This is a genomic window from Streptomyces sp. NPDC046985 (genome assembly GCF_040644415.1).
In the GTDB taxonomy this organism is placed as follows: Bacteria; Actinomycetota; Actinomycetes; order Streptomycetales; family Streptomycetaceae; genus Streptomyces.
This window is the reverse complement of sequence record NZ_JBEYWK010000017.1, coordinates 1-56,421: the sequence shown is the minus strand read 5'-3', so window position 1 is coordinate 56,421 and position 56,421 is coordinate 1. Positions and strand designations below refer to the sequence as shown.

Here is a 56,421-nt window from a genome sequence, read left to right as displayed (position 1 = left end):
AGAAGGCGCGATCGGCGAAGAACCGGTCCTCGAACACGGCGCCCTCAAGGTCTTGCGTTCGTGGCGGATTCGCCTCGACAGTGGCTGGCGTGTTCTCGTCAGCGACGCGGATGCTCAGCCAGTAGTCCACCGCCGTCATGCCCGTCTTGACGACGCTCTCACCGGTACGGGAGTCCCGGCCCATGTACATCTTGACGTCGTCGAACGCGTCGAGTGCCTCGAAGTAGTCATCGCTGGAGGTGAATTCGTACAGCTTCACGCTGTCATTGCCGATGTGTTCGTCGTCCCGCTGGCATCCGCGCAGCGAGTTGTATGCCTTGCCGTAGACGCGCTCGGCAAGGGCTTCGATCGGGATGTGACCGTTCTCGGCGGTCGCCCAATCAGCGTGTGGCTCCAGCACGTAGATGCTGTAGGGCGTGTACTCGGGTGCATCGGGCATGACGGATCTTCCTGATGGGTGGTTAGCGCATGGTGGCCAAGAGGAGCGCGTGCGACTGGGGAGCCGTTCCGCACACAACCTAAGCTAACTCATAGAATTAAGCAACACCGTCGATGCGTTGAGGAGTCCGCGGACAGGGGGCCGGCGAGTCAGGGCCGGGGCGGCCGGCCGGGCGCGATGTAGTGGCGCAGGGAGACGGTGAGGACGGCGGCCGCGGCGAAGCCGGCCAGCACGAAGGCAAGTCGGGCCAGGACGGCGGGCAGGCCGTGCGGATGCGGAACGATACTGTCGCCGGCCACCTGGAACAGGAGGAACAGGCCGACGTCGGCCAGCATCAGCAGGGCCACCCGGACCCCGAGCGGCAGGCCCGCCGGGCCCTTGAGGCGCTGGCTGTCGCGGAGGTGCTGCATGTGCGGCGCGAGGCGGGTGGCGCGGGGTTGGGAGACGGCGGGCATGCCGCCGCATCCGCAGGCGACGACCACGATGTCACGGCCCTCCTGCACCGAGGTGACGATGTCGTCCTCGATCAGCGGCACGTGACGTCCGTCGTCGATCGCCCAGCGCTCCAGCGCCCGCAGCTCCCCCTCGTGAATCCCGGCGGCCCCGTTCGCCGCCGTCGGCGCACGCGCGAAAGCCTACGCCGGGGCCACTCCTTGGGGACCGCGGAGCATGAATCCTCGCATTGCTTAATACTATGAGTACGTGTATCTTTGAGTTGTCGCCGGGAGCAGGAGAGCCCAGGTCGGGACCTCACCGTGCGATCCCTCCGCACCTTCGCAGCGCCGTCCGGCGCATCCTCACGGGAGACACCTGTGCCCGATTCCGTTCGCCGACCCGTCTTCCCCTCCCGGTCCGCCGGGGCCCGGTGGCGGCGCTGGGGCGTCCTGTACGCCCTCCCCAGCGCCGCCGTGGCCCTGAGCAGCGCGTGGCTCTACCACCCGCACACCCTGGCCGACTTGCTGATGGCGGCTGGCATGGTCACGACCGCGGTCCTCGTGTTCACCGCGACCATGCCCCGACGCACCCGGGCCAGCAGCCTCACCGTGCGCCGGGCCGACCTGACCGTCGTCGACGCCGACCCCGACCCCGACCCCGACGGCGGCAGCCCGAGCGACATCTACGAGCTGCGGGTCTTCGACGTCAGCGTGCTGGTGCGGCTGCGCGAGCAGTGGAAGGGCCAGCGCCTGGTCCCCTACGTCCACGTCGACATCGAGCACGAGGCCGACCGGCCCCGGCTGCTGCTCGTCGAGGTCGACAACCAGGGCGAGAGCGAACACCGCTGAACCACGCCGCCCGCCCGCGAACACCCGGCTCCCGCGCCGGCTCCCGTCCATCCCCTGACCGAAGGAAGACGCCGTGGAACCCGAGTTCTCCCCCGGAGACCGCATCAAGGTCGTCGTGTGCACCGACGAGCACGACCCCCTGCCCGCCGGAGCGACCGGCACCGTCACCCGCTGGGACCCCCATCCGCTGATCCGGCAGCTCGGCATCGACTGGGACGCCCCGCACGCGCACCGCCGGCTGATGCTCACCCTCGTCGCCGGCGGCGACCGCGTCACCCGCATCTGAACCGTTGCCGGGCGGCCCCGACCGCCCGGCAACGCCACCCCGCCCGTCCGCACACTCCGGGAGCCGTTGCACCATGACCCAGACCACCGTCGCGTCCGCCGCGGAGATCCGCGCCGCGATCGACTTCGAGTCCGAATACGTCGTCCACGCCCGCGACGGCGGCACCTGGACCCGCCCCGAGGCGGCCGAGCACCGCACGCTGCACGGCATCGACGTCTGGCACACCGTCCGCCGCTCCCGCCACTACTGCGCCGACGTCCACCTCTTCGAGCACGGCGTCCTCACCCTCGCCAGCGCCACCGCGGCGCTCCGGTTCATCCCGGAGGCCACCTACCAGGAGTACTTCTGCTCCTCCGAGGACTGCGAGGACTCCACCGCCGACGGCGAGGGCGAGGACGGCCTGTGCGGCAACTGCGCCGACCGCGCCTACGCCGCAGAATGCGCAGGGCAGGACGAGGAGACGGCCGAGGACGCCGGCCACGCCGCCGTGTCGCCCCCGTCGGCCGGACCCGCGCAGCTCCCGGCACCCGCCGCCGCTCCGTACTCGCCCGCCGACGTCCGCCGGGCCGCCGCCGACGTCCACCGCACGCTGCTGTCCGCGCTCGACGGACCGTCCGGCGTCAGCACCGTCCTCCGCGACCGACCGATCCCCAGCGCAGCCGGAACCGGCACCGTACGCACCTGGCGCTCCCTCGGCGAGGAAGAGTCCGCCGCGGCCTACGGCGCGGTCCACCGGCTGATCACGGACGCCCCCGACCTGGCCGAGGGGGCCGTCCGTATGGCCGCCGACCGCCTGGTACCCGACGCCGAGCCGCTGACCCGCTGGCAGGACGACGAGGCCGCCGTCCGCGTCCACCTCTCCTTCGCCGACCACGTCACCGCCGACCAGCGCGCCGCCATCCACGGTGCACTGCGCGTGGCCTTGCGCACCGCCCTCTGACCGCCCGCCCCCGCCACTTCCGGAGACCCCCGTGACCACGACGCCCAAGCCGCTGCCCGACCAGTGGACGATCAGCCTCCACACCGTCGCCAACCTGACCATCCTCACCCTCCACGACGCCGACGGAGTCCAGCGCGAGATCGGCTTCCACCCCCTCACCCCGCCCGGAACCGCCGACCGCACCGTGACCGCGCCCGAAGACATCACCGAGCCCGAACTGCGCGCCAGCGCGCACAAGCTGATCGACACCTTCTACGAGCGCACCTCCCGGGCCCAGGCGAACGCCGACGCCTTCGGCGCGGCCGTCCCCGACCAGCAGGACCTCTTCGACCGGCTGCGCTCCGCCGTCCCCGGCAGCCGGGCCGACCTCGACCACGAGGCACTGACCATCGTCCTCAAGCTCACCGCCGCAGGGCCGGCCGCCGGAGCGCTGCTCACCCTGATCACCCGCTGGCCCGGCAGCACCACGAACAACGCACCGGGCGAGCAGGCCAACGGCGTCGACCAGGAGCTGCACGACGACGGCGTACTGACCGTCGTTCTCGGCCAGGCCCGTGCCGAGGACTTCCTGGCCTGGTACCGCGACCAGCCGTGAGTCGTCAGCGGTGCGCCGGACGACTGCACCACAACTGCCTCCTCCCCCCGCCCGGCGATGGCGAAAAGGGCAGCTCAACACCTCAAGTGCATTGCTTAATACTATGAATCTAGGTATGCTTGGAGCACCTTGAGGCCGCCAGTCCGGCCGATCAGCCCCAGGCCCACGCCCCGCCCATAAGCGCGGGCCGACCACTGCCTGGGGACTCCGCACCCACGGAAGAGAGCAGCCATGCCCATCTGGGAGAAGCGCACCGTCCTCATGCCGAGCAGCCCCCTCGGCCTGTGCCGCGACAAGCTGGCCGACGCCATGGCCACGGCGCTGCACGCCGTCGAGGCGCGCGAGGGCGAGCGGCGGGGCTGGGACCGGCCCGCCCGCCTGTTCACCATGCACCTGGCGGACATCGACTCGCACTCGATCGAACTGCGCGTGGTCCCCACGCTCATGTGGAACAGCTGGGGCATCAACCCCGCCGACGCCCTCACCCGCCTCGCCGGACACCTCCCCGACCCACCCGCCGAACCCCGGCGGCGTGAGTACGCCGACTCCCCGATCACCGGCGCGGCGCTCATGTTCGAAGGATGGGGGCGCCCCGGCGACCGGGAGCTCACCGAGTCCGAACAACGCAAGGTCGAGCGGGGGATGCGGATCAACCACCTCGCCGCCGACCGCATCGAGACCCGGTGCGTCTACGCGGCGGACATCAACCAGCACCAGTTCCACGTCTTCCGTGTCCGGGGCGAGGAGGCGCGGGTGTACTCCAGCGCCAAACTCGCCGCAGACACCGCGACCTCGGGGTCGGGACGCATCCCGGACGCCCTGAACCGCATCGTCCACGCCCTCCGCGAAGGACGCCGCGTCTTCTGACCTCCGATGGCTGCGGGCCGGACAACACTTGTTGTCCGGCCCGCAGCCATCGGAGGTCGCCCCGCCCATCTCAGCGCCCCGGCTCGCCCAGCCCGTCGAGAACGGCGGCCAGCCGACCGCGCGGCACCGGCGCAGCACGGACCAACAGGTGCGCGAGCGCCAGCCCGGCCTCACGCGCACCGCGCTGCCCGCGCGAGCGCGTCCAGGCCGACACGGCGTTGTCCAGCGCCCGGGCGGTGTCCGCCGCCGGCGAGCCCAGCGCGTACCGGCCCGCGGCCGCCACCGAGAACAGCCGGGCCGCCAAGACCCATTCCCGCGCCCGGAGCGCGAAGTGGCCCTGCAACTCGGCGGCCAGAACCGTATGCGGATGCGCCTCCCCCAGGTCGGCCCCCAGATGCGCCGCCAGGCGCTCCGCCGCCACCAGCGCGCCGTGCCACTCCCCGGCACGCTCCGCCGCCCGCACCAGTTCCAGGAGATCGTGCCGGTCCGGCATCCCGTCCATCCACCGCGGGTCGACAGGCTCCGCAGGCAGCCGCCGAGGATGACCGCCGGCAACGGGAGCCGGCCCGTCCGGACCCAGGAGGTAGGCGTCCACCGACCCGCTCCGCCGCGCGACACTCGTCCGGACCGGCGCGCCCCCGTCCCGCCCTGCGTACCGGCGCCGCAGCAGCCGCCAGGCCGCCTCGCTCCCGTCGCCGGCGCGGTGCAACGCCTCCTGGACGTGCACACTGCCGTCCTCCAGCAGCAGCACCGTGAAGTGCGGCTCGATCGGAACGGCGGCTGGCTCTGCCGGGGGTACGACGTGCTCGGTCATCGGGAGTCCACTTCTTGCGTACGGGTGCGCTATCCCGAATAGAGGTGAAGACCGAGCCTTCGGTGTGACGAGCCGCGCTAATAGCATCGGACGACGGACGAGATGCCCGTGTGACGAGCCCCGGCATTGGGCAGAAACGTTCGGGCCGGCCCCATCTGCCGTGGGGCCGGCCCGCTGTCGTGCGTGGGTTCAGCTCGGAGTCACAGTTCGAGGATGAAGTCGAAGTCTGTGTCCTTCGCGCCGAGCAGCCACGCCTTGGCCTCGTCCGGGGTGTAGACGTGGGGCAGGCGATCGGGGTTCTGTGAGTCACCGATCAGGACGTACCCGTCCACGACGGCGACCCGTACGCAGTTCCCGCCACCGCCGCTGTACGTGGACACCGTCCATTCGACCGACGTGAGGTCGAATGCGGACGGGTCCGGCTTTTCTTTCACTGTTCTAGCTCCTTGATCCTTTTCTTGAGACGCGTGCGCGTCTCGTCGGGGTCCAGCGCCCGCTCCCACAGAATGGTGAAAGCCGCTGTGTAGCGCTGCACATCTTCTTCCCCGTCGAAGTACAGCGAACTGACCATCGTCTCCACCCACACGACCTGGCGGGCAGCCTCGGGGAAGGCCATGGTGACGAACGGGCCTGCGGCCCCCGGATGTAGTCCGACTGCTTCCGGCAGGATGCGGATGGTGTTGCGGGAGTCCTCGGACTCCTCCAGGCTGCGCTCCAGTTGTCGGCGCGCCACCGCCCGGTCGTCGACGGCTGAGCGTAGAACCCGCTCGTCCACCAGGGCGTGGAACTCCGAGAGTGCACCTTCCCGTACCTGCTGCTGCCGGTCCATGCGGACGTCGACGAGCGCCTTGACCTCGGAGGGACGCAGATCCGGTCTCATCTGGGCGATGACGCTGTGGGCGTAGTCCTCACTCTGGAAGAGGCCCGGCCAGATGTCGCGCTCGTAGTTGGACAGCGCGGTGGCCCTGCGCTCCATCTTCAAGAACCCCTCGAACTGCATGGGGCCCAGGAGGTGCGCGTTTCTCCGCCAGAGGGCGGGGCGCGGGCGGCCGGCGGGGGTGGTGTCCGCGCTCAGGAGGGCCAGCGTCTCGGAGCGTTCCGCGGCATTGACCTGGTAGACCTCGAGCAGGGCCTCGACGAGGTCGCGGGCGACTCGGCGGCGCTGTCCGCGCTCCAGCCTGCTCAGCCCGCTCTTGTCGATCCTGACACCGCGGCGGCGCAGCACTTCGTGGTCGGCGACGTCACCTTGGGTGAAGCTGCGGCGTTCGCGAAACTCCTCAAGGCGCAGGCCAACTTCGCTGAGGGTCAACGACCACGGCGTCTTCGCTTCTGGCATGGTGGCCAGTCTGACGGCTCGCCACGGCACCTACAAGCAATATGGTCGAGCAATTTGCTCGACCATATTGCTAAGGGCTCGTCTTAGGGAGCATCCTAGCCAGGGTCACGAAGTGTGCAGCGCCCGTCGCCACGTGTGGAGGCGCTCCGCTGCCCGTACATGCCCAGGGAGGAGCTTCCGCGATGCGCCGGACGCTGTTCAGCCTCCTTCTCAAGGACCGGAATCTGCTCGGGTGGGAGGCGTTCTGCGTCCACTTCGCGGCGACTGGTCGTGAGCTCGCACGCGAGACCGGCAAGCGCCGACTGGCCACGGCCAGTGTCGGACGCACCACGTTCGACCGGTGGTCGTCGGGCACCTGGTCCGGCCGTCCTCGCGGCGAGGCTGCTCAGATCTTGGAGCGCATGCTCGGACACACCCTCGAGGAGTTGTTCAGCCTGGCGCCCGAAGTGGGCGAACCGGCGGCAGCGTTGGAGTCGGTGGCTGCGCGGATCGGCTCACGCTGGCCCACGTCCACGTTGCTGCTCCCTGCTGGCGGACCTGCTGGGATCTGGGAGATCTCCGGGCAGCAGCGCCTCGACGGCACCAGTGCTGCCGTCCATCTTCTCCCTGTCATCAGACGAGGCGAGGAAGCCAGCGTGCACGGGCTGGACCAAGACGGACTAAGTGACCTGGAGCGGTTCTTACGGCCGGCGCGCCGCGGGTTCCTCGTCGGTGTCGAGGAAGGTCGGGACGACGTCGACGTGTACGTCCGCGACGCCGCGGCCGCTCGCAGGCCCGCCCTGCCCGGAGCACCCGCCGCCGGGCCGATAGCAATCCCCTCGGCGTACCATTTGGACGACCTCTCCTACGGCATCCTCTGGGCACTCACCCAGCTCGATGACGGCCTCTTGTCCGATGATCAGGCGCTCGACGCCGAGCAGGATCTTCTTGACACCTACCTGTCCCTGCCCCGCTCGGCTCCCAGCCAGCTGCTGGTCAACCTGTCGACGGTCGGTAGTAGTTGGATGGGATCGGTGTTCTGTGCCCGGCATATCCAGCAGGAACTGGTGGACGCGAGGGAAGTTCCGATCTTCTGGACTCGTGAGCAGACCGGGGAGGAAGCCGCCTGCTGGCTGTTCTTCAGGCACAAGCTGGAGTACTTGCGTGCTCTTGAGCGGTTCCACAGTGCGGCAGCGCAGACCGTCCGAGTCTTCTGTCTTCCCGAGTCGGCGGTGGCGCGCTCGGAGAAGTACGAGCGGGTCTTGCTGCTGCTGGCCATTGCCCTGATGGAGCGCTGCGGGATCCGTGTGAGGGTGGTGCCGAAGACGGAGTACTCGGAGGTGGACGGGGTGGCCCTGGTGCCCGGTCAGCAAGCCGTCGTGGCCAACTGGGTGCGGGCGCCGGGCGGCGTGTTGTGGGCGGCCGGCAGTACGTCGTCCCGCGGAGAACTGCGTTCCTACGCAGGCGTGTTCACCGACGCGCAGGGTGCCGACGTGCTTGTCGGCGAGGACCCGGCAGGCCGACTTCGGTCCCTCGCGGACTACCTGGGCCTGGACTGGAACTGGTTGACCGCTCGCTGCCACGCTCTGGGCGAGTACGGAGTGGCCGGCCTCGTTCGGCCCCGCAGTCGTCTGCTCACCGTGGAAGCGCTGGATGAGACCCTTCTGTTCCTCGGCAAACTCGGCTCGCCCCGATGACAGCCGTCCGCGCAGCCGCCCCGTCAGAAAGGCCCTCCGTGCTCTCCGCAGACCGTGCCCCGAATCGCACTGTCCTGGTGCTCACCCTCGGCGGCACCATCGCCATGACCAGCGCCGCCGCCGCGGTAGGTGTCACGCCGACGCTGACCGGCTCGGACCTGGTAGCCGCCGTTCCCGGCCTCCAAGGCGTCGCTGAAGTCAGGGTGGAGGACTTCCGGCAGATGCCCGGGGCCTCCCTGGCGACCGGCGACATCGTTGACCTCGTAGAGCGGCTCGGCCAGGCCGAGCGAGAGGGTGCCGACGGGGTGGTGGTGACACAGGGCACCGACACTCTCGAGGAGACCTCGTACCTCACCGACCTCTACTACCAGGGCGCCATGCCGGTGGTCTTCACCGGGGCGATGCGCAATGCCGCGTCGGCCGGAGCCGATGGTCCGGCGAATCTCCTGGCCGCCGTGCAGACCGCGGGGAGCGCAGAGGCCCGGGGGGCCGGGGTCCTAGTCGTCCTGGGTGACGAGATCCATGCCGCCCGCCATGTCCGGAAGTTGCACACGACCAGCCCCGGGGCATTCGGATCACCCAACACCGGGCCGCTCGGTCACGTGGCGGAGGGGTCGGCGCGGCTCCACCGTTCGCCGAAGCCGATCGGGCCCGTGCCGCTGCCGGCCGATGTCTTTCCGCAGGTGGAGATCGTCACCGCGTCCCTGGGCAGCAGCGGGACACTCCTGAAGGGGCTGGAGAACGAGGTCTCCGGCCTCGTGGTGGCCGCCTTCGGCGTCGGACATGTCCCCGAGAGCTGGTGCAGCCGGCTGGAGGCGCTGGCGGCCGCCATGCCGGTCGTCCTCGCCTCCCGCATCGGTGCCGGCCCCGTCTTGACCTCGACTTACGGATTCGCCGGCTCGGAGAGCGACCTGCTCGACCGCGGTCTGATCGGTGCGGGAACCCTCGACCCGTACAAGGCCCGTCTGCTCCTCGCGGCCCTGCTGGCCGCCGACATGCCCCGCCAAGAGATCGTAAGGGCGTTCCTCGACCGCTCCTGATCCGCCTCCGCCCAGCACGAAGGACATCCACTATGCGCTTCGCCCAGGTCCGCACCGGCAGGCAGTTCGTGCTCGCCCTCGACCACGGGGAAGACTTCCTGGAGGGCCTCGCGCGGTTCTGCGCGGACGAGGGCATCCGGTCCGGCTATGTCCCGACCTTCGTCGGCGGTTTTCGGGCGGCCCGCCTGGTGGGCACGTGCGGACCCCTCGCCGACCCCGAGGCCCCCTTGCGGGAAGAGGTGCACGTCGAGACGCTTGAAGCACTCGGTGGCGGAACGCTCGCCTGGGATCCCGAGGAGGACTGCCTCTCTCCGCACATCCACGTTGCGGCCGGCCTCAAGGCGAAGTCGGCTGAAGGACGGGTGTCTCACCTGCTCGGCGCGACGGTGCAATTCATCTGCGAGATCCCCATCGTCGAGGTCGTCGGCGACTCCGACGGGCCATCTCTGACACGTCGGCGCAGCGCGGATCTGTACGACGTACCCCTGCTCGGCTTCGGCACGGGCATCTGAGGGCGGAGGTGACGATGCGCAGGGCGATCCGCTTCCCGGCGGTGGTCGAAACTCACCGCATGCGCATCTTCAAGACGTTCACGGTCCACTTCAAGCGGGCGGCGAGCGAGGTTGCCCAACTCGACGGCAACGCCTCCCTCGCCTCCGTGTACGTCGCGCGGTCTACCTGGGACCGCTGGATGGTTGGAGACATCAAGGGCCTTCCGCGACCGACGACATGCCGTGTCCTGGAGCACCTGTTCGGCGAGCCAGCCGAGCAGCTCTTCGGCTTGCTGGAACCGGAGGCTCCGCCTGCGGCTGCCGCAGCGAGCGACGAGGTGACGTCGCCCCACCTAGCCGCCATGGAGTCCTTCCGTCTCGCTGACCGCCAGCTTGGCGGCGGACACGTGTATCGCTCTGTGGTGCACTACCTCAACACGGTCGTCGCTCCAGCCCTCTTCGGTGCAGCCGACAGCGGTGGAGACAGCGAGACCACCTTCGGCGCGGCGGTCGTCCTCACCGAGATGGCAGCCTGGATGGCCCACGACGCCGGCCGAGACGACCTGGCGTCCGGCCACTTCGACCGCGCTCGTCGGCTGTCGCAGAGCCTGACCGACGCGACAGCAGGCGCGAACGTGATGGCCGGCATGAGCCACCTGGCCCTGCAGACCGATCAGGTCGACACCGCAGCCGATCTCGCGCGCAGCGGGCTCGCACGCCTCGCGGCCAGCCCGCGGATGCCGACCCTCTCAGCCCATCTCCACGCCATGGAGGCCCGGGCGCTGGGGCAGCTCAATAGCGAGTCCGAGGCACAGCGCGCGCTTGAGACGGCACGCAAAGCCCTGGCTCTCGCGCGGACGGCGCCGACGTCCAGATGGGTGGCTCCGTTCGACGAAGCGGCGCTCGCCAGCGAGGCGGCCTCCGTCTTCCTGGATCTCGGCGCGCTCAAAGCGGCCGCCCGGGAGGCCGAGCACGCCTTGGCGCTGCGCGATGCGAGCCGGGTCCGCAGCCGAGCTTTCGGGCACGTCACGTTGGCGCGAATCCTTCTCGCACAAGGGCAGCCCGACGCGGCGTGCGCAGTCGGCGTGGAACTGCTGAACGCCAGCCAGTCGGTGACATCTCTCCGCCTCAGCCACCAACTCGACGCGCTTAGGGCTGATTTCGGCCCTTACCGAGGGGTTCCCGAGGTCCGGGAGCTCCTCTCGCGGATGACCGCCACGACACAGCACCGTAGATTGCTGCTCGGCAGTCTCGCGCTCCCGGAAGGTCCGCAGTGAACAATGCACCCATGCCAGGCGATCCCGGCCGCGAGGCCTACCTGGCCGAGGGCAATGCCCGGCAGGCCCGCAAGCGTGCCGCCGCGGACGCGCTGATCCGGGATCACGCCGGGAGACTGCTCCTGGTGAACCCGACCTACAAGTCGGGCTGGGATCTGCCCGGCGGTATGGCCGAAGACAACGAGGCCCCCGAGGACGCCCTTCGACGCGAACTCAGTGAAGAACTCGACCTTGCGGTCGCCGATCTGCGGTTCCTGTGCGTCGACTGGGTCGGACCCCACGGCCCGTGGGACGATCTCCTCGGGTTCGTCTTCGACGCCGGCGCCCTGTCTCCCGAGCAAATCGCCGGGCTCAAGCCGAGCGACGAGGAGATCTCCGAACACCGCTTCTTCGAGATCCCGGAAGCACTGACGCTGCTGCCGGAGCGCCAGCGCGCCCGGGCCGTCAACGCCCTCCAGGTCTTGGAAGACGGAGTTCCGCGCTACCTCCGCGACGGAGTCGCTCTCTGAACGAAGCAGGACTCCCGCGCGGTCACACGATGACCCCCACAGAGGGTGCGCGCTCCTCCGGCTTGAACAGCACGCTCCGCACGCGAGCGAACACTTCTTCGACCGCATCAAGTTCCTGCTCGGACAGAGGCCGACCGAGGAGACCTCGGTCGTACCGGTGCTGCTGCTCGTCGCCAACGCCGATCACCAGCACGGCGTTCTGCACACGTTGAAGGACGGACCGCAAGGCAACCCGGGCTAGAGCCCGCGGAGACGAGCCGAACATACCGGCCATCTGTGCGAGGCCGTGGGTGACTGCTGCCGCCACCGCCCCGCGGTCGGCCGCCGCGCTCGGCCACGCGGCCAGAGCACGGTCCACACGGTCTCCCGCGAGCACCCCGTGGGCCAATGGCGAGGCAATCACCAGACCGACGCCGTGGCGCACCGCGAAGGCGCCGAGGTCTTCACCGTGCCCGAGATCGGCCAGCGGCTGTAACCCACTCGCCTGCGTCCACAGCACGTCGGGGCGGATCCGGTCGAACAGGTCCAGGAAGCGTCGTATCGAGCGCTGCGAGGAGTGAGATCCCGGGCCTCGCAGCCCGATGGCTCGGATCTGGCCGAGATCGCGCAGGGCCTGCATCTGCTCGACGACCGGGTCGAGGTATCGGTCACCAAGCCCGAAGTCGTAGGACTCCAGGGTGTAGAGGGCCAGGTGGTCCAGGTACAGGTTTTCCAGGGTCTGTTCAAGCTGGTGGCGGACCCGCGGGCCGGCGTAGGGGTGCGGAGCAGAACCCTGCACCCGGCCGACCTTGCTCGCGACCTGCACCCTGCGGCTCGGGTGCTCCTTGAGGATCTTGCCGACCAACCGCTCGGCGTGACCGCAGCGGTGGCTGTCGGCTGTGTCCAGCAACTGGGCTCCGTCATCATCGTCGCCGACGTCCAAAGCGCGCCGCAGGGCGTCGAGTAGCCGTGCGTCCTGGGGCTGAGGGGCGGTCGGTGCCCAACGGGAGCTCCCGCTGCTGACGCCCAGCGGTCGCACCGTCAGGCCCGGGGCCAGACGGCGGGGCGCGAGATCGCTGAGTGTCATCGGTCAGCGTCTCCTGTCCGGTAGAGGAAGATCGCGATGACCCGCTTCCCCTTCTTGTCGCGCTGGACTGCCCAGGCGCTTGCCAGTACGTCCACCAGAAACAGGCCCCTCCCGCCTTCATCGTCTTCGTCGGCGGCCGGGGGCATCCCCGGCACCGCGGTGGTGTCTTCACCGCCATCCCGAACCTGGACCGTCACTCCCCAGTCGTACACATCGAGAGAGATGTCCAGCGCCGCTCCCGCGTGCTCGACGGCGTTCCCCACCAGTTCGTCGGCCACCAGGACTACGTCGTCCGTGTACTCGCTGTCGGTCTTACCCGCGAGAGTCTTGCGGACTATGTGCCGGGCTGCGCGCTGCGGGGCTTCGATGTCGTGGAGGTCGATCGCAGCGCGCATCGTCTCGCGACCGCCGTCGCGTCCTTGAACACTCGGCAAGACAGTGCTGGTGGGACCAAGCACGGGGATCACTCCTCGCTGCATTCGCGATGCCCGGGGCGGGGACGGGAAGTCCTGCTGAATACCGTGGCGCATGTCGCGGCGCGGGTGATAGCGAAACCCGTCCCCACTTCTCCCCACTTCACCCGCGACGGAGGCGTCTTCGCACGCGCGCAGAGATGCACCGAAAGGACCCGAGCGGGAACAACGGGGCGACATTCGCGCGCTCTGCGCACGCCGAGATGTCCCGATGAGGAGACACCACTCGTTTTCCCGCCAAACAGCGAGGAGCCGATCCGCGCGCCAGACACCACCTGACCTGGGCGGACAGCGAGGCGGGGGGTCGCAACGATCAAGCGAATCGCACTTACCACGTCACGTAATTCTGGTCAAGCACTTCCAGGGAAGTGGGGTGAAGTGGGGTGGCGTAGCCGATCTTCGGCGGCGGTCGCGCTCGGGTGGGCGTCAGCGGCAGATTCGCCGCCCGAATTGAACATTTTTGTCCATGCTGCGCGGGGAATTCAAAGGGGCTACCGCCGTCCTCAGCGTCGCCGAAGTGGGGGGAAGTGGGGATCGATTTCGCTATCGGATCTTGCCGAGGAACGGCAACGCTATTCGCAGCTCCTTCGCCCCGCCTCCCACGGAAAGGTTGCCGTGATCTCTTACGTCTCGTCGGTTCTCGGTGCCCTGTCCGCTGCCGCGGGCCGCCCGGTCAGCTCGGCAGTCCGATGTCGTCTCAGACAACCGCGGCGCAGCGGTGGCGACGTCGTCTCCGTCCTGGTCCACCAGCTCTTGGTGGACCCCGACTGGCCGATTCCCCGCCGCCAGAGCGAGGTCAACGAGATGGTGGACATACTCCGCGCGCAGCTGCCCGCCCTGGCCTTGAAAGCCGGCAAGCCGCACCCGTCGGCCATCCTCGACGCCCCTGCCCCGGCCGGCCACATGGGTTCGCGGATACACCTGATTCCTGCTGGCGGAGGCCGCCCAACGCCTCATTTTCTGTGCGCAGTTGGAGCTTCAGGTCATGCCCGATCAGACCACGAACGGGGCGGACGTCACCGCACGGCAGCACACCCCCGTGAACGCCGTCGCCTGGCGCCCGCCCGCGGGCTCCGCGGTCACTCCCGGAAAGGCCCGGCGCCACCTCGTCGCCGCAGTCGCCGGGAGAGCGGAGCGAGGCGCGGCACCTTAGAGCGCTGCCGCCTCCCGGCTGCCGTGGCGAGGTCTTCCCCACGGCAGCCGGTCCCCTCGTCTCCGCCGCTCGTCCCCCACAGCACCGCTTCTTTTGAGGACTCATGATGTGTCAGCACAAGCCCGCCTGTCCGTCCGCCGGGGCCACGGATCGTGAAGCCGCTGCCGTGATCGCGGCCCGTCCGGAGCAGGGCTGGTCGTTGTTGTGCAACGGCGTCCTCCTCTTCGAGGACACCGGTGAGCTCCTCCCCGGCGGCGAGGTCATCGCCCCCCGCCGGCTGACAGCCGTGGTGACGAGCGCTGCGGCATGAGCGGAACCCGGTACGTCCAGGGCGGCCTCCCGGTGCCGTACGTGATGGCCTGGAGTGCGGAGAAGCACCCGGCACCCGCCGTAGTCCGACACCGGACCGGGCATGGCATCGGCTACGCGGACGAGACGCCGTATGACCGAGACTCGGACGGGGTGCTGTGGATCCGGCAGGCCATCGCACCAGGCTCCGGCAGGGCCCTGTTTCCGACGGTCCATGTCCTGCGCCAGCGGCGCGCGATCAGCCGGATGCTGTGCCAGGTCTGGGGCGCCGACACGCTGGAGCAGGACCCGGAGCGGCAGCTGTTCGTGGTCAAGGATGTCGGCCGCCCGGTGGAGGAGGGGGAGCGGACTACGGCCGCCCCGGTCTGCCCCCCCGTGTGCGCTCATTGCGGTCAAGCACTGCCCTCACCTGCGCGGAAGCGAGGCCCGGACCGGAGGAGCGGTCTGCCTCGTCCTCCGGCAGGTCGTCGACGAGATCCGGGTCGAGGTCACCGACGGCAACCCGCAGCCGGCCATGGTGAAGAACGCGGCTCCGGAAGACACCTCGGGGCGTGGGATGTTCTTGGCCGCGGTCTTCGCTCGGCGCATCGAGGTCAGCGACGACGGCTACACCACCACCGTGGTCTTCTCCCTCTCGGGAAGTCAGCGATGAGGGCGCTGGCAGCCGAAAGGGCAACTGCGCTCCGAGACGCGACGAGCAGCAGCGCCCAGGTCTCCGCACTACGCGGGCATGACACAGCGGAATCCGGTGTCGTTGTCCTCCATCGACGCGGCGGCCGTGTTCTGCAGGGACGGGGCTGCGCGTTCAAGCGGGGACGTGAAGGCAGAGCCCTTCAGGTGGTACCGACCGTTGTCGGGCTCTTCCTCGGTGCAGCACCACTCCCAGACGTTGCCGCACAGGTCGAAGACTCCGAACGGGCTGGCGCCGGACTGGTAGCGGGAGACAGGCGTCGTCGCGTCGATGCCGGCCTCGGACGTGTTCGCCTTCGCAGCGGTCGGTTCGTTGCCCCAGGGATAGATGCGCCCTCGCTGCCCGCGAGCCGCCTTCTCCCACTGCCGTGCAGTGGGAAGGGACTTGCCAGCCCAGCGGGCGTACGCGGTCGCGTCGTGCCAGGTGACCCATACCACCGGGTGGGTGGCCAGAGTGATGGGGCAGTTCCCGTCGGGCCAGTGCTGAGGCGGCCGGTGCTCAGTGGCCAGCACGAACCTCCCGTAGTCCTCGTTGGTCGTCGGGTAGACGTCGATGAGGTACGGCTCGAGCCACACCGAGCGGTTGTCGGGGCCGGAGAGGTAGATGCCCTCTTCGACGAGGGCCATGACCTTTCCATCGACCGGGTGCCGGCGGCGGGTGCTCGGGTCCCTGCGCAGCAGCTCCTCGGCCCGTTCGTCGTGCTCGACAGCGGCTCGTTCGGTCAGCAGCGCGGCGAATCGCTGCTGGACGTCAGGCGTCGCCCGGGCGAGGAGCGTGTCCAGGGCGGCCTGGTTGTCGAGTTCGAGCTCGATGGTCTCCCCGCGTCGTTTCCATCGTGGGACCTGGCGAGAGCCCACACCGACAAGATCGGCGAAGTCCTTCTGCTTCTTGCGCATGGCCATGCGCAGCAACTCGGCCTCTCGGCCGGTCCATCTGGTCACTCCCGCCATGATCTCGTCTTACAGGGTCTCGCCGGGGATCGACAAGTACGCCTCCTGAAGTCGCCGCAGGACGGGGTGGTCCACGGGGAACTCGGTGTCGTCGATCGCCGCCAGCGGCCGGACACCGATCGAGGTGTTGGTGGCGAAGGCGGCTGCCATGCCCTTCGCCTGGTCCAAGGCGACGGCGGCGGTGCGGTGTTCGGCATGCTGCTGTTGGAGCAGGGCCATCGTGACGCCGGGGAGCACAGGGGCGTCGGGCCAGACGACGGTGCCGTCCTGGTCGACGAAGGCCACGTTCCAGGTACCGCCCTCGGAGACGAAGCCGTCGCGGCCGACGAAGAGGGCGTCGTCGAAGCCCTCGCGCTGGGCCGCGCCTCGGGTGTGCAGGGCTGCGAACAGGCCGACGTGCTTCACCTGGGGGAGGTCGCGCTCGTAGACCAGGCTCTGGGCGCGCAGCGGCGCGGCAGGCAGCGCGCCGGCGCCGCGGACGGACACGAGAACGTGAGGCTCGCCGGCCTCGGCCGGATGCCCCATCTCGACCTTGGGGTCGTAGATCGACACGCGCACGACGCACGGCAGGGTATGTCCCTTCAGGGCCTGGCGGACGTAATCGCGCACGCGGTCGGTGTTCAGCGCCGCGTGCCACACGATCTTGCAGTCCCGCACAAGGCGTTCCAGGTGCAGCGTCAGGCCACGGATGCTGCCGTCGGCGTCCACGCGCATGGACGTGAAGTGCCCGACGTTCGTGAGCGCCAGGGGGAGCAGGTCGTCTACGGATACGGGCTTGCCGTCGAGAGTCGCCATGGCGCCCAGCATGTCAGGGCCGTCCGCGCGAGCGGCACCCCCAACCAGGTTACTGACGGGTCAACGTCATCTGAAAGTCATTCCCACGCCTTCACCGTGGGGTGTTCGCTGGTCACCGCGCAGTCACTTCGGGTGATCAGCGCCACTGCTCGCGCTGAGCGACGCAACACCGCTGCGAGCCAAACGATCCTGCCCGTTTTCCGCCTGGGAGGCCTCCCCCGCATGCGCCGCCACCGCCTTCGCTTCGGTCGCCATGCCGTATCCGCAGGCTGGAACACGGCGCGTCACGACCGGGAGCGCCAGGAGCGCCGCCCACTCCTCGCCCCTCACAGGCTGGCGCTCCCACGGCAGGGGGGTTCGAGCCGCTCGTCTTTTCAGGCCGCAACGTCCCACCGTCGTCGCACCGGTTGGTCAGGCGGTAAGCGATGACTGGACCCGTCCGTACAAATTCTGAGAAGGCTCTGTCTGTGCCGGCAAAGCCGGATGACTCCCGGGTCGTACAGCGGTACCCCGTCGATCTGGCCGTGGACCGACTGGAGTGGGCATCCCGCGTCAAGGGGCGCACGGCGGTGCGGATGCTGGGCTGGCGAGGGTGCGAGGAGGACGCCGTCACCGTGCTGGCGGAGCTGGCGCGCCACTCCCTTGTGCACGGGCGGGGGGGCGCTCGGGAATCGCGAGCGGTTCTGCACGGGCGCCTCAGCGTCACGGGCGCAAGGGAACTGCTCATCGACGTACAGGGCCCGTGCTCCGTGTTCCGTGACTTCAGCGCCATACATGCCGAAGCGGGCTGCGGCACACTGGATGACCTTGTGCGGGCGCACCAGTTGATCGACTTGGTGTGCCTCGTGGAGGACCGTGTGACGACGTTCCGCGCGGTGCTCACCGCAAGGGCGGTGCGGCTGTGACGCGCACCCGCTCCAATCACCGAGCCGGCGCCTCTCTCGACCTGAACGGTCCTCGCTTCGAGTCCGTGATCGCCTTTCCCGCGGTCCTGGACGCCATCGCGCCGGCACGGGGCGAACTACGCGAGACCCTGTCCAAGTTCGGTCTGTCGGAAATCGCGGACACCGTCGCCCTGGTCGCCCATGAGCTGATGGCCAACGCGGTCGCCCACAGATGTCGCGACGTCCCGCAGATCACGACGATCGACATGACGGCAGATCGGACGGTCACCGGGTGCAGGTCCACGTTCGCGATCCGTCGTGCGAGGAGCCAGTCGTGCGCCTCGGCGCCACCGACTGCGAAGGCGGCCGAGGCATGCTCCTCGCGGCGTCCCTCGCCGACCGTTGGGGAGTCGAGAAGCCGCCAGACGGAGGGCGCGGGCAGACCGTGCGGTTGGAAATGGCCTGCCGGCCCGACCGTGCGGTCTCCGCATGAGGCCGCTCCGCACCGGCGCGCGGGCGGCGTCCGCCGTCGACGGCGTCTCGGAGGCAAGCCGTCGGCACCCGCATGCGAGCACCACCCCGACGTCGCCGTTCTCCTCAGCAGTCCGCTCCGTCCGGCGCCGTGCGTCCCGACTGAACGCCGCAGCGGCCTGCTCTTCGCTCCCGCGTGACGATCTCGCAGGACCGCCACGGAGCGGGCCGCCCCTCACGACTTTCTCGGCAATACGACGCCCTGGAGAGATCCCCATGCAGACACTGAGCAGCCGCCACTCCTGGATCCTCGCTTTCGGCGAGGCGCCCGCGGCGCTCCCCTCGGCGCACGACACCGTCCGCGTCAGTCTGGCACTGGGCCTGTCGGCGATCGACGGCCTGGTGACCGACGAGGCAGGCGTCGGATCGGTGAAATGCTGTCTGGTCCACAGCCAGCTCCTCGTGCCCGTGGAGTCCGGAACGGCGATCCGGTGGCACGCTCCGCACTCCGTCTGCGTGTCAGGTACCCCGCGGTGCGCTGCAGAGGGCTACCGCAGATGCCTCGCCCTGTGGATGACCCCGCCGCGCCGCGGGACGGACCCGCTCACCGCGGCGGACGCCTTGCACGAGGCGCTCAGCCGGACCCGATCCCGCATGCGCACGGGACGCGGGGTGCGCCAGGTGTGCCGTGCGTAGCCGGCCCGCACCGCCCCATGCCCATGCCCATGTCGACCCCATCACGACCGGAGCACAACGCCGCATGACCTCACCGACCGACTCGCATACCAGCGCGCCCGCGGGGAGCGAGTGGAGGCCCGCCGACCTGGTGAGCGAGCCCGCCTACCACCGGGACCGTCCGCAGAGCGGTCGGGCGCTCCTCGACTTCCACCTGCGTCGCCTCGGCTTAGGCGCGAAGTGGGTCACCAGGGACTTCGGCCGCGGCTGTCGCGTGGGCAGGCATGTGTGGCCCAAGGGCATCGGAGTGTGTCGCGCCTACGCGCTGACCGAGGCGGCCTGGCCGCCGGGCGCAGACCTGTGCGCGACGGTCGACTGGTCGCCTGATGAGGCGTGGCGCCGCGACCATCAGCGGGGCACGGTCCCGCCCGGCGCCGAGGAGCACTGGCAGGAGCGGATCGCCGCGACGGCCGCGGCCCTGGAGTCGTGCGGCTACGCCGTGGAGCCCAGCCGCTTCAAGTGCTCCCCGCACTACGTCCCGCGCGCCGAGTTCCTCGTCTACCGGATGCCGGCGGGCTCCGCCCCGCGGCCGGCGCCTGCGCGCTGGGCGCTGGGCGAGCCCGTGCCGCCGCACTACCGGCAGCCGGAGCGGCGCCCCGACGAGAATCCGCCGAACGTCGTCGAGTCCGCGCTCCACAACGCCTGGACCCGCAGCTCCGCGAGTCGCCCGGCCGGGCAGGTCGTGGTGCGCAGCATCACGCAGACCGTGTGGCCGCCCGAGGCAGACCTGTGCGCCTGGCTGCGCTGGCGCCCGGCGGCCGCGTACGTCCGCGACCCGGGCACCGGCGTGCTGCCCGCGGGCGCCGAGCAGCACTGGAGCACGAGTTTGAACCGCCTGGAGGCGGCCCTGACGGACGCCGGGCTCACCTGCCGATCACGAGAGCGCCCGTGGTCACCGGACACCGACGACGGAGTCGACCTCCTCGTCTCCCGCGCCTGCACCCTGCCGTAGCTCACCCTCTTCAAGGACTTGCCATGTCCAACAGCCCCGCCCACTCGACACCGACAGCTCTCGTCGCCGGCCTGCTCACCGATCTGCTGCGCGCGCCGGCGGGCATCTGCTCGCGCGGCGAGGACACGCCGCTCATCCCCTCCCTCAACGCAGCCCTGTCCCGGCCGCGCCCCGCACGGCGGGCGGGACGCATCGAGGACCACGGTTTCATCGGCGATCTGCGGACGGGGGCGCTCGTCGACCGGGACGGCGGCATCGCGTGGCTGTGCCCGCAGCGTTTCGACGCCCCGGCCGTCTTCGCCAGCCTGCTGGGAACCGAGGAGCACGGCCTGTGGCGCCTCGGGCCCGCCGCGCCGGACGGATGCGCTCCCGCGGCGGACCGGCGCCGTTACCTGGCCGGCACGCTGATCCTGGAGTCCACCTGGATCACCCGTGACGGCACGGTCCAGGTCCTGGACTTCATGCCGCCCACCGGACAGGCCCCGCAGCTCGTCCGCATCGTGCGCGGCGTCAGCGGGCGGGTGCCGATGCACTCCCTGCTGCGCGCCCGCCCCGGCTACGGGCTGCACACGCCGCAGCTCGACCTCGGCGACGGCCGGGCGAGCGTCGACCTCGGCACGGGGCGGCTGTGGCTCGAGGCGTCCGCCCCCACCCGCGCCGCGGACGGCGACCTGCTGTGCGACTTCACCGTCTGCGAGGGAGAGAGCCTCGCTCTCACCCTGTCGTGGACCGAGGGCCACGACGTGCCGCCGCCGCCGGTCGCCCCCGCCGGACTGCTGAAAGGCACTCAGGACTTCTGGCGGGACTGGACGGCGCGGTCCACCTACAGGGGGCCGTACCGGGAAGCCGTCGAGCGGTCGCTGATCACGCTGAAGGCGCTCACCTACGCGCCGACCGGCGCCATCGCGGCGGCGGCCACGACCTCGCTGCCCGAAGAGATCGGCGGCGTGCGGAACTGGGACTACCGCTACTGCTGGCTGCGGGACTCCGCGATGATCGTGGAGGCCTTCCTCCGCTGCGGCTCCACCGAGGAGGCGCGCGCCTGGATCGACTGGCTCCGCACCGTCATGGGCGACCGCCCCGAGGATCTGCAGATCATGTACGGCGTCGGCGGCGAACGAACGCTCGTCGAGAGCGCGTTGGGCTGGCTGCCCGGCTTCATGGGCTCCGCCCCGGTGCGCATCGGGAACGCCGCCGCGGGCCAGCTCCAGCTCGACGTCTACGGCGAGGTCGTCGGCGCCCTGTACGAGGCTCAACTGCGCGACCCGGCCCTGGCGCCGGTCGTGGCGCCGCTCGTGACCGACCTGGTCGCCCGCCTGGAGGAGATCTGGGCGCAGCCGGACGAGGGGATCTGGGAGATCCGCGGGCCGCGCCGGCAGTTCGTGCACTCCAAGGTCATGGCCTGGACCGCGGTCGACCGCGCCGTCCGGCTCATCGAGGCCGGCCACGCCCGAGGGCCGCTGGCGCGGTGGCGCGCGCTGCGCGAGGAGATCCACGCGCAGGTGTGCGAGCACGGCTACGACGAGGAGCGCAACACCTTCACGCAGTACTACGGGTCGGCGGAGCTGGACGCCGCTCTCCTGCAGATCGCCCTGACCGGGTTTCTGCCGCCGCAGGACAAGCGGGTCGTCGGCACGGTCGAGGCCGTCCAGCGGGAGCTGTCCGTCCAGGGCGGCTACCTGCTGCGCTACCACACCGAAGGCGCCAGGCCGGGGGTGGACGGACTGGCCGGCGACGAGGGCGCCTTCCTCGTCTGCTCGGGCTGGTTGATCGCGGCGCTCGCCCTGATCGGCCGCGTCGACGAGGCCGAGATCCTCACCGACGGCCTGCTGGCGGCGCGCAGCGACCTCGGCCTGCTCGCCGAGGAGTGGGACCCGCACCTGGGCAGGCAGCTCGGCAACTTGCCGCAGGGCTTCTCCCACCTGGCGGTGGTCCTCGCCGCCCTGGCCGTCGAGCCCGCCCGCGCCGGCGGCCGGACACGGGTGGGGGTGACCGCGTGAGGAGAGGGTTCACTCGGAACGGCACCTTGCAGCGCGGCTGGCTTCGAAGTTCGCACCCGACCGCTCTCGGCGGCTTCCCGGCGGCGGGAGCCGCCCGGTGCGCCACCGGTGCGTCGCTGCGGCGCGCGCCACGCGGCGGCGAGGCCGCCGGTGCGTGGCACGCGCTCTGCACAGGAAAGAGCGAGGAGGTCCCGGCGTGACGTCGCATGTGATTCCTCCGGGATACTTCGAGCGGCCGGCGGTCGTCCGGGTGCAGGACTATTTCGGCGGCGGCAAGGACCACTACGCGGTCGACCGGCAGTTGGGCCGAACGCTCCGCGCGGTCGCGCCGTGGCTGCCGGGCAGCGTGCGCGTCAACCGCGCCCACGGCGCCCGCGTCCTCAACCACCTGAGCCGAGAGCTCGGCATCGACCAAGTCATCGATCTCGGCTGCGGGCTGCCGCACGAGGGAAACCGGAGCCTGCCGGACGAGGTGCGGCGCATCGTCTACGTCGACAGCGACCCGGCGGTGGCGGCGCACGCGCGGGTGTGCTTGGCCGAGCGGAGCGGTACGGCCGCACTCCTGGCGGACCTGACCGACCTGCGCGCCCTCCTTGCGGCTGGGGAGATCGAGCGGCTCGACCACGACCGCCCGATCGGGGTGCTGCTGCACGACGTCCTTCCCTGGCTCGACGACGAGAGCGCGCGCGCCGTCGTGCGGACTCTGCACGCCTGTCTCCCTCAGGGGTCCGTGCTCTCCCTCACGCACGCCACCGGCGATCTCGCCGATGAGGGGCAGATGCGCCTGCTGACCGAGGTGTACCAGAGGGCCGGAATCCTCTTCCGGCCGCGGACCGGCGCGGCCGTCCAGGCGCTGCTCGGTCCGTGGACGCCGCTGGACGGCCGCACACCGGCGGCGACCGCCGCCTGGCGTCCTCCCAGCGCCGCCTTCAACCCGCCGCCGTTCCTGCGGCCGGGGTCCGACCACTCTCACGCCTACGCCCTGCTCGTCACGACCGGAGACCGGACCACATGACCATCCTGCGCAGGAGCGCCCGCCCGCCCGTCACGGGCGGCGCCCTCATCGGCGGCACGCACGGACTCTGCCGTCCCGGCGCCCCAGTGGCCGCCCGCCGCCTCCGGCGGCTGCAGTGCGGCGAGGCGGCGACGTCCCTCGCGCTGCCGCACGAGCGCGACGTCGCATGCGTCGGCGCAGGCCTGGGGACGGCCGCGCTCGACGAGACGATCGACCGCAGGCGCCGAGTGGGCCTGCCGCCGCGGCGCATGACGCACCGCCGGCTGCTCGCGCAGGTAGCGTGCCGCGCCGCCGGGGTGTGCAGGGCCGCGCATCCCGATTGCGAGGCCGGGCCGTCGCCGCGCCGCTCCCGATCGCGACTGCTGCGCTCGCCCCTCTCGCGTCGCCTCCGGCTCGCGCCGCCCGCGCGGCCGACTCACCCGACCAACCGTCCCGGGGCACGGCGGCGCCGTCCCCGCCTCAGCTCGACTCGGGCCCGGATGCGCACCGTCGCCTGGCAGCCGATGAGCCTTCGAACCCGGGAGACGTGCCATGTCTGATCACGAACCTGCGGCGGCGCCCACCCGGCGTCACCGCGCCCACGCCAGTGACACCGTGCCCCTTCCGCCCGCGTTCACGGGAAGCGTTCTCACGGGAGCGGTGGTGGCCGGCGCCTGGCTGCTCGATGGGTTCGAGGTACTGCCCAGCCCGCTCGGCATCGCGACAGCGGTCGCCTCGGCCGCCTGCACGTTGTGGTGGACCGGAGCGCGGTCGCTTCGCGCGCGCCGCGGCCTGACCCGGATGGGGGAAGTCCGTGGGGAGCGAGATGCCGCTCTTCAGTCTCTGAACGAGGTCGTCACCGCCGTCGGCAGAGGTCGGCAGCACGTCCGCTGGGCAGCGGAGCAGGCTGAGCAGGGCACCGCGCACACCGACTTCTCGCCGACCGCAGCCCCGGCACGTACCGGAGAGTTGTGCGCTGACGCCGTCGTCCTGTTGGACGAGGCATTCGACGAGGCGTGGAAGACGGTGATGCTTGCCGCGACCCGCCAGCACCAGCACCTCAACGCGCAGGCGGAGCTCGCCGAGATCTTCAAGTCGATCTCGCCGCGTTTGCAGAGTCTGGTCAACCGCAGCATCACCGCCATCTCCGCAGTCGAAAGGGACATCGAGGACCCGGAGCTGATGGCCGAGCTGTTCCGGGTCGATCACCTGCTGACCCAGATCCGGCGCGCGGTCGAGAGCCTCGCGGTCCTGGGCGGAAACACCCCTCCCCGTGACAGCGCACCCGTGATGCTGGCCACGGTGATCCGGCGCGCGGTCGCGGAGATTCCCGAGTATTCCCGCGTGCGCGTGGGTCCGTCCCCGCACACGGCTGCTGCATTGCCGGGATACGTCAGCCCGAACGTGGTGCACCTGCTCGCTGCCCTGATGGAGAACGCGACGGGCTTCTCGAGTGACCGCGTGGAGGTCCACACCCATGAGGCCGCCGACGGGATTGCCATCGAACTGCTCGACCGCGGTGCCGGCATGTCGCAGCACAAGCGGGAATCGCTCAACCAACTGCTGGCCGCGCCGGAGAGCGAGGACCCTCGCGCCCGCCTGCGGGAAGGCAAGATCGGCCTTCTGGTCGCCGCCCTCCTCGCGAAACGACACAAGATCACCATTCGGCTGGGGCCCAACATCGTCGGCGGGACCCAGGCGGTCGTGGTCCTCCCCAGGGAACTACTCGTCCCCGCCGACCAGCAGCCCTCGCCCAAGCCCCCTCCTCGACGGCCACGTCCTTCCGCGCTCACGCCCGGTCCGGCGCGACGGGAGCACATGACGCCTCACCCGGCTGACACCGCTGAGTTGCCCCGGCGCATCCGGCCTGCCCTGCAAGACGACAGCGCCCCGGCGGCCTCTCACAGTCAGAACGGAAGCCGACCTCAACTGCCCCGGCGCGGCGAGGCCGAGACGCGTATGCCGCCTCTGGTTCAGCAGGCGCCGGCGGGACGCGCCACCAGCGGGCTGATGGCGAACTTCCGGTCCCGCAGACCGTCTGGAGACCCCCCCGAGTCCCAGCCACCCGCCGTGTGAGACACCCCTCGTCCAGCCGCCCTCCACCCCCCGACCAGGAGACATCCCATGCAAAGCGACGGCTTCCCGACCTCTGCCACATCTGCCCGAGACCAGTTGAGCGGACTGCTCGCCGGGCTTCTCGACAAGGCGCCCGGGACGACCCGCGCCCTCCTGGCCTCGGGCGACGGACTGAAGCTGGCCTGGACCGAACAGCCGATCGACGACGCCGACAGCCTCGCGGCCGTCACCTCCGGGCTGTACTCGCTCGGGCGCCAGCAGTTCAAGGACACGCAGGGCGGCATCCGCCAGGTCGTCGTCGAGCACGACGGCGGCAGCCTCTTCGTGATGAGCGCCGGAGCCGAGTTCACCGACAACAAGGCGGTGAACACCGTCTTGGCCGTCGTGGCCGCGCCCACCGCGGACCCCGGCCAGGTCGGCTGGGAGATGGAGTCCTTCATCCGAGGCCTGGACGAGCACCTGGTCGTGGCGGCCCGGCCCAACTCGTTCAGCGGGCAGGGGCGGTGACGTGGAGGCCGGCGGATGGGCCGACAGCTCATTAGCGGATGTCCGTCCCTACGCGATCACCGGAGGCCGCACCCGCTCGCACCACACGCTGCATCTCACCACCTGCCTGATCACCCGACCGGCCGCCCCTGGGACGGCCCATCCCAGTCCCGAGGGGGAGGCGCTGCTGCTGCACTGCAGCGGCGTCCCCCGCTCCGTCGCCGAACTCGCCGCCCGGACACACCAGCCCGTGCAAGTGGTGAAGGTCCTGATCGGGGACCTTCTCGACTGCGACGCGCTGGCTCGGGCCAACCCCGTCGGCGCCGAAGCCGATCCCGACGTACACGTACTGGAGGCACTGCTTCATGGCCTACAACGTCGGCTCTGAGCCCGGGGACGCGGCGCTCCCCGCGGCGGAGCTGAAGATCGTGGTGGCCGGCGGCTTCGGCGTCGGCAAGACCACGATGGTCGCCACAGTCAGCGAGATAGAACCGCTGATGACGGAGGAAGTCCTCACCGACGCCGGCCGGGACATCGACGACCTGACCGGCGTGGCGGAGAAGACCACCACCACCGTGGCCATGGACTTCGGCCGGATCACGTTCGACGAACCGCCCCGCCCCATGATCCTTTTCCTGTTCGGCACGCCCGGCCAGGAGCGATTCTGGTTCTCCTGGCCCGACCTCTCGTACGGCGCGGTCGGCGCGGTCGTCCTGGCAGACACCCGGCGCCTGCAGGACTCCTTCGCCGCGGTCAGCTACTTCGAGCAGCTCAAGACGCCGTTCATCGTCGCCGTCAACGAGTTCGACGACGCGTACCGCTACACGCCTGCCGAAGTACGGCAGGCCCTCGAGCTCGGCCCTGAAGTCCCGGTGCTCACCTGCGACGTCCGCGATCGCAAGTCCGCCATGACCGTTCTGATCCGCCTCGTCGAACACAGCCTCCGGCGCCGCCGCCAACTCACCTCTGGAGCCCTCACATGACCTCCCCCACGGACACCCCCCAAGAGGGCACGCCGCAGACCGAACGGGACGCCGTACTGCGCGCCCTCGGCCTGACCGGCCCCGAGCCGGAACTCGACGCGTTCGCCGCACATCTGGCCCAGGAGGCAGGCGCCCCATACGCCATGGTCAACATCTTCGGCGCCGAACAGCACTTCTTCGGACTCCACACGCCCGGCTACGACAGCGAACTGCCGACCGTCGGCCGCAGCATGCCCCTCGACCACGGCTTCTGCCCCGAGGTCGTCGACCGCGAGAAGGCCCTGGTCCTGCCCGACGTCTTCGCCGCCCCGCGATTCGCCGGGAACGCAGTCGTCGACCTGATCGGCATTCGCACCTACGCCGGAGCCCCCCTCCTGCACGGCGACACGGTGCTCGGCACCGTCTGCTTCGTGGGACCCGTGGAGCGAGGCCTGAGCACCGGACGACAGTCCCTCGCCCTGATCAAGCAGCACCGCGACGACGTCCAGAACTTCCTTTACCGGCGCGCCGGCATACAGCCGTAGCCCGAGCCCGCGCCGCCGAACGTCACGAGCGATCACCACCGAGAGGAGCCCCCAGTGTCCGACGCCTATCTCGCCGAGCGCCACCACCGACTCCGAGCGCAGGTCCGCGCTTTCGCGGAGTCCAGGGTCGCACCCCGCGTGGCGGACATGGAGCGCACGGGCGCCGTCGAGACAGATCTCGCGGCGGCCGTCGCGCGCCAGGGATGGATCGGCGTCACCGTCGACGAGGCGTACGGCGGCATGGGCGCCGGCCACCTCGCCAAGACCCTCATCATCGAGGAGCTCTCCAGAATCAGCGCCGCCATGGGCGCCGTGGTCCAGGCCTCCCAGCTCGGCGCCGCGAAAATCATCCACTTCGGAAGCGACCGCCAAAAGCGCGACTGGCTCCCCCGGATCGCCGACGGCTCATGCCTGCCCACCATCGCCGTCACCGAGCCCGAGTCCGGCAGCCACGTACTCGGCACGCAGACGACAGCCCGCCGCGAGGGAGACCACTACGTCCTCAACGGCCGCAAGGTCTACGTCGGCAACTCCCACATCGGCCACCTCCACGGAGTCGTCGCCCGCACCGGCGAAGGCTCCGCCGGCCTCACCGCCTTCCTCGTCGAAGCCGACCGCCCCGGCCTGACCCTGCCCTCCCCGGCCCGCACCCTCGGACTGCACGGCTTCAGCTTCGGCGAACTGCACTTCACCGACTGCCGCGTACCCGTCGGCAACCGCCTCGGCCGCGAAGGCGACGGCCTCGACGTCGCCTACTCCTCCAGCGTCCTGTACGGGCGCCTCAACCTCACCGCCGTCGCGCTCGGCATCCACCAGGCCATCCTGGAACAGACCACCGCCTTCGCCGACGAACGCATTCGCTACGGCAACCCGCTGCACCACCTGCCGAACATAAAGATCAAAATAGGGCAGATCCAGTCGCGCGTCATGACCGCCAGGCTCACCGCCTACCACGCCGCTCACCTGCTGGACCTCGCCGCCGCAGATCCGACGAAACCGCAAGCCGGCGACCGCCGGCCGACGCCGGCGCTCCTGGACACCGGCGCAGGCTGCGACGCCGAGCTGATGCACGCCAAGCTGATCAACGCGGAGTACGCCCTCGACTCCGCGCGGACCGCGATGGAGATCCACGCCGCCGCCGGACTGCAGGACGACGCCCCCATCGGCCGCTACCTGCGCGACGCCCACCACATCGTCGCCCCGGCCGGCACCTCGGACATCCAGTTGCTGCGCCTGGCCGACGTCGCGCTCGGCCAGACCAAGGGCCAGTGGTCACGCCGATTTCCCCACGGCCCAGCCACGGCCGCCCTGACCTGACGCGACGTCACGCAATTCGTTCCCGGCCCGAATCCCAGGAGGAACACATGCCGCACCCCACCCTCCCCCGCCCACCGCCCGCGGCGAAGGCCCTCGAACTCGCCCCCCCTGGCACCGGCGACGCGGCCAGGACAGCGACTGCACGGCCCGCAAGCCGCAGAGGGCCGCCCCGCCCCCGCCCGAGGACTGCCGCAGGCCCCCGATCACCGCATCGCTCCCACCCCTCGAAACGCCAGGTGCATCCCTATGACCACCTCGACCGCCCCCTCATCACCAAGGCGGCCGTCCTCGCGCACTCCTGGGGACTGGTCGGGCCCGACACCGAGAGCGGGGAGACGACCGCGGAAGCGGTCCGATGAACATCTCGGATGCAGAGCACGGGATTATCTCCGTCTTCCCGTTCCGGTCGAAAAATTGAAGGAGTCGCGATTCAGAATATTCTGATGACCTCGCCCGGCGAGTCTCGGCCAGCGGCGGCCTGCCCGGCAGAGGCGACGCTGACCGACGATGAGGCGCGCGACCTGAACGTCCTTCCCGGCGCGGACTTCGAGACTGTCACAAGGTCGCTCGGCTGTGTTCTTTTGCCGCACGACGCTGGGGGCCGGCATGCGGTCTGCGTGCAGACGCATTACATCGGGAAGACGCTCATTCTGTGGTCGCTGTTATGCCACGACGACGGCTACCGCGAGCTCCGGGTCGCGCCGGGACGCCCACGAAGCACGGTCGCCGAGAGTTGTCTGCTCATCTGGTACCACCCCGGCGAGTGCGACCCGAGTTGCGGCTCGACGCGTGAGGAGCCGAGAGCAGTGCTGGACTCGGCGAGGAAGGAAGGGAAGGCTTGATCAACTCGACCACGCCGCCGGGCCGGACGCCCCGAGCCTCGCCGTCCTGCGCGCGGACCGGGCCGCCGTGCGCTGGTGCTCCTCCTGCACACCTTCGCCCATTCCTCCAAGGCCGAATCGAGACCGAAGCGGAACTCGACGGGCGATGAAGAGAGCGCATCACTCAAGCACATTTCAACGGCATCGACCCGCCCGACCCGTGCCCGCCTAGAACGATCACAAAACGTCCGCCTAAACCGGGCCGTCGTTCCTTTCGCGACGTCTCTGTCAAGCATGCCCGGAAATAGAGAGAACGCGGGAGGCCTGAGGCGTGAAAAGGCAGCGCAAAACGTTCGTGCGCCTTGAGAAATTCATTGACCGCCACCGAGAGGAGAGATAACCTCTTCGGCATCGCGTTTCATCGATGGGCACGGAAAAGCTCGGCGGAATCCATCAAGCCTCTGGCGCGCCCCGCATCTTTGATGCGATATCGCCACGAGTGAGCGCTGACGGCCTGTGGCCGACTTGACCTTCTGCAGAAAGAACCACCGTGTCCTCCTCACTTCAGCCCCGCTTCCGACCCCTTGGGCAGAGCGCCGCGAGCCTGACCCGTGGGACCGTCCTGTGACGACCTCATCAGCGTCCACTACTGCCCCGGCGCCCCGCTCGCCCGCCTCGAAGTCGCCACCGCCCTGCGCATGCTCTTCTCGCGCTTCCCCGACGTGCGCCTCGCCGTCCCCGCCACCGAGCTGCAAGCGCTCCCGTCGCTCATCAGCAACGGCCACCTCGCTCCCGGTACGCCTGCGCCCGGCCGCCGAGCAGGCGGACTGACGACGCCGGCCCCCGAACCCCGTGCGCAGCACCTTCCGTGAATCCCCGCCGCTGCGCACGGGCCACGCTGCCGGCCCCTCCCCCTCTCCGAGGAGGGGCCGGCAGCCACGAACTCCGCCCCCGCAGCCACACCCCGTCCTTCCGGACCGCCAACCATCTCAGGGAAGCGACCATGACAGCAGCGGCCACCGCGGCCTCCTTGCAGCAGATACTCCTCGATGCCCTGCGAGCAGCCGGCTTCGAGGCGACGGTCCGCCCCGCATCGGACGGGGCCGCGCTGACCCTCACGCTGTACAGCAGACACAAGACGCCGGTCGCGACCGTGCAGGCGGCTGCCCGTTGGCTGGACGAGGCCGGAGTCGTCGCCGACGTCACGCTCAGCGACGACGGCTCCTCTAGCCCGGTCCTCACCCTGCCCACGGAGGAGTCCGTGCGACGGCTCATCGCCGCACTCCTCGACCCCTGGACTCGCGCCTACGCCACCCTCGCGCCACTGGCCGACTTTCTGGAATCTCACAGCGTGATCAGCGACGTCGACGTCGACACGCAGGCCGTCGAACTCACCCTGCCCGACGACATGCTGGCCTCTGCCGTCACGCTCGCGGCCCTGCTCGGCGCACCCGCGATCGACGCCGGCCTGGACCTGAACCGCCCCTGGGGGCTACGCCGTCTCGCCGGCCGCATGCAGTGGCTCGTGACAGGAGTCGTCGGCTCCGAGGTCACGGCCACAGCAGCGCAAGGCTGCGCCCACGATCCCGACCGCCTCACCCTCCGCCTGACGATCGAGCAGGCACACCGCCTCACCCGGCGACTCTCCCACCCCACGGAACCGGACAGCGGACCCCTGTCCCCGGCTTCGAGCCGCTGACCGACACCCACGAGGAAGACCACATGACCGCCCCCGCCCCCACCACGCCGCTCACCCCGGCCGAACGGCGCATCGCCAGAGGCGTCGTGCTCGGAAAGTCCCCCCGCGAGATCGCCGACGCCGAAACGCTGTCACTGCACACGGTCCGCACTCACATGCAGACCATGCGTCGCAAGCTCCTCTGCCCCGAGCGCTGCACCCTCGCCGTCCTCACCCACCGCCTCCTCCGCGCCGACGAGGCCACGGCTCCGGTCCCGGACACGCCCGCACCCGACCTGAGCGCCGAGCAGACGAACGTGCTCAGGGCCGTCACCGAGCACAGCGCCCCGCTCGACATCGCCCGCGGCGCCGGCATCGCCCCCGCAGACCTGCGCGCGGCGCTCGGCCGGCTCCTCGCCGACACCGGGGTGCCGGACACCACCCTTCTGGTCACCCGGGCCCACGGCTGGGGCCTGCTCGCCGCCGAGCAGCCCCGCACGGTGCGGAGCGGAGCGGACCGGTGACGACGTCTCCTCACTCCACGGCCGTCAAGCGGTCTCCCGCGCCCCCGGACGCGCGCCTGGCGCCGTCGCGCCCGGTGTACGAGATGCGCTCACTGCGCACGGACGCCGACCGGGCCGAAGCCGCGGCCCTCGTCCAAGACCGGCAGCACTGGCTCGCCCTCCGCGGTCTGCCCGTACCCGGCGGCGCCGACGTCCCGGCTCTCTTCCAGGACCCGGAGGCGGAGTCGGCCGGGCTGTTCGAGGACGGCACAATGCTCGCCTGCATGATCCCGCAGCGCGAGTGCGTGCTCGGCTGGGGCGAGGGGCGGTGCCTCTTCCTCGGCCACGTCCACACCCTCCCCGACCGCCCCGACGACACGATCCGGCTGATCACCCTCTGGGCGTCCGACGCCGCCGCCCGCTTCGACCTGCCGCACGTGCGGGCCGAGGCTCCCGCCCAACACCCCCGTGCCGATCCCCTCGCCCGCCTGCTCACGCGCCTCACCGCCATGGGATGGGACCTGCGCGGCTCCGGAACGGGGCAGACCGGCAAACGCGTCGCACGCCTGGAACTCGCGGCCGAACACCGGTTAGGGCTCCGCGCACTCATCGGCTGCACCATTCGAGAGCCGCAGTCCGCTGCGCGCGGAGGAGGCGTGGCATGAGGAACGCCAAACCAGGACCGGGCAGCTTCGACGGCCTTGGCCGCGACGGTGTCGGCGCTGCGGAGCATGACGACCGGGCCCTTGGCCGCGGAGTGGTCGAAGGCCCGCTCCAGCGCCGGGCGGATCCCAACCGGCAGGTCACGGAGCCGGTTAATCGGCCGCACCCGGTCCGCGATCAGGTCAGCCCGGTAATGCGTCAGGACCCGGAGCGTGGAGACCAGCTCCGAGGGCGTGTCCAGGACCGCGAAGCCCGTCGGCGCATGCGGGCCTGGTCGGCGATGACCCGCGCGGCCTTCGCGTCGGTCTTGCCCTGGCCCTGGCAGGCGCCGGACATCCAGTCGAGAACAGAGTCTCGCCGTCAGCCACACCCGGTCCTCCCGACCGCCGATCATTCTTAGGGACACGTCATGACGAGCATGCCATCGTCGGGCATCACGCCGGCGCTGCGGCTGCGCAGCGATCTCTTGCGGCTGTCGCGGACCGCGTCGCATTTCCGGGCCCCTGTCGCGTCGCCGAGCGACCGCGCGGCAGTCCGGCGCCTTCTCGCTCCGTGGCTGCCGATCGCCGTAGCGCACCGGCACAACGCCCGGGGGTCGGTCAGCGACGAGAGCCGCTGGAGCAGCCTCATCGCCGCAGCGGAGGACCCAGACCTCGACGCGCCGTACCCCGGGGACGCCCACGCGCTGTACAGCCGCGCCCAAGACCTGCTGCAGGCCCTGCTCGAGGCGACGCGTCCGGGTCCCGTCGCGCGGCAACTCGCTCAGGGGCTGCGCCAGTCCATCGTCAGCGGCGAGTATCCGCCGGGATCGCTCCTGCCCATGTCTCACGTGGCCGCCGACGCCGGTGTCGCCGCAGCCTCGCTCGTGCGAGTCGAGCTGGCAGCCAGAGACCTGCAGCTCGAGGGGCGGGTGACGGTCGACAGCCGCAAGCGCATCCGCGTCGGCGAGAGCACCACCGACAGACCCACGCTCGTCGCCGACTGGCTGAGTGTTCTGATCGAGCAGGGCGCCTACCGGCCCCCGGCCCCGCTGCCGAGGGCTCGACCGCTCGCTCGCACCGTGAGGGCGTCGCCCGACGAGATCGCGCTCGCTCTCCGGCTGCTGTCCGAGCGGCACGTCGTGCATCTGCAGCGGGGGGCGCGTCCCCTCCTTCGCGCCGAGCATCCGCTGTGCACCGCCCAGCCCCCCTCCCTGAGCACGCTGCTGCGCCAAGTTGAGCTGCGCGCCGACGACCTGAGCGGCGCCGCTGCCCAGCATCAGCGGGAAGTCGATGCTCGACGAAATTGTCAGTGGGTCCTTCTGTGGTGGCGCAGACGCCGCACGCCACCGGCAGCCGAGCTGCACTCCACGCTCGCCTCCGTGCTCGCCGCCGCCAAAGTCTTGATCGCGCGAGGCGCAGACCACGACGCGGACACGACCTCGGCCCACCTGGTGCGGGTCACCGCCATCACCGCCGCCGCAGCCGTCCCGGCTGACCTCGACGCCCAGCTCTGGCGCGCAGCCTGCCTGAGCACCGCCGTCCTCGACTGTCTGAGCACGGCCGAGGCACGAGACAGGTCCGCCTAGTGAGCACGCCCCCTCGCTCCCCGATCCGAGGCGCCGGACGAGACGCGACTCCCGCCGAGCCGCGCAAACCGGCGCCGTCCACGGTGAACCGGTGGCGGCTGATCGTCTTCGCCATCGCAATGGGCGTGCTGATCATCGCCGCCTCGCACCCCGCGTACCCGTAGGGCCCCGCCCGTCCCCCGCCGGATGCGTCCGGTCGCAGCGTCGTGGACCGAACTCGAGGGGAGCTCGCCAGGCTCACGGCATGGATCACGACGCAGCCCGACTGTGCCGTGCCCATGCCTCCGCGCGCCTGTCCTGACGCGCGACCTCTGCGCGGGCGGCTGGCGGCCCCCGCGCCCTCACCCCTTCCCTGACTTCCGGAGCATCCTCTGTGACAACGGCATCCCAGACGCTGGGTCCATCAGGCCGATCCGCCGGCGCTCCCAGGCGTCGGTCCCTCGCCATTCTGCTGGCAGGCGAGGGTGTCGACTACGCGGGGGACTCGGTCCAGCGGGTCGCCCTGCCCGCACTCGCGGTGCTCGGTCTCGGCGCCAGCCCCGGTCAGGTCGCGCTCCTGGCCTTCGCCGGGACCATCCCGGCACTGCTGGTCTCCCTGCCAGCCGGGGTGCTGCTCGACCGATACCCCCTACGCGCCGTTCTGGTCACCACCGACCTCGCGGCGGCGGCCGTGGTCATCGTGATTCCGGCTGCGGCCTTCTTCGACGAGCTGACGATGCCGCTGCTCTACTCGATCGCCCTCGCGCTGGGGTCCCTGTCGGTCCTGCACACGGCCGCCTCGATGGTCGCCGTCCCCCTCCTTTCGGACGCCGGACAGCGCCACCGGGCCAACTCGCTCTTCACCGCCGTCATCACCACCGCCGGAGTCGCCGGAAGCGCCCTGGGCACCGTGCTCGTCGCAACGGTCGGCCCCGCCCGGACCCTGCTCGCCGACGTCGCCTCCTTCATCGTCTCCGCATGCTGCGCAGCCCGCGTCCGCGCCCTGCCCACACCCGACCGCACGCAGGCGGCTCGGCGGCCGATGCTCGACGAGATCCGCGAGGGCCTGCGCTACTCCGCCAGAGACGACGTGCTCCGGCCCGTGCTCACGGTCCTGACGGCCACCGCCATCGGCAAGGGACTGACCGTCACCCTGCTGGCCTACCACCTGCTCACCGCGGTACGGGTGGGCACGACCGGCCTCGGCCTGATCATGGCCGCAGGCAGCCTCGGCGGACTCACCGGCGCCCTCGTCGCCCCCCGTCTCACGCGCCGCTACGGCTCCGGCACGGTCCTCGCCACAGGATTCACCGTCCACGCCCTGATGCAGATACCTCCACTCGTCGCCGCCCCGGGACCGGCTTGGCTCGCGGCCCTCGCCGTCGCCGCAGGCGGGCACTACGCCGCGGCCACGTGCGTGGGCACCACCCAGCGCTCCGTACAGCAGTGGATCACCCCGCTCCATCTTCGGACTCGCGTCCAGCAGACGGCGCTCTGGCTGAGCCAGGGGAGCCAGCCGCTCGCGGCGCTGGCCGCCGGAGGCCTCGCCGCCGTCACCAGCGTGCGTGCCGTCATGCTCGCCGGCGTCCTGGTCCATCTGCTGTCCGCGGGGATGCTCTGGCGCTCCCCCGTCCGCCGGCTGACGGTCAAGGACGCGGGGGGCGCCCGATGAGGCTGATCGAAGACGATGCGCACCTGGTGGTCCCCACCGCCGAAGCGGCCTCGGCCCCGTCCGCGACGCCGTCCACCCGCTCCCAACTCCGGTCGGCCAAATCCCTGAGCCGGCCAGGCCGGGGGAGCCGCCGGACCGACATCGCGCAGATCCGTCAATGGTCCTACGGAACAGCGGCGATGACGGCTGGTCAGTCACAAATGCATCGTGAAGAGCAGCGTCTACCGCGCGCTGAACTTCCCGCTGACCGCCGGCTTGCCCCCGACCCACGCTTCGAGGCCGGCCACCGCCTCCTGGAACTGCCGCCCGAGATCGTCAGCCTCGGTGGGCAGGCCGCAAGGAGGGGGCTCGCCGTCCTCCGACCGTTGGCTACGTCGATGCGAAGTTCACGTTCCGTGTCACCACGAAGGGCGCCCGTGAAGGTGAGCACCCGCTTGGTTCTGCCGACGAACAGGGGGCGCCGTGCCGCCGAGGGACAGAGGCCCACATGAGTCCGAACAGTACCTACTGGATGAACTACGCCATTAGCGTCGCAGATAGGGCTCCGTACCGAGGTCGGCGAGTCGGCGTCGCGCTCGTTTCCGAACACGACGAGTTGATCTGCTCCGCCTTCGAGGGCGAAACAGCCGGCGGATGCTGGTATCGCACTCTGCGGACCAAGATTCAGGAGCTCGGAACGCGCAGCGCTCACAGCGTATATCTGACTATCAACACCCTGTCCGCGGACTGCTCGTTCGAGCTCGGCGAACTCTTGAAGGAAGTGTGCATTGACAGGGTCTACGTCGGCCTTCCAGACCCCGCGCTGACGAGGTACGTCGATGATGATCCCGTCATCACAAGGGGCCATGTTCACCGCTTCTCCGAAGATTTGCAGCGTCAGATTCTCGAGCAGAACCACGGCTTCTACACAGCGAGCGAGCAAAGCATCGACTGCAACCCCCACTACTCCACACACCGCATCAGTGAAGCCGTTGCCACCAGGCTGACGTCGAGGGGGTTCGCCCTCACCAGGAGTGACGTCAACGCGTCCAGGAAAAGGTCTGCGCTCGCTTCTCTCATCCGTCAGAGGTATGGGATCGAGCCCGGAGAGGCTGATCACGCCGTAGGCGCCGCACTGTCCGAAGCGTTCGATGCGAAGTACGGCGCCTACGACCACGCGTACGACGCTCGTGCCGCCAACGCGAGGTGGATGGACGACTTCATGTCGGTTTATAGGCAGTCGTCCACACATTCGCTCCCTACCGTCAACATCCTCAACGTCGGCGTCGGGGCCGGCCACGAAGCGGTCGCCCTGTTTTCCGATTGCCAGCAGATAACTTTTGTCGACATCGCAGAAAGCGGCCTTGCGAAAATAAGCCGACGCATTCCCGCATCAAAAACGGCCGTCTCCAGCGCCGAAGACCTGTCCGCCCTACCGGGAAGCAGTTACGATCTTTACGTCTCGTTGAGGACGTACAACTCCTCGTTCTTCGACACGTCTGCGGCAGCCGCGGAAGCCCACAGAGTGCTGAAACCCGGCGCGGTGATTATCGTCTCCGTAGCCAACGGATTCCTATATACTCAGCGAGGCTGCGTCGTGCCAGGATTGATCATCCCGGGCACTGAGTTCGTCGACCTCTACCGCGGAATGGACACGGCCAATCTGATTGCCATAGAGTTCGACAGTGCCGGGTTCAAAGACATTCGAATGCGCCCGACGAGTACCGAGATTTATCTGTCGGCTGTCGCCGCCTAACGCCCCCCAGTCGGCCACGTCCGGCGACGGCCGGGAGCGACTGGGCTGTCCAGAGCGACCAGCGAGAAGGAAGGACTTCTGCAATGAACGGGCAAACGACCGTCGCCGATCGGATCCTGCGGTTCAACGAGGAACTTGCGGAGACGACGCTCGAACTGCCGCCCGGATTCTCGGTCCTCAACCCGTTCAACGGCCCCCAGAAGGAGCGCGTCCGCGAGGTGACGACCGCGTTCTACCACAAGTACTACGACGACGACAGGCCGCGCCGTCTGGTGCTGGGGAGCTCGCCCGCTCGACGGGGCACGGCCGTGACGGGGGTCCCGTTCGAAGACGCCAGGCTCCTCGAAGGAGAAACGGGAGTCGATGTCGACGGCTATGCAGTGAGCCGGCCCTCCGCCGGGTTCCTGCACGACGTCATCAGGCGCTACGGGGGCCGGACAAGATTCTACGGCGACTTCGTCATGAGCTTTGTGTGCCCTCTCGGACTGGTGAGAACGACCCCCCAGGGGAGAGAGGTCAACTGCAACTTCTACGAAGACAAGAAATTGCTGGAGCTTCTGCATGCATTCCTCGTGGACGCTTTGGAGCGTCAGGTGGCATTTGGAATCGACACCTCGGCGTGTTATTGCATCGGCAGCGGCGAGAACTTTAAATTCCTCTCGAAAGTGAACGAGGGGCAGCGCTTCTTCAATAAGATCGTAGCCCTGGAGCATCCGCGCTTCATCACGCAATACAACGGGGCGAGAAAAGAAGAATTTGCCGAGAAGTATCTCAGTGCTTTCCGCGGAGAAGGCGACTAGCTGTGCCGCCCTACGCGGCGCCTCCTTCGGCTGACTCCCCGCAGGCTGACGGCTCCTAACACGACGGATCGAAAAGAGGGAGAACAGCACAGTGGTGACAGAAGGCAAGGTCCTGGTCCACTTCGGTTCGGAACGCGTCAGCGTCCACCGCCTGCAGAGCGGTGAGCTGGAGCTGCTCACGAGGAAGCGGCTTGCATTCGGAGCGGGCCTCACCGGCGAGGCGCTCGCGGACAGCGTCGGCGAGTTCTGCGCCGGACTCAAGGAGTTCACCGAGGCCGTTGACAACAAGAGCACGCGGGTGCACGCCACCGGGCTCTTCCAGCAGCTCCCGCAGCCGGAAGCGGTCACGCTGGTCAACAGCTTCTACGTCGACACGGGCCTCTACTTCAACATCGTGAGGCCCGAGCTGGAACGGTTCTACCTGGACGCGGGCATGTCCGCCTGCGGCTCGAGCGACATGGTGGAAGGCCTGATCCGACGGGAGTTTCGGACGGCAGTCGTCTGCGGCAGCTTCCAGCAGTCCCTGGGACACATCGAGGGCACCATCACCCAGCTGCGCGAAACCGGCACCGAGGTGCTCAGCCCCCGCAGCACCAGGATCAAGCCGGAAACCGAGGGCACCGACTTCATCCTCTTCGACTACCAGGACTTACTGAGGAACGAGCGCGACACGTGGCGGCACAAGTACGCGCACATGAACGCGTTCCGGCAAGCCGACGCTGTCGTCGTGTGCAACCCGGGCGGTCGCGTCGGAAGCGGCACCGTCTTCGAGCTCGGCTTCATGTCCGCGGTCGGTAAGAGGGTCATCTTCACGGAGGAGCCCCTGGGCGTGTCTGTCTCCTTCCCCTGCGAGGTGGGCCTGGGCGCCTGAGCAACCCGCCGAGGACCGCCGCACCTCACCCCGTTCCCGCATCTTCACCCGGATCGGGTCTCGGTGAACGGCGCAGTCCCCGCACCGCCTGCTCGTTCTCTCTGCCCACCCCGATCCCGCATCTCGGCTACGAAGATTCGGAAAGGACTCCCGCCGGTGGAACACATCGATACAACGCGCGACAGGCTGCGAGAGATCGTGGCGTCTGTCCTTGAGGTGGAAAAGGAAGCCATCGCGCCTGGCGCCCAGTTCTATGAGGAACTCGGCATGAGCTCCCTGGAGAAGGTCGAGGTCGCGGTCGCGGTCGAGCGCGAGTTCGGAGCCCTGTCCGCGCAGGAAGCGGCAGCCTTCACAAGCCTGGACGCGGCGGTGGCCGTGCTCGGCGAGCGGGCCAGGACCCTCCGGGATGTCGACCTGATCGACCGCCTGGTGGCGGGCCATGTCTGCGCCGGCCGGGGTGACCGGGCCAGCTACCTCGACCCCCAGGCCGGGGAGATCACCTACGCGGGCCTCCTGGAGGCAGCCCGCGGGTATGCGGGCGCGCTGCGGGCCGCCGGCATACCCGCGGGCGCCCGCGGGCTCTTGGTCGCCGACGACTCCGTGGCGACCGTAGTCGCCGTCCTCGGCTTGTGGTGGCACGGCTGCGTCCCGGTGGTGATCAGTCCGGTGCTCACGGACGACGAAGTCCGCTACGTGGCCGACGACTGCGCCGCCGCGATGGTGCACCTGGACGCGGCCTCCGCGCGGCAACGCGCCCTGGAGGAGCTGTTCGCCACGAGCACCCAGTTCTCCGGCTCTGACGTCCGCGCTTCTCTGGCAACGGCCGAGGCCGGCCCCGCCCGCCGCCCGCAGGAGGCCGGGCTCCCCGCCGCGTGGAGCGCGGGCCTTGAGGCGCTCGTGCAGTACACCTCCGGAAGCACTGGCATGCCCAAGGGGGTGCGGCACTCGGCGGGTGCGATCGCGGCCATGGCCGACGGCATCGGCGCGGTCCTGGGCCTGACGCCCGAGGACACCGTGCTGTCCAGCGCCCGGATGAGCTTCGGCTACGGCTTCGGCAGCTCCGTCCTGTGCCCCCTGGCGGCCGGCTCCCGCGTCGCGCTCATCAGCGGCACGGTCGACGTTCACTCCCTCGCCGCCGCGATGCAACGTCACCGGCCCACCGTGCTGTTCTCCGTCCCGCGGCTGTACGCCGCGCTGCTGAACGCCTCCAAAACCACGCTCACCACCGACTGCGTCGACTCCGTGCGGCTGTGCGTAGCGGCAGGCGAGAATCTCCCGGGCCCGCTCAGCGAGAGGATCCGCACCGCCTTCCAGGCCCATCTGCTCAACGGCCTCGGCGCAACCGAGGTCCTCTACATCGTGGTCGGCACACCACCGGGGAACGGGCGTCCGGGCACCTTCGGGGTCCCGGTGCCCGGGATCACCGCCACCGTCCGCACCTGGGACGGCACGCCCGTCGCCGACGGCCAGGAGGGCCGACTGCACATCGCCGGCCCGACGGTCGCCCTCGGCTACATCGGTCGCCCGGAGGCCGCCGCGGTCACTTTCGCCGACGGCGGCGCCTACACCGGCGACATGGTGCGCCGTGCGCCGGACGGCACCCTCACTCATCTGTGCCGCACCGATGACGTGCTCAGCCTGGGCGGCTACAAGGTCGTGCCGAGCGAGCTCGAGAGCGTCCTGCGCGACGTGGAAGGGGTCCAGGACTGCGTGGTGGTCGGCGGCCGCGACGCCGACGGCCTGGAGCAGGCCGTGGCGTACCTGGTGGCCCAGCCGGGATCCGACGAGGCCGTCGTGCGGCGCACGGTGCTCGCCGCGATCCGTGGCGGCCTCGCCGCCTACAAACGCCCCGCCCGTCTGGAGTTCCTCGACGAGCTGCCGACCACGTCGACCGGCAAGCTGGCTGCCTTCAAGCTGAGGAAGGCGGCTGGACAACCGTGACCTGGGACATCACGGGCATGGCCGCCATCGCCAACATCGGCGCCAGCCCTCCGGAGATCTTCGCCGCGTTGTGCGCGGGCCGCGAGAGCCGCCAGCCCCTGAAGGCGTTCGACCCGGACAAGTACCGGGCGGCCTACGCCTACGAGATCGACGACCGGCCCGAGGGTGGCGACATCCCGCGGCGCGCCACCCGCTGGCTGACCACCGTCGTCCGCCAAGCAGCCGCCGACGCGGGCCTGGGCGAGGATCTGTCGCAGGTGCCCGTGCTGGTCGGCACGACCATGCGCGAGCAGCGCAGCCTAGAACTGTGGTGGCGCGACGACGCGGAAGTCGCCCTCGAAGAGCTGCACTTCGGCACCGCTCTGAAGGCGGCCTTCGGGACGTCCACCACGTACACCTTCGCCAACGCCTGCTCCGCCTCGCTGTACGCGCTCGGCATGGCCACCGACATGATCGACCTCGGCCTGGCCGACACCGTCGTCGTCGCGGGCACCGACGCCGCCACCGAGAGCGGCTTCGGCACGCTGGACCGGGTGCAGAACGACCTCCCCGACGCGCTGCGTCCCTTCGACGCCACCCATAAGGGCATGTTGATGGGGGAGGGCGCGGCAGCCGTCGTCGTCCAGCGCGCCGGCACCGGGAACGGGCCCGTGCACGCCCGGGTGCGCGGTGTGTCCATGAACTGCGACGCCCACCACGCCACCGCGCCCGACCCCGACGGCATTACCCGCGCCGTGCGGGACGCCTACAGCAGAGCAGGGGTGCGGGTCCGCGACATCGATCTGGTGATGCTGCACGGCAGCGGCACCCCCCTCAACGACCAGGCGGAGTCGAGCGTCCTGCAGCACATCTTCCAGGGCGCCGGAGACGGTCCGCGGATGACCGCCATCAAGGCGATGACCGGCCACACCATGGGCGGTTCGGGGCTGCTCAGCGTCGTCATGGCGGTGCTCGCCATGAAGAACGGGACGGTACCCCCGGTCCTTGGACTGGCCGATCCGATCCCCGAGGCCGCAGGACTGGGCCTGGTGCAGGACTCCCCCGCCCCCGGCGTCCTGAATCTCGCTCAGATCGACGCCTTCGGCTTCGGAGGGATCAACGCCGTCGCGATCGTGGAGGCAGCCCGATGAACGCGACGAGCACCGCGCACACGAGGAACCCGGGCGCCCGGGAGGTCGTCGTCACGGGCATCGGACTGGCGCTGCCCGGCGTCGCATCCTACGGCGACCTCCTCGGACCGCTGCCGGGGAAGGGCGGCTTCGACCCGGCCACCGGACTGATCGGACGCGAGCTGCGCCACAAGGACCGCGCGTCCCGGCTGGCCCTGCGCGCTGCCGAGTTCGCCCTCCACGACGCGGGTCTGACCGACGCCGATGACGCGTTCACGGGCGCGGCCGAGGCGACCGCCGTAGTGGTCAGCACCAACCTGGGCAACGCGGACAGCGTCTGCGAAGCCATCGACACCATCGCCACAGCAGGTGTCATGGGCCTCAGCCCCCTGGGCCTGCCTCAGACGTCGAGCAACGTCGTCGCCGGCTGGGTGGCCATCCGCTACCGGCTGCGCGGCCCCAACCTCACCGTCTGCAACGGCGTCACGAGCGGTCTGGACGCCCTGGCCTGGGCCCGGAACCTCATCATGGCGGGGCGCGCTGAAGCGGCCGTCGTCGTCGGCGTCGAACCCGCCAACGACGTGGTGACGAAGGTCCTCGGCGAGCAGTCGACCGACGCGGCGGTCGCGGTCGTACTGGAACCCGCGGAAGCAGCCGCCTCCCGCGGCGCACGGACCCGTGCCACGATCACCGGCTACGCACGGGCCCGGGACCTTGCCGCGGCGCTGGCCCGCGCCGGGGTGCCCGAAGAGGCCTCCGTCGGACTGTGGCTCGCGGACGAGGCGGGTGCCGCGAGCGCTGGGGAGGGCCATCTGCTCGCAGCCACGCGCCGGATCGACCTGGAATCCCAGATGGGCCCACTGTCCGGGGCGCTCGGCGTCCTGCAGTGCGCTGCCGCGGCTGCCCATCTGGAGAGCGGCGCCGCCGGGAACGCCCTGGCCACGGCCGGAGGCCCAGGGTACGACGCAACGGCAGCCCTGCTGCTGACACCGTCGCCGGCCGCTCGCCCATCCACGCAGGAACGAGGACAACACCCATGGCCACGACGAGCGTGACCATCGAGGATCTCCGCGCCCTGATAGCCGGCGTACTGGAGACCGAGCCCGAGGAGGTCACCGACGGGGCGCACTTCGCCCACGAGCTCGACATCGACTCGCTGCTGATGCTGGAGATCTCGACCCGCGTGGAGAGCGCGTACGGCGTCCCGGTGAACGCCGTGGCCGCCAGCGGCGCCACCACGCTCACGGAGATGCACGCCTTCCTCGCCTTGAGGCTCACCAGCCAGACGCCGGCTTCCCCGCTCATCCGGCCCAGGCCGCTGAGCGACCCGGCGGCGCGTCTGTTCCTGCTCCACCACGCCGGCGGCTCGCACCTGCTCTACCGGGGCTGGGCGGAGCACCTCCCAGAGGACTGGGAACTGTGCCTCCTGGAGGCCCCCGGCCGAGGCCATCTGCAGGCCCTTCCGCTGATCGGCGACTGCGACCGGCTGGTCGACTACTTCCACACCGCTATCGCACCACTGCTCGACCGGCCGTTCGGGTTCTTCGGCCACAGCATGGGCGCCCTGATCGCCTACCAGCTCACCCGCCGACTCCGGTGCCAGGGGGAACCGCTCCCCACCTGGCTGGGGGTGTCCGCCTACGGCGCCCCGCAAGGCGAAGCCGGCGCCGACAGCCGCCCTCACCTGATGGCCGACGACGAACTGCGCGCGTGGTTGCGGAGCTGCGGCGGCAGCCCACCGCAGCTCCTCGACAACGACGACGTCTGGCACAAGTTCGCCCCGGTGTTCCGCAGCGACTTCCAACTCGTGGACACCTGGACTCCTCCCCGCAGCCCCGAACCGCTGCCCGTCCCGCTGTCGGTATTCGCGGGCGTGCACGACAAGCTGATCAGCGAGGACCGCCTCCTTGCCTGGCGAGCGTTCACGACGCACTTCAGCGGACTCAAGAGGTACGACGGCGACCACTTCTACCTGACGAACCACCAGCAGCTTCTCGCCGCCGCCATCACGGCCGCGATGCGCTCCGCAGCTCCTTGAGCCCGCTCTCACCACCACGCCAGCCGCCAGACGATCAACTCCAACGGCGTCCTGGCGGAGGGCGCCGGGGCGAGCCCTCAGGCGTCGGGGTTGACTTCGGGGTGCGTGAACCGCACGGGCCGGCCAAGCGACCGGGCGTAGACGATCTCGGCTCGGGTGCTGTCTCCGATGTAGTCGCCGACCACGAGCACCTCATCGGCGAGAAGGATCTTCGACCGGTGCAGCTCGTCGAGCCGCATCTTCAGCGCCTCGGCCTCGACAGGATCGGACCAGAGCTCGTGCGGCGACTTCAGGTCGCAGCCCGGCTTGACGACGATCCTCCCGGCCTTGGTCTCCCGCAGATCGGCCTCGGCCATCTCGGCCATGAAACGGGTGGAACCGCAGATCGCGACGATGCGCGGGAAGTTCAGCTGCTTCTTCGCCTCGGCGAGCTGGTCCGCGGGGGTGATCGCTTGCGGGGATGCCGCTGTTCCTCCTGGTGGTGCTGCCCGAGGGATGCCTGCGGAGACGCGACCGAAGGCGTCCAAGATCATCTTTTCGTGGACGACGTGGCCACCCGCGCGCCCGCACTCTATGCGACGAGCATCTCTGCCTGGTGCCGCTGCGCCCGCCGGTCGGCCCTACGCCCCACCTGTGCGACGCCGAACAGGTCGCTTTCGCCACGAGAAGCCGGCGTCGGTTACCGCGTTCAGCGCCTCGATCAGCCGCGTCACGCGGCAGGGGGCCGCGGTGTCGGCTTGGTCGGCCGGTCCCCTGCCAGCAGGCTGGTGGCGGTGCCGGGTCGGGGTCGAGAGCGGGGACAACTCGAACGAGGGAGGCGCGATCAGATGACCGCGTTGACGGAGCGTTGTCCGTCGGCGATCTTGCGCGCCCCGCTGCACCCGGCGCGGCCCGCCGCGGCTCGCGGAGCACCGGCGGCCACGGTCCGTGCCCGTGTCCTGATCGACCTGACCACCTGGCGCCCGCTCATCATCTGACCGCTCTCGCTGTGCGCTTCGACGAGGAGACCATGTCCACCGCATCTCACCAGTCCGCTCCCAAGCCTGCCGCCTCTTCCCCACCCGGCCACACCGCGGAGGAGGAGCTGATCACGGCGGTCGCCGACACGCTGGTGCTCGCGTACGGGCTGCACCCGGTAGAAATAACGCGTATCCCGGAAGGCACCGCGACGGACAACTACGCCGTCGTGGACCAGACGGGCCGGCGGCACTTCGCCAAGGTCTACCGCACTCGGGAACACCTGAATCTGGAGCGGACCTCGGTCGAACTGTCCGAGTACTGCGCCGACGGAGGCGTCGCGACCGCGCGGGCAACCCGCACGCGCGAGCACGAACTCATCGAGACCCACGGCCGCCTGCCGATGTCCCTGTGGTCGTACGTGCCGCACACCGAGACCGCCGAAGGCGGCCTGGCGGGTGCACGGTGGGCAGCCGTCGGCACAGCGATGGGCCGCCTCCACAGCCGGCTCGCCGCTCACCCCGCCGCCGCCCCCACCCTGAAACCCGGCGCCGCGGTGTGCGACGTGGCCGCCTCACGGGACCGCTTCGAGCACCTGATCCATGCGTACCAGCACATGCCCAGGCTCGGGGAGTTCGAGACGTGGGCGCTGCAGGCGGCGCGTGAGCGGCAAGCCATCCTGGGGGACGCCGAGCGCGCCCTCGCTTCGCTTCCGCATCTGACCGTCCAGGTCCTGCACGGCGACATGGCCGGCCCCAATGTCCTGCTCGCGGCCAACGAGGTGGCCGCGATCGTGGACTTCCGACCGCCCGCACCCGGGTACCTCGCCTGGGAGATCGCGCGTCTTGGCTGCGACCCCAAGAGCGTGCTGGACAACAGCGCGGAGAGCTGGCTCACCGGATACATCGATCTCACCCTGGCCTACCGGGACGCCAACCCGCGGGCGTCCGTGAACGACCTGGTGCACTCGCTTCGTGTCGGCTGTTCAGCCATGCTCTGCTCGGCCTTTCCGCTGTCGGTACCAGTGGAACGACCGCACATCGTCGACGCCGCTATGGAGGCCTACGGGCGGGTGCGGCACGAGGCAGCTCTGATGCTGCTGGACCGGCTCCCTGTGATGGAGGAGGCCCTGCGTGACGCTCTTCGCTGAGTTCATGACCCCCATGGCCGGCGTAACTCACGCACGCCGCAACCCCGGACAGCGAACTCGCCTGTCCGGGCCTGCTGTAGCAGCAGGGCACTCAAGGGCCGGCCCGAGGGCGCGGAGGCCGGCGCGCCGAGCTCGGGGTGGAGCCGGGCGGCGGCCGCGGTAGGTCTGGAGAACGGGGCGGCGATCATCTGGTGAGCTGGTCCACCAGGAGCAGGTCGTCGGGGCTGATGTGGATCGCGGCGATGTCGGCGAGCCACTGCATCCACACCGGCTCGATGCCGGGCGCGGCCTCGAACTCGGCGTCCGTGATGCGTCCCTGGACGTAGGCGACCGTCCGGTCTGCCAACTCCCGCAGAGCATCGGGAGCGATCCAGCGGACGTTCTTCGTCTCGCGGGCGCTCGGGGTGAGGTCGCCGGCGACGGTGGCCTGGTAGACGGTCCAGTCGTGGCCGGTGCCGCGTGCGCTGGGGAAGCGGCGGCATCTGTTGTCCCGCCAGCAGCCGGTGACTTGGGTGAGGCCGGTGACGGTGAGGCCGAGCTCTTCCTCGACCTCGGCGCGGGCCGCGTCCTCGGCGGTGCCGTGGTCGTCGACGTGGCCTGCGGCAGGTGCCGTGCCGGGCGGGAAGGTGGCGCGGTCGAACATCAGGTAGCGGCCCTGATCGGTGATGACGATGCCGACCGAGGTGTTGTCGCACGTCTTCATGGTCTCGTTCCTGGTGGGTGCTGGAGGTCAGGCGGCGGAGCGGTCCTCCCGCTGCCAGGCTAGTCGCGCGGAACAGAAGGACAGGGTCGGGATGGCGTGTGGTCCGCAACGTGGTCGCAGCATCCGGGGGGATGACCTCCTGAAGGGACATCTCCTGGATGAACTGCACCTCTGCCCGCAGCAGATGAGACAGCTTCCCGCGGCGGCTTGGCCCTTGCGGCCGAGTGCGACATGGATGTCCGGGGCGAGGGCGGCGTCGACCCCCGCACCCGCCGACGCGCCTTCTGGGGTACGGCGTCTGGGTACCTCGGCGATTCGGCCAACCGCCCGTGCCGGCGTTGCCGTTGCGGGAGCTGGGTCGGTGCATGTGACCGGGACTGACACTTTGCGGATCTTGATGCTATTGCAGCAGGTCGCGGTGGCGGCAGGGATCGCAGTTTGCGGATCTTGGGGACGTTAGTTTGCGAGATCATGCCCCCGCCTGGTCGCTTTGCGTGACTGTCGGTTTGATCAGTCGCATGGCATGGCTTTCGAGTGCCGCCAACAGCCCAGGATAAGGAATGGGTGCTTGTTTCTGGTCCCAGCGCCGCAGGAGTTCCAGGTGCGGAATCTCAGAACGCAGGGCGCGATCCGTGTGCCAGATCGGCGGCTGGAAGACCGGTGCGAGTGAGAACTCACTTTTGGTGACTCGACTCCAAACAAAGGCGGATGCTGCCTCTCGTGTGCGCCTCGTCGGCTTCCTGCCTGTGAGTGAATTCTTATGCTGGCAGAGATCGTCCCATGTCTTGTCGTCGAGAATCCAGCCGGAGAACTCTGTCCGTCGCGCCTGGTAATCGATCCTCTTCCCGCCGACGATGTGCTGAGCCAGACGTCTCAGCGTGGCCGGTAGGTCACGATCTTTGAGGTCTTGGAACGGAGCCAGTGGCTGGATCCGCAGACGATCCTGGGTGCTCCAGGAGGTGGGGATGCCGAGGAATGCTGCCGCTTCCAGAAAGTTCAGGTTGCTGATTGCTTGAACCAGATGAACCGGGAGAACGCGTCGAAGCCGGCGGCGTCTGGCCGCGATGATCGACTCAGGGTCCTCGAAGATTGCGGCGGACAGCCAGGAGACGGGAAGGAACTGGGGAATGTGTTCGGCAGCAATCTCCAGACCGGTGAGGTTGTTGACTGAGGAGAAGATCTTCTGGGTGGTATTGGCTTTGGAGGGTCGTAGCGTCGGGGCTCCTTGCCGGATCCATTCGGGTGAGAGCCTGTGTCGATAGACCTGGTCGATCTGGCGCCGCAGCGAGGGTGAAGCTTCGCGAGCGAGCGTGTGCCAGGTCCTGCCCCAGCGGAGGTCGTCGCGGGTGGGCAGGTGCCGCAGCAGTTGAGGCAGGGTGCTTCGCGGTCCGGAGGGCTCTTGCGCGAGCAGGTGGTAGGCAGCGAGGAGGACACCCGCGGTGGCGAGGGCGGAATCGGGAGGTGTGTTCCAGGGGGTTCCGGGTTGACGGCTGGTGGCCTCGGCCGTGGGGCGGGTCCGGCGGGTGCTTCGCGGCTGTGCCGCGAGATGCGCTTCCAGAGGTGCGTGGGCCTGTGTGGGGACGAGGTCGGCGGCGACGGGCCAGCCTGCCTGGATCATGGACACCGCGACCTGCAGATTGGCGAACCGCTGGGAGGCGAGGTCACTCGGCGTATCACCGACGAGTAGGTCGAGAAGGACGGCCTGCAAGTTTGCCATGTCATGGGGAAGGGCCGCAGTCTCTGGTTCGGAAGTGTCGAGCCGGTGGCCGCAGATTTCTCGTTTTTCGGGGTTGCCGACAGGGTTGCGGCATTGTGCGGGGTGGAGCCTTGGCGTGTTGGGGGTGGGCAGCAGGGTGACGGAACTGCCAAGCCGGCCGCCGAGAGCGGGGAGGCAGCAGCGTGGGCAGTCGCTGAGCAGGAATGCCTGGTGCTGGAGGCAGGCGAAAACGAAGCCCAGTCGCCATTGTCGCTTCCAAGGGCCGCCGTGAAGGTTTTGGATCGGTGTTCCGTCCCCTGCGAGGCAACGAGGGCAGTAGCGTGAATGATTCCTCAGCACCCAGGGTTCTTTCCGGGGTCGCAGCGCCTTCCCCGGACTGGGCAGCATCTGTGTGAGGGCGGGATATCGGTCACTGTATGAGCGGAGCGTAAGCGAGTCGGCCTCTTCGGGGGTAATCCGAGCAACCCTGGAGAAATCCTTCAGGCGGGCTTCGTCCATCATCAGCAGATGAGATGCTGAGACTTTCGCGTGTGCGTATTTTGGCGTGGTCAGTCCGACCCGCAGGGCCACTTGGTCGGGGGTCAGGTCAAGACGGTGAGCCATTCGGAGAAGAAAGCCGGGGAGGCTTTCGTCGGGCAGCGGCCGAAGGCTCCTGGGCAGCGGGTCCCTCGCTGTGGGCATAGGTCAGCCGGTCCTGTCTTCGGCAGCACGTGGTCCGTGATCGTCGAATACGGTGTTGCGAGGTCGGCGTCTCGCGCCGGACGGCCGACGGGCGGCGGACGGCTGGTCTGGCGGCATGGGTTCGTCAGGGGCGTTGGCCATGTCCTCGCGTCTGAGCACGATCTCGTCGAGCAGGTCCTCGTCGAGGACCTCTCTGCCGCTGTCCATGGCCTCCTGGGTGCCGTCCTCGATGAGACGGCCGAGCAGACCGACGACGCCGCCGGTGCGGCGCATCAGGTACTCGGGCATGGTGCCGTCGGTCAGCATGCCCTTCTTCGCGTTCAGCAGCCGAAGGTGGTTCTCGACCCCTCGCAGGTGGTTGAGGAAGGCTCGGATCTGTTCGGCGGTGGTGTGGCGGAATCGGTCGAGTTCGACCAGTTCGAATCGGTGCTCGGTCTGGGTGACTTCCAGGCCGTGGATCCGGGTCGACTCAAGCTGAGGCATGACCCACTGGGCCGTCGTCTTGTCCCACTTCGCCTCCCGCAGCAGTCCGGTGGCGGGGATGTTGACGCCGGTGAGGATCAAGGTGACATCCAGGCTCATGAAGGCCCGCATCAGGTCCAGGACATCCTGGTCGTCCGAGCGGTGCATCCGGAGCCGGCTGATGTCGTCGAGGACGAGGACCTTGACGCCGTGGTCTCGCAGGGAGTCGGCGACCAGGCGGACGAGTTCGGGGAGGGTCGCCCGCCTACGGAAGTCGGCCCGGAAGAAGTTCAGGATCGACACGCATGTGCTCTTGGGTGTCGCGGTGACCGGCGTCGAGACATAGACGACCGGCGCGTGCAGGTCGACGGTCCCCTCGATGGCGCCGGGGATCAGGAAGTCGTGCAGCTGAAGCCACTGGTCCTCGAAGGCGGCGGTGGCCGAGCAGACGGTGGCGGTCTTGCCGTAGTTGCCCCAGCCGCTGACCATGATTCCGGCCAGGGTCGGGGCGTCCTGCTTGAGCGTGTTGCCGTTCAGCCGCCGCCGGATCAGCCGGGTGACCTTCTCCTGCATCGGAGTCCGCTGCAGCGGCAGGTTGACGTTGGTCATCCTGCGATAGAGGTCGTAGTCCGTGCGTCGGGCGGCCGGGACGATCCGCCACTGGTCCGGGGTCAGCGCCGGCGGCGGGACGAGCCGCCCGCGGTGAGCCCTGTAGTGCTGCCAGCCCGAGTAGGTGTCCCGGTGAGGACGTCCTGCGAGGATGAGTTCGGCGATTTGGGCCCGGGACGGCAGGCCGGCCAGCGGATCGTCGGGATCGGGGACATGGCTCACGCGTTCTCCTCGAGGAGGCCGTCAGTGTCGTCGAGCGGAAGCAGGAAGAGAGGCCGGCGACGTAGCGCGTCGTCCAGCAGCGGTGGCGCGACCGGTTCGTCCCTGACGGCCTCTTCGCGCCGCCGGCGACGGTCCAGGTCGGAGGCGGCTTCGATCGCGCGAGCCTGATCGGCCCAGGCAGCCGGCATCAGGGCCGGGCGGGCAGACGGCTCCGGCCGGTCCGCGGCGGCGGCCTGCGCGTGCGTCTCCTCGCGTACTCGGGCGGCGCGTTGCTTCTTCCCGGTCTTCTTGGCCACCTGTGTGGGCCACTGATCGACGGGGGTGACCGACCCCAGAATGCCCAGCAGGGCGGGCAGGAGGTCCTCATCCGATCGGGCGACGATCTTGTTCGCTCTCAGGTGCTCGAGGAGGGCATCGGCGGTCTTGTCCGAGAACGCGGGGATCTCTCCCTCGGGCGGAAGTCCCCGCCAGCGCAAGGGGTGCCAGGTTTCGTGGTCGGCGGGGTCCTGGAAGAACACCTGCCGCCGGTCTCGGCGGTCACTGCGCACGACCCACTTCCCGGGATGCTTGCCGCCCCGGTCCGACGGGTGGAGGAACCTCGGCTCGTCCAGTACGTCCGCGTGATACCAAAGTCCGAGGATCTTCACTCCGCGACGGGGGTGGATCTTGACGTGGTGCTTGCGCAGGAGCCGGTAGTAGAGCGACGGCTCGGGGAAGTCCAGGTCGAAGCCGCCTTGCTGCATGGCCGCGGCGAACAGCGTGTTCGGGCTGTGATCTTCACCCGGAGCCCAACTCGGAGCGTATTCACACAGTTTGCGGTTCTGCCAGACGCTGACGATCCAGGTCGCGATGAGGCGTTCGGCCTGTGCGAGGGTGAGGGACGCGTCGCGCTCGGGGTCGGCCCCGCGGTCGGCGACGTCCGTTCCGGTGAACCCCAGCAGGTGCTCGAACAGCATCGTCTTGATTGTGGAGAACTGCCGCTCGACCGCGAACTTGTCCGTCTGCCGCAGGACCCGGGCAGGCAGGATGTTGCAGCCGAGCTCCCGCTCGGCCTCGACCAGGTCGTGGTTCTTGTAGGGGCCGCCGTGGTCGGTGGTGATCGTCTCCGGGGCGAAGAACGGCAAGGCCGCGACCCGGTGGCCGGTGAACTCGGCGATGACGTCCGCGGGGACACCCGCGTAGGGCCACTCCATCTCCTCGCCCCAGCCCTCCCGCATGGGCAGCGGCAGCATCACGTCCCGCAGCAGCATCGCGACGTCGACGGAGGTGTCTGACTTCAGCGTGAGCCGGAAGGCCGGCAGCCCGTGTGTGTATAGGTCCAGCGCCAGGGTCAGTGTCGCCTTGATTGCCTCGCCGAAGACGGTCTCGCGCAGCATGACCGGCATGGGCGTCGAGTCCAGCGCGAGGACCTGCCCGGGCCGGTGGACCACCACCCGGCCCGCGACGCCGGCCTCCGCGGCGTCGTCCGCAGTCCGCTGGTAACGCGGCCTGGCCCCGCCTGGACCGAACCACTCCTCCCAGACCGCCGCCAGCGTGTAGCGGGACGGGATCTTCTTCACCGGGAAGTCGGGGAAACGCTCGCGAACATATTGGTGCATCAGACGGTGCCTGGCGGCCATGGTGATCCGGGCCCGGTCCCTGCACTCCTCCCTCACCGCGAAGATTGCCTCGCGGATCTCCTCCGTGATGCTCTGGCGCCCGCCCCGCCGTCGCGTCCACCGCCCGTCCGCGCAGGCCAGGAGCAAGCTCTCCCCCGAGAGTCTCGTCAGCGTCTCCAGGGTGCGAAACCCCAGCCCCTTCAGCCCGAGCAGGGCCGCCTCCTGTGCCGGGATCGCCTTCACCTCGGCGGCCTTGGCGTACCGGCGTTCGGTCAGCGTCGTCCGAGCCGGGTCGTAAGCGGGCCGCGGTTCACCCGGCCTCGCCCGGGACGGATGCCCGTCACGGAATCCGGTCGCCGTCTCCAGCACATGCTCGGCACGGATCCTGGCCCGCTCCAGCTGGTTCGGCGTCAAGTCGGCCAAGGACCTCGGCTGAAGGAGTGCCCCTGAAGCCGGTCCAGCGTCCTTTTGACCCACCAGTCGCAGGTCAGGGTGGTTGACCAGCCAGCGAAACGAACGCGTCTCCGTCCGGCCGGCACCATTCGACAACACCAGCCTGCCGACATGGGCCTCGACCGACTCGATCGTCCACTCGACCCCGTTCAGCGCGACCCGCCGGCCCGCCGAGACCTGCAGCAGCCCCCGCCGCGGCGCCATCAGCCGCCCTCCAGTGAACCGGCTGCGGCCCAGATCGGCGAACGGTCGAGCAGCGGCTGGCCCAGATCGACCCCGAGTTCCCGCTGCCAGAGCAGCCGCACGATGTGCGCGCGGGCCACCGCCGGCAGACTCGTCGACTCCGCCAGCTGCCCGAACGGCATCCTCTGAGCCCCGAGCGCGGACAGCACCTGGTCCCTCATCCCGAGCAGATCCCGCGCGGGCCGACGGCGCGATGACAGATGATCCAGCACGCTGAAGACGTGCTGGTGCCAGCCTGCCACCACCGAATAGCGCCATCCGCAGGCAGCCGCCGCCTCCCGAGCCGCCGCGAACTTCAACGCATCGGTCGCCTTGACCAGACGAGCCGGACGCACGTCCAACAGCCACAATCGGCCATCAACCACCGCCAGGAAATCCGGGACATGCCAGGACTTTCCGCCGGCATGCTCGAAGTCCAGGCGGAACGGCTGCGACAGCACCTCCGACACCTTGAGGAAGTCGAGCGCAACCAGCAGATGGGACTCCTCGATCGACTCGAACCCATGAGCCCGCCCAGTCGTCACCATGTACTGCAGTCCCGGGTGATGCCGCTGGGCCCGCCGCCAGGTGAAACCGCGAGTTGGCTGCGTCGACAGCACCGGAACGTGAGCCATGTCCCGGACGGGCCAGGAGACCTCGCCGCCGTCGACCCTCCACGTCGTACTCCACCGGCGCGGCCACTCCGAACCGAGCCGCAGCAGGCCCCGAGTCTCCCCGTCCTCGTCGAACTGCGCGACCAGATCCTCCAGCCCGCACACGTCCGACGCGATCACCGCCTCCCCCGCGTGTCTCACGTACCCACAGCAGCAGACCGGCTCCTCACAAAGGACGCGATCTCCGAACTTGATCGCAACTGTTCTTCTCCAGGCAACTGTGAGCAGGGCGAGGTCTGACCTGGGGTGCCTCCGGTTAAGTGGGGCAGGTGGCGGTCGGTGTCCCGCTCAACCGGAGGCAGCATGTTGGTTCACCCACGGAGCCAAGCCAGCAGGCGCCGTGGAGCCGGGCGCAAAGAGCTGACCGGCATGGATCGGGGAGCCGACTTGGCTCTCCTGACTTGCTGAGCGAGTCGGTATTCGTCCGCCTCGCGGATGAGTTCATGAGAGCGGATCTGGTGCAACTCGAAGTGCATGCCGCTCGCTCCTACTGCTGGAACTCCGTGACGTCGGCGACCACGCAGCTGACGTTATCGGGGCCGCCGGAGCCATTGGCGAGGGCGATGAGTTCGCGGACCGCCTGCTCGGGTTCCCTGGTCTCGGAGATCACCCGGTGGATCTCTTCGGTCGGCACGACGGTCGACAGACCGTCGGAGCAGAGCAGGTAACGGTCTCCCTGTTGAGCGTCGTGCAGGCGCATATCGGGGGTGCCGTCGGCTCCATGGCCGAGAGCGCGTATCAGCAGTGACCGCTGGGGGTGGGAGGCAGCTTCTTCCGGGGTGAGGCGTCCTTCGTCGACCATCGACTGCACCATGGTGTGGTCGTGCGTGATCTGGAACAGCTCCCCGTCGCGCAACAGGTAGACGCGGGAGTCGCCAATGTGCACGAGGGCCAGCTGCGAGCCGGTCCAGAGCATCGCGGTGAGCGTGGTCCCCGCCTCATCAGAAGAAGAGTCGGCCCCGGAGACGCCGTGCACCGCCTGTTTGGCCTGTTCAATCGCGTCGTCGAGGACATTGAGGAGACTGCCCGCCGGGATGCTGTCGGTTTCGAGATGCTTGAGCGCGTCAATGGCAGCCGCGCTGGCGGGGGCTCCTTGACCGCCGAAGCCGTCGGCGACTGCGAGCAGACGGGACCCTGCGTAGGCGGTGTCCTGGTTGCTCTCGCGGACTAGGCCGGTGTCGGAAAGAGCGGCGTAGCGGATACCCAAGGGCTTGGCGGTCGGGGCCATGTCAGGGTCCTTCCAGGAGAGGTGGTCGATGAGGAAGGTGGCCAGGTCCCGCCGTGCGGCGGTGTCGGCTTCGACCTGGGCCCAGAACACGCGAATCTCTTCGGCTGCCGGACCTGCCTCCAGCGCGCAGACCTGCTGGATGCGTGCGAGAGGCATCCCCAGCCGTCGGAGCCAGGCGACCAGCCGGGCTTGATCCAGTTGCTCCGGTGCGTAAAGGCGGTAGCCGGTAACCGGGTCGACGCGAGCGGGAGTCAGCAGGCCGAGCTCGTCGTAAAGACGCAGCGCCTTCGGTGACAGCCGGGACGCTTTAGCAAACGTCCCGATGGTCAGCAACCCCATGCTCGTTCCTCCTCATGCCAGGCACGTCGCTTGGCTCCTCTGATGCTGTGGGCTCCCCCAAGGTGAAGGTCAACCAAGGCACTCAGCCCGTCCGATGGTCTCCCGCTCGTACGCCGACAACGCTCGATCAGCTGACACCCCGGTCCGGCTCAAGACCGGAACCCTCAGGAACTTGCCTACTCATGAGCGGCACCCAGCCGTACGTGCCTGTAGAAGGGCAGGACTGCTTGTACACGGCAGAGAGCACGACAGCAACTCAGCGTTACATGTTCAAGATCCGCAAGGTAGAGACCCCAACCGCAAAGTACAGATCCCGGTCACAGTGCAGTTTCCACGGTTCCTCGGACGCTCTATCCCGGGACTTCAGGACCGTCTGAAAAACGTGTGTTCGATATCGAGGGCTGCGTCGTTGAGTCTCGCGAACCCGCCATGACCGACTGACAGGAGGGATCGACTTGACCTCGGGCAGCGCCGCAGCACAGCCGAGCACGGACGAAGCGGAGGGAACTCCACCGGACAGCGGGAGCACGGCGCAGGCGGAGGACCTCCAGTACCGGGACGAGTCCCGGCTCCAGGCCGGCACGCAGATGACGACGACCACCCACGAAGGCCCCGCTCCCGTTCCGGCGTGGCGTTGCGGCGACATCACCACCAGCGACCTCTCGGGCCTGCCGGAGCCCGCGTACGCGGTCATCACCTGCCGCCTGGTCTGCCGATGGATGGACGACACGGCGCCTACCTCCACCGCGTCCGCCGCCTCCTCGCCCCCGGGCGGGACGTTCCGGGTGGTCGCCGAGACCGCCGGACGCCGCGAGGCAACCGACCCCCGCCACGGTCTCGGGATCAGCCCCGCCGAGAGCGAAGCCCTCACTTCCGGCTGGTCCGCTGTCCAGGCCGCCGATCTCGACGTGCTCCGCTGCTACGCCCTTCGCCCCTGACCCCCACTCACCCCTTTTCCGCTGGAGGACTCGGTGACCACCGAGAAGAACACTGTCGACATCTGGAACACCTACGGCACTCACCAGATCACCCGAGGACTTCATCTGCCGGAGCTGGAGAGGTGGGACTGGGGAATCCCGGAGACCGGCCCCGGCGTCGACGCCCTCGGCGAGGTGGCGGGACTGCGTGTCCTCGACCTGGGCAGCGGCCTCGGCCGGCACGCCGCGCACCTTGCCGCCCTGGGCGCCGCGGTCACCGCCGTCGACGCCTCCCCCGCCCAGCACCAGCGTGCCCTCACCCGCTACCCGGCCCACTCCGGCCTGCACCTGGTATGCGCCGACGCGGTGGCCCACCTGCACGCCGCCGATCCGTACGACCTGATCTACTCCGTCGGCTCCGTGCCGTACCTGGACCCCAACCGGCTGCTGCCCGCCCTGGCCAACGGGCTCAAACCGGGCGGACGCCTGGTCTTCTCCGCGCTGCACACCAACTCGGACGGCGCCGGGCCCTCGAACGAGGTGAGCCCGCGGCCCGAGATCCTGCGACTGCCCGGCACGACCCAGGACCACCCCGTGAACATGTGGGTGTGTTGACCGAACTAACTTCGCTGTTTGTGCAGGTCAGAGCCTCTTCTGCTAGCTTCCCGGCATGCCTGAGCGGAGTGATCCCGAGAGGGAT

The 56,421-nt window shown here is 69.6% G+C and carries 57 protein-coding genes and 2 pseudogenes (1 of these 59 only partly in view); 42 read left to right on the top strand and 17 right to left on the bottom strand.

Annotation, left to right across the window (positions count from 1 at the left end; all coding sequences use genetic code 11):
- Both ABZ861_RS22040 and ABZ861_RS22035 read right to left on the bottom strand, forming a co-directional pair.
- Positions 1–439: the 5' portion of a hypothetical protein gene (locus tag ABZ861_RS22040; RefSeq protein WP_361632628.1), read on the bottom strand. It extends 86 nt beyond the left edge of the window; 439 of the gene's 525 nt are visible here — the first part of the coding sequence; the start codon lies at positions 437–439; the stop codon falls past the left edge of the window.
- A gap of 149 nt (positions 440–588) precedes the next feature.
- On the bottom strand, positions 589–975 hold the full coding sequence (locus tag ABZ861_RS22035; protein ID WP_361632626.1) for a hypothetical protein: 387 nt from the start codon (positions 973–975) through the stop codon (positions 589–591).
- Positions 976–1,251: 276 nt separating this feature from the next.
- On the opposite strand from ABZ861_RS22035, the gene ABZ861_RS22030 reads away from it, so the two are divergent.
- From ABZ861_RS22030 to ABZ861_RS22010, 5 genes are all read left to right on the top strand, one after another.
- On the top strand, positions 1,252–1,722 hold the full coding sequence (locus ABZ861_RS22030; RefSeq protein WP_361632624.1) for a hypothetical protein: 471 nt from the start codon (positions 1,252–1,254) through the stop codon (positions 1,720–1,722).
- 73 nt (positions 1,723–1,795) lie between these two features.
- Positions 1,796–2,008, top strand: a complete 213-nt coding sequence (locus tag ABZ861_RS22025) for a hypothetical protein (protein WP_361632622.1) — start codon at positions 1,796–1,798, stop codon at positions 2,006–2,008.
- Positions 2,009–2,081: 73 nt separating this feature from the next.
- Positions 2,082–2,948: a hypothetical protein gene (locus tag ABZ861_RS22020; protein WP_361632620.1), complete on the top strand. Its 867-nt coding sequence runs from the start codon at positions 2,082–2,084 to the stop codon at positions 2,946–2,948.
- A 31-nt stretch (positions 2,949–2,979) separates the two neighbouring features.
- Complete coding sequence (locus ABZ861_RS22015; RefSeq protein ID WP_361632618.1) at positions 2,980–3,543, top strand: hypothetical protein; 564 nt, start codon at positions 2,980–2,982, stop codon at positions 3,541–3,543.
- A gap of 231 nt (positions 3,544–3,774) precedes the next feature.
- Positions 3,775–4,410: a hypothetical protein gene (locus ABZ861_RS22010; RefSeq protein ID WP_361632616.1), complete on the top strand. Its 636-nt coding sequence runs from the start codon at positions 3,775–3,777 to the stop codon at positions 4,408–4,410.
- Between the two features lie 70 nt (positions 4,411–4,480).
- On the opposite strand, the gene ABZ861_RS22005 is transcribed toward ABZ861_RS22010, so the two are convergent.
- The 3 genes from ABZ861_RS22005 to ABZ861_RS21995 all read right to left on the bottom strand — a co-directional run bounded on the left by ABZ861_RS22005 (position 4,481) and on the right by ABZ861_RS21995 (position 6,560).
- On the bottom strand, positions 4,481–5,224 hold the full coding sequence (locus tag ABZ861_RS22005) for a hypothetical protein (RefSeq protein ID WP_361632614.1): 744 nt from the start codon (positions 5,222–5,224) through the stop codon (positions 4,481–4,483).
- A gap of 200 nt (positions 5,225–5,424) precedes the next feature.
- Positions 5,425–5,658, bottom strand: coding sequence for a DUF397 domain-containing protein (locus ABZ861_RS22000; protein WP_361632612.1), 234 nt, complete (start codon positions 5,656–5,658; stop codon positions 5,425–5,427).
- Positions 5,655–6,560, bottom strand: a complete 906-nt coding sequence (locus ABZ861_RS21995) for a helix-turn-helix transcriptional regulator (RefSeq protein WP_361632610.1) — start codon at positions 6,558–6,560, stop codon at positions 5,655–5,657. Before ABZ861_RS21995 ends, ABZ861_RS22000 begins: the two co-directional genes overlap by 4 nt.
- Before the next feature lie 182 nt (positions 6,561–6,742).
- On the opposite strand from ABZ861_RS21995, the gene ABZ861_RS21990 reads away from it, so the two are divergent.
- Genes ABZ861_RS21990 through ABZ861_RS21970 form a run of 5 tightly spaced genes read left to right on the top strand, consistent with a single transcriptional unit; the run spans position 6,743 to position 11,553 of the window.
- On the top strand, positions 6,743–8,236 hold the full coding sequence (locus ABZ861_RS21990; RefSeq protein ID WP_361632608.1) for a hypothetical protein: 1,494 nt from the start codon (positions 6,743–6,745) through the stop codon (positions 8,234–8,236).
- 38 nt (positions 8,237–8,274) lie between these two features.
- A complete protein-coding gene (locus ABZ861_RS21985) occupies positions 8,275–9,276 on the top strand; it encodes an asparaginase (protein ID WP_361632606.1) in 1,002 nt (333 codons plus the stop codon).
- A gap of 32 nt (positions 9,277–9,308) precedes the next feature.
- On the top strand, positions 9,309–9,788 hold the full coding sequence (locus ABZ861_RS21980) for a PPC domain-containing DNA-binding protein (RefSeq protein WP_361632604.1): 480 nt from the start codon (positions 9,309–9,311) through the stop codon (positions 9,786–9,788).
- Positions 9,789–9,847: 59 nt separating this feature from the next.
- On the top strand, positions 9,848–11,044 hold the full coding sequence (locus tag ABZ861_RS21975) for a hypothetical protein (protein ID WP_361632602.1): 1,197 nt from the start codon (positions 9,848–9,850) through the stop codon (positions 11,042–11,044).
- A gap of 11 nt (positions 11,045–11,055) precedes the next feature.
- Positions 11,056–11,553 carry an NUDIX hydrolase gene (locus ABZ861_RS21970; protein WP_361632600.1) on the top strand — a complete coding sequence of 166 codons (498 nt, stop codon included), beginning with the start codon at positions 11,056–11,058 and terminating at the stop codon, positions 11,551–11,553.
- A gap of 22 nt (positions 11,554–11,575) precedes the next feature.
- Here ABZ861_RS21970 and ABZ861_RS21965 read toward each other — a convergent pair whose 3' ends face one another.
- Both ABZ861_RS21965 and ABZ861_RS21960 read right to left on the bottom strand, forming a co-directional pair.
- On the bottom strand, positions 11,576–12,619 hold the full coding sequence (locus ABZ861_RS21965) for an aldo/keto reductase (protein ID WP_361632598.1): 1,044 nt from the start codon (positions 12,617–12,619) through the stop codon (positions 11,576–11,578).
- Positions 12,616–13,077: an ATP-binding protein gene (locus tag ABZ861_RS21960; protein ID WP_361632596.1), complete on the bottom strand. Its 462-nt coding sequence runs from the start codon at positions 13,075–13,077 to the stop codon at positions 12,616–12,618. Before ABZ861_RS21960 ends, ABZ861_RS21965 begins: the two co-directional genes overlap by 4 nt.
- 1,274 nt (positions 13,078–14,351) lie before the next feature.
- On the opposite strand from ABZ861_RS21960, the gene ABZ861_RS21955 reads away from it, so the two are divergent.
- Positions 14,352–14,555, top strand: coding sequence for a DUF5999 family protein (locus ABZ861_RS21955; RefSeq protein WP_361632865.1), 204 nt, complete (start codon positions 14,352–14,354; stop codon positions 14,553–14,555).
- A gap of 719 nt (positions 14,556–15,274) precedes the next feature.
- Here the strand turns inward: ABZ861_RS21955 and ABZ861_RS21950 are convergent.
- Both ABZ861_RS21950 and ABZ861_RS21945 read right to left on the bottom strand, forming a co-directional pair.
- The gene (locus ABZ861_RS21950) at positions 15,275–16,195 is read right to left on the bottom strand and encodes a formylglycine-generating enzyme family protein (protein WP_361632594.1); all 921 of its coding nucleotides are present in this window, start codon (positions 16,193–16,195) and stop codon (positions 15,275–15,277) included.
- Between the two features lie 9 nt (positions 16,196–16,204).
- Positions 16,205–16,990: an aminotransferase class IV family protein gene (locus ABZ861_RS21945; RefSeq protein ID WP_361632592.1), complete on the bottom strand. Its 786-nt coding sequence runs from the start codon at positions 16,988–16,990 to the stop codon at positions 16,205–16,207.
- A 524-nt stretch (positions 16,991–17,514) separates the two neighbouring features.
- Here ABZ861_RS21945 and ABZ861_RS21940 point away from each other — a divergent pair.
- The 17 genes and pseudogenes from ABZ861_RS21940 (at position 17,515) to ABZ861_RS21860 (ending at position 32,079) form a co-directional block, all read left to right on the top strand.
- Positions 17,515–17,895, top strand: coding sequence for a hypothetical protein (locus ABZ861_RS21940; RefSeq protein WP_361632590.1), 381 nt, complete (start codon positions 17,515–17,517; stop codon positions 17,893–17,895).
- A 726-nt stretch (positions 17,896–18,621) separates the two neighbouring features.
- On the top strand, positions 18,622–19,041 hold the full coding sequence (locus ABZ861_RS21935; RefSeq protein WP_361632588.1) for a hypothetical protein: 420 nt from the start codon (positions 18,622–18,624) through the stop codon (positions 19,039–19,041).
- Positions 19,042–19,105: 64 nt separating this feature from the next.
- Complete coding sequence (locus ABZ861_RS21930; RefSeq protein ID WP_361632586.1) at positions 19,106–20,032, top strand: hypothetical protein; 927 nt, start codon at positions 19,106–19,108, stop codon at positions 20,030–20,032.
- Positions 20,033–20,055: 23 nt separating this feature from the next.
- On the top strand, positions 20,056–22,032 hold the full coding sequence (locus ABZ861_RS21925) for a glycoside hydrolase family 15 protein (protein WP_361632584.1): 1,977 nt from the start codon (positions 20,056–20,058) through the stop codon (positions 22,030–22,032).
- Positions 22,033–22,228: 196 nt separating this feature from the next.
- On the top strand, positions 22,229–23,047 hold the full coding sequence (locus ABZ861_RS21920; RefSeq protein WP_361632582.1) for an SAM-dependent methyltransferase: 819 nt from the start codon (positions 22,229–22,231) through the stop codon (positions 23,045–23,047).
- A 642-nt stretch (positions 23,048–23,689) separates the two neighbouring features.
- On the top strand, positions 23,690–25,102 hold the full coding sequence (locus ABZ861_RS21915) for an ATP-binding protein (protein ID WP_361632580.1): 1,413 nt from the start codon (positions 23,690–23,692) through the stop codon (positions 25,100–25,102).
- A gap of 48 nt (positions 25,103–25,150) precedes the next feature.
- Entirely contained in the window at positions 25,151–25,609 is a 459-nt protein-coding gene (locus ABZ861_RS21910) for a roadblock/LC7 domain-containing protein (RefSeq protein WP_361632578.1), read from the top strand.
- A gap of 1 nt (position 25,610) precedes the next feature.
- Positions 25,611–25,976, top strand: a complete 366-nt coding sequence (locus ABZ861_RS21905) for a DUF742 domain-containing protein (RefSeq protein WP_361632576.1) — start codon at positions 25,611–25,613, stop codon at positions 25,974–25,976.
- On the top strand, positions 25,954–26,571 hold the full coding sequence (locus ABZ861_RS21900) for an ATP/GTP-binding protein (RefSeq protein WP_361632574.1): 618 nt from the start codon (positions 25,954–25,956) through the stop codon (positions 26,569–26,571). Before ABZ861_RS21905 ends, ABZ861_RS21900 begins: the two co-directional genes overlap by 23 nt.
- On the top strand, positions 26,568–27,095 hold the full coding sequence (locus ABZ861_RS21895) for a GAF domain-containing protein (protein WP_361632572.1): 528 nt from the start codon (positions 26,568–26,570) through the stop codon (positions 27,093–27,095). The genes ABZ861_RS21900 and ABZ861_RS21895 overlap by 4 nt, the downstream gene beginning before the upstream one ends.
- 54 nt (positions 27,096–27,149) lie before the next feature.
- Positions 27,150–28,412, top strand: a complete 1,263-nt coding sequence (locus ABZ861_RS21890; protein WP_361632570.1) for an acyl-CoA dehydrogenase family protein — start codon at positions 27,150–27,152, stop codon at positions 28,410–28,412.
- A gap of 236 nt (positions 28,413–28,648) precedes the next feature.
- Entirely contained in the window at positions 28,649–28,771 is a 123-nt protein-coding gene (locus ABZ861_RS21885; RefSeq protein WP_361632568.1) for a hypothetical protein, read from the top strand.
- A gap of 84 nt (positions 28,772–28,855) precedes the next feature.
- The gene (locus ABZ861_RS21880; protein ID WP_361632566.1) at positions 28,856–29,254 is read left to right on the top strand and encodes a hypothetical protein; all 399 of its coding nucleotides are present in this window, start codon (positions 28,856–28,858) and stop codon (positions 29,252–29,254) included.
- A gap of 620 nt (positions 29,255–29,874) precedes the next feature.
- Positions 29,875–30,064, top strand: a pseudogene (locus ABZ861_RS21875) (cytochrome P450); the annotation flags it as partial.
- Positions 30,065–30,236: 172 nt separating this feature from the next.
- Positions 30,237–30,932: a hypothetical protein gene (locus ABZ861_RS21870; RefSeq protein ID WP_361632564.1), complete on the top strand. Its 696-nt coding sequence runs from the start codon at positions 30,237–30,239 to the stop codon at positions 30,930–30,932.
- 23 nt (positions 30,933–30,955) lie between these two features.
- Complete coding sequence (locus ABZ861_RS21865) at positions 30,956–31,435, top strand: LuxR C-terminal-related transcriptional regulator (protein WP_361632562.1); 480 nt, start codon at positions 30,956–30,958, stop codon at positions 31,433–31,435.
- Positions 31,432–32,079 carry a hypothetical protein gene (locus tag ABZ861_RS21860; protein WP_361632560.1) on the top strand — a complete coding sequence of 216 codons (648 nt, stop codon included), beginning with the start codon at positions 31,432–31,434 and terminating at the stop codon, positions 32,077–32,079. Before ABZ861_RS21865 ends, ABZ861_RS21860 begins: the two co-directional genes overlap by 4 nt.
- A gap of 14 nt (positions 32,080–32,093) precedes the next feature.
- Here ABZ861_RS21860 and ABZ861_RS21855 read toward each other — a convergent pair.
- Positions 32,094–32,422 (bottom strand): annotated as a pseudogene (locus ABZ861_RS21855) (transposase); the annotation flags it as partial.
- 64 nt (positions 32,423–32,486) lie between these two features.
- Between ABZ861_RS21855 and ABZ861_RS21850 the strand changes: the two are divergent.
- The 10 genes from ABZ861_RS21850 to ABZ861_RS21805 all read left to right on the top strand — a co-directional run bounded on the left by ABZ861_RS21850 (position 32,487) and on the right by ABZ861_RS21805 (position 43,789).
- A complete protein-coding gene (locus ABZ861_RS21850) occupies positions 32,487–33,644 on the top strand; it encodes a hypothetical protein (protein ID WP_361632558.1) in 1,158 nt (385 codons plus the stop codon).
- Positions 33,644–33,808 (top strand): hypothetical protein, encoded by a 165-nt coding sequence (locus tag ABZ861_RS21845; protein WP_361632556.1) that lies wholly within the window; start codon positions 33,644–33,646, stop codon positions 33,806–33,808. Before ABZ861_RS21850 ends, ABZ861_RS21845 begins: the two co-directional genes overlap by 1 nt.
- A 209-nt stretch (positions 33,809–34,017) precedes the next feature.
- Positions 34,018–35,295: an MFS transporter gene (locus tag ABZ861_RS21840; RefSeq protein ID WP_361632554.1), complete on the top strand. Its 1,278-nt coding sequence runs from the start codon at positions 34,018–34,020 to the stop codon at positions 35,293–35,295.
- A gap of 511 nt (positions 35,296–35,806) precedes the next feature.
- Entirely contained in the window at positions 35,807–37,030 is a 1,224-nt protein-coding gene (locus tag ABZ861_RS21835; RefSeq protein WP_361632552.1) for a methyltransferase domain-containing protein, read from the top strand.
- Between the two features lie 83 nt (positions 37,031–37,113).
- Positions 37,114–37,830, top strand: coding sequence for a uracil-DNA glycosylase family protein (locus tag ABZ861_RS21830; protein WP_361632550.1), 717 nt, complete (start codon positions 37,114–37,116; stop codon positions 37,828–37,830).
- A gap of 94 nt (positions 37,831–37,924) precedes the next feature.
- Positions 37,925–38,701 (top strand): nucleoside 2-deoxyribosyltransferase, encoded by a 777-nt coding sequence (locus ABZ861_RS21825; RefSeq protein WP_361632548.1) that lies wholly within the window; start codon positions 37,925–37,927, stop codon positions 38,699–38,701.
- Positions 38,702–38,857: 156 nt separating this feature from the next.
- Positions 38,858–40,642 (top strand): AMP-binding protein, encoded by a 1,785-nt coding sequence (locus ABZ861_RS21820; RefSeq protein WP_361632546.1) that lies wholly within the window; start codon positions 38,858–38,860, stop codon positions 40,640–40,642.
- A complete protein-coding gene (locus tag ABZ861_RS21815) occupies positions 40,639–41,772 on the top strand; it encodes a beta-ketoacyl synthase N-terminal-like domain-containing protein (RefSeq protein ID WP_361632544.1) in 1,134 nt (377 codons plus the stop codon). Before ABZ861_RS21820 ends, ABZ861_RS21815 begins: the two co-directional genes overlap by 4 nt.
- Positions 41,769–42,806: a beta-ketoacyl synthase N-terminal-like domain-containing protein gene (locus ABZ861_RS21810; protein ID WP_361632542.1), complete on the top strand. Its 1,038-nt coding sequence runs from the start codon at positions 41,769–41,771 to the stop codon at positions 42,804–42,806. The genes ABZ861_RS21815 and ABZ861_RS21810 overlap by 4 nt, the downstream gene beginning before the upstream one ends.
- A complete protein-coding gene (locus tag ABZ861_RS21805; protein ID WP_361632540.1) occupies positions 42,788–43,789 on the top strand; it encodes a thioesterase domain-containing protein in 1,002 nt (333 codons plus the stop codon). Before ABZ861_RS21810 ends, ABZ861_RS21805 begins: the two co-directional genes overlap by 19 nt.
- A 77-nt stretch (positions 43,790–43,866) precedes the next feature.
- On the opposite strand, the gene ABZ861_RS21800 is transcribed toward ABZ861_RS21805, so the two are convergent.
- Positions 43,867–44,238, bottom strand: a complete 372-nt coding sequence (locus ABZ861_RS21800; protein ID WP_361632863.1) for a hypothetical protein — start codon at positions 44,236–44,238, stop codon at positions 43,867–43,869.
- A gap of 378 nt (positions 44,239–44,616) precedes the next feature.
- On the opposite strand from ABZ861_RS21800, the gene ABZ861_RS21795 reads away from it, so the two are divergent.
- Together ABZ861_RS21795 and ABZ861_RS21790 are read left to right on the top strand one after the other, a co-directional pair.
- Positions 44,617–44,766 carry a hypothetical protein gene (locus ABZ861_RS21795; protein ID WP_361632538.1) on the top strand — a complete coding sequence of 50 codons (150 nt, stop codon included), beginning with the start codon at positions 44,617–44,619 and terminating at the stop codon, positions 44,764–44,766.
- Positions 44,767–44,798: 32 nt separating this feature from the next.
- Positions 44,799–45,896, top strand: coding sequence for a phosphotransferase (locus ABZ861_RS21790; protein WP_361632536.1), 1,098 nt, complete (start codon positions 44,799–44,801; stop codon positions 45,894–45,896).
- 184 nt (positions 45,897–46,080) lie between these two features.
- Here the strand turns inward: ABZ861_RS21790 and ABZ861_RS21785 are convergent, their stop codons facing one another.
- From ABZ861_RS21785 to ABZ861_RS21760, 6 genes are all read right to left on the bottom strand, one after another.
- Positions 46,081–46,599 carry an NUDIX hydrolase gene (locus tag ABZ861_RS21785; protein WP_361632534.1) on the bottom strand — a complete coding sequence of 173 codons (519 nt, stop codon included), beginning with the start codon at positions 46,597–46,599 and terminating at the stop codon, positions 46,081–46,083.
- Positions 46,600–47,068: 469 nt separating this feature from the next.
- A complete protein-coding gene (locus tag ABZ861_RS21780) occupies positions 47,069–48,997 on the bottom strand; it encodes a TniQ family protein (RefSeq protein WP_361632532.1) in 1,929 nt (642 codons plus the stop codon).
- Positions 48,998–49,000: 3 nt separating this feature from the next.
- The gene (locus tag ABZ861_RS21775) at positions 49,001–50,290 is read right to left on the bottom strand and encodes a TniB family NTP-binding protein (RefSeq protein ID WP_361632530.1); all 1,290 of its coding nucleotides are present in this window, start codon (positions 50,288–50,290) and stop codon (positions 49,001–49,003) included.
- Positions 50,287–52,545, bottom strand: coding sequence for a transposase (locus ABZ861_RS21770; RefSeq protein ID WP_361632528.1), 2,259 nt, complete (start codon positions 52,543–52,545; stop codon positions 50,287–50,289). The genes ABZ861_RS21775 and ABZ861_RS21770 overlap by 4 nt, the downstream gene beginning before the upstream one ends.
- Complete coding sequence (locus ABZ861_RS21765; RefSeq protein ID WP_361632526.1) at positions 52,545–53,357, bottom strand: TnsA-like heteromeric transposase endonuclease subunit; 813 nt, start codon at positions 53,355–53,357, stop codon at positions 52,545–52,547. Before ABZ861_RS21765 ends, ABZ861_RS21770 begins: the two co-directional genes overlap by 1 nt.
- Before the next feature lie 367 nt (positions 53,358–53,724).
- Positions 53,725–54,804 (bottom strand): MerR family transcriptional regulator, encoded by a 1,080-nt coding sequence (locus ABZ861_RS21760; protein ID WP_361632524.1) that lies wholly within the window; start codon positions 54,802–54,804, stop codon positions 53,725–53,727.
- A 455-nt stretch (positions 54,805–55,259) separates the two neighbouring features.
- Between ABZ861_RS21760 and ABZ861_RS21755 the strand changes: the two genes are divergently transcribed.
- Positions 55,260–55,742, top strand: coding sequence for a class I SAM-dependent methyltransferase (locus tag ABZ861_RS21755; protein WP_361632522.1), 483 nt, complete (start codon positions 55,260–55,262; stop codon positions 55,740–55,742).
- A gap of 33 nt (positions 55,743–55,775) precedes the next feature.
- Positions 55,776–56,336 carry a class I SAM-dependent methyltransferase gene (locus ABZ861_RS21750; protein WP_361632520.1) on the top strand — a complete coding sequence of 187 codons (561 nt, stop codon included), beginning with the start codon at positions 55,776–55,778 and terminating at the stop codon, positions 56,334–56,336.
- Positions 56,337–56,421 lie beyond the last annotated feature (85 nt).

What these genes read in the sequence shown, in the direction of transcription:
- ABZ861_RS21880 (WP_361632566.1), top strand. Translation starts at nt 28,856, where the DNA reads ATGACCTCGCCCGGCGAGTCTCGGCCAGCGGCGGCCTGCCCGGCAGAG.
- ABZ861_RS21865 (WP_361632562.1), top strand. Translation starts at nt 30,956, where the DNA reads ATGACCGCCCCCGCCCCCACCACGCCGCTCACCCCGGCCGAACGGCGC.
- ABZ861_RS21980 (WP_361632604.1), top strand. Translation starts at nt 9,309, where the DNA reads ATGCGCTTCGCCCAGGTCCGCACCGGCAGGCAGTTCGTGCTCGCCCTC.
- ABZ861_RS21780 (WP_361632532.1), bottom strand. Translation starts at nt 48,997, where the DNA reads ATGCCCACAGCGAGGGACCCGCTGCCCAGGAGCCTTCGGCCGCTGCCC.
- ABZ861_RS21935 (WP_361632588.1), top strand. Translation starts at nt 18,622, where the DNA reads ATGCAGACACTGAGCAGCCGCCACTCCTGGATCCTCGCTTTCGGCGAG.
- ABZ861_RS21900 (WP_361632574.1), top strand. Translation starts at nt 25,954, where the DNA reads ATGGCCTACAACGTCGGCTCTGAGCCCGGGGACGCGGCGCTCCCCGCG.
- ABZ861_RS21770 (WP_361632528.1), bottom strand. Translation starts at nt 52,545, where the DNA reads ATGGCGCCGCGGCGGGGGCTGCTGCAGGTCTCGGCGGGCCGGCGGGTC.
- ABZ861_RS21835 (WP_361632552.1), top strand. Translation starts at nt 35,807, where the DNA reads ATGAACTACGCCATTAGCGTCGCAGATAGGGCTCCGTACCGAGGTCGG.
- ABZ861_RS21995 (WP_361632610.1), bottom strand. Translation starts at nt 6,560, where the DNA reads ATGCCAGAAGCGAAGACGCCGTGGTCGTTGACCCTCAGCGAAGTTGGC.
- ABZ861_RS21975 (WP_361632602.1), top strand. Translation starts at nt 9,848, where the DNA reads ATGCGCATCTTCAAGACGTTCACGGTCCACTTCAAGCGGGCGGCGAGC.
- ABZ861_RS21950 (WP_361632594.1), bottom strand. Translation starts at nt 16,195, where the DNA reads ATGGCGGGAGTGACCAGATGGACCGGCCGAGAGGCCGAGTTGCTGCGC.
- ABZ861_RS21895 (WP_361632572.1), top strand. Translation starts at nt 26,568, where the DNA reads ATGACCTCCCCCACGGACACCCCCCAAGAGGGCACGCCGCAGACCGAA.
- ABZ861_RS21990 (WP_361632608.1), top strand. Translation starts at nt 6,743, where the DNA reads ATGCGCCGGACGCTGTTCAGCCTCCTTCTCAAGGACCGGAATCTGCTC.
- ABZ861_RS21760 (WP_361632524.1), bottom strand. Translation starts at nt 54,804, where the DNA reads ATGGGGTTGCTGACCATCGGGACGTTTGCTAAAGCGTCCCGGCTGTCA.
- ABZ861_RS21925 (WP_361632584.1), top strand. Translation starts at nt 20,056, where the DNA reads ATGTCCAACAGCCCCGCCCACTCGACACCGACAGCTCTCGTCGCCGGC.
- ABZ861_RS22005 (WP_361632614.1), bottom strand. Translation starts at nt 5,224, where the DNA reads ATGACCGAGCACGTCGTACCCCCGGCAGAGCCAGCCGCCGTTCCGATC.
- ABZ861_RS22010 (WP_361632616.1), top strand. Translation starts at nt 3,775, where the DNA reads ATGCCCATCTGGGAGAAGCGCACCGTCCTCATGCCGAGCAGCCCCCTC.
- ABZ861_RS21850 (WP_361632558.1), top strand. Translation starts at nt 32,487, where the DNA reads ATGACGAGCATGCCATCGTCGGGCATCACGCCGGCGCTGCGGCTGCGC.
- ABZ861_RS21970 (WP_361632600.1), top strand. Translation starts at nt 11,056, where the DNA reads ATGCCAGGCGATCCCGGCCGCGAGGCCTACCTGGCCGAGGGCAATGCC.
- ABZ861_RS21910 (WP_361632578.1), top strand. Translation starts at nt 25,151, where the DNA reads ATGCAAAGCGACGGCTTCCCGACCTCTGCCACATCTGCCCGAGACCAG.
- ABZ861_RS21795 (WP_361632538.1), top strand. Translation starts at nt 44,617, where the DNA reads ATGACCGCGTTGACGGAGCGTTGTCCGTCGGCGATCTTGCGCGCCCCG.
- ABZ861_RS21930 (WP_361632586.1), top strand. Translation starts at nt 19,106, where the DNA reads ATGACCTCACCGACCGACTCGCATACCAGCGCGCCCGCGGGGAGCGAG.
- ABZ861_RS21805 (WP_361632540.1), top strand. Translation starts at nt 42,788, where the DNA reads ATGGCCACGACGAGCGTGACCATCGAGGATCTCCGCGCCCTGATAGCC.
- ABZ861_RS21955 (WP_361632865.1), top strand. Translation starts at nt 14,352, where the DNA reads ATGTGTCAGCACAAGCCCGCCTGTCCGTCCGCCGGGGCCACGGATCGT.
- ABZ861_RS21870 (WP_361632564.1), top strand. Translation starts at nt 30,237, where the DNA reads ATGACAGCAGCGGCCACCGCGGCCTCCTTGCAGCAGATACTCCTCGAT.
- ABZ861_RS21785 (WP_361632534.1), bottom strand. Translation starts at nt 46,599, where the DNA reads ATGAAGACGTGCGACAACACCTCGGTCGGCATCGTCATCACCGATCAG.
- ABZ861_RS21790 (WP_361632536.1), top strand. Translation starts at nt 44,799, where the DNA reads ATGTCCACCGCATCTCACCAGTCCGCTCCCAAGCCTGCCGCCTCTTCC.
- ABZ861_RS22020 (WP_361632620.1), top strand. Translation starts at nt 2,082, where the DNA reads ATGACCCAGACCACCGTCGCGTCCGCCGCGGAGATCCGCGCCGCGATC.
- ABZ861_RS21945 (WP_361632592.1), bottom strand. Translation starts at nt 16,990, where the DNA reads ATGGCGACTCTCGACGGCAAGCCCGTATCCGTAGACGACCTGCTCCCC.
- ABZ861_RS21810 (WP_361632542.1), top strand. Translation starts at nt 41,769, where the DNA reads ATGAACGCGACGAGCACCGCGCACACGAGGAACCCGGGCGCCCGGGAG.
- ABZ861_RS21965 (WP_361632598.1), bottom strand. Translation starts at nt 12,619, where the DNA reads ATGACACTCAGCGATCTCGCGCCCCGCCGTCTGGCCCCGGGCCTGACG.
- ABZ861_RS21830 (WP_361632550.1), top strand. Translation starts at nt 37,114, where the DNA reads ATGAACGGGCAAACGACCGTCGCCGATCGGATCCTGCGGTTCAACGAG.